This is a genomic window from Micromonospora sp. NPDC023888, from assembly GCF_040639415.1.
In the GTDB taxonomy this organism is placed as follows: Bacteria; Actinomycetota; Actinomycetes; order Mycobacteriales; family Micromonosporaceae; genus Micromonospora.
The window spans coordinates 111,638-169,308 of sequence record NZ_JBEZZW010000008.1; the positions used below are offsets into that span (position 1 = coordinate 111,638).

Below are 57,671 nucleotides of genomic sequence, written 5' to 3' on the forward strand. Positions count from 1 at the left end.
CCGTCGCTCGGGCAGCTCCATCCGGCCGTCCGGGGGCAGGGCGTTCCCACGGCGGTCCACAGTGGCTAGCGTAGGCCCGTGCAGATCGGCGTGAACGTCCCGAACTTCGGCCCCGGCACCGACCCCGACGTCCTGCGGCGGTGGGCGCAGACGGTCGAGGGTCTCGGGTTCGACCTGCTGATGGTCTCCGACCACATCGCGGTGACCCCGGACGTGGCCCAGCAGTACCCGGCGCCGTTCTACGAGCCGTTCACCACGTTGTCCTGGCTGGCCGGGGTGACCCGTCGCGTCCGGCTGGGCACCACGGTGCTCATCGTCCCGTACCGGCACCCGCTGCTCACCGCCCGGATGGCGGCGAACCTCAACCGGCTCAGCGGCGGCCGGCTCGTCCTCGGCGTCGGCGTCGGCTGGGCCCGGCAGGAGTTCGAGGCCCTTGGCGTGCCGTTCCAGCGGCGCGGCGCGTTGACCGACGACCACCTGCGCGCGATGCGCGACGCCTGGCAGGCCGCCGACGACTACGACAGCCCGCCGATCCCGATCTGGGTCGGCGGCAACAGTGACGCCGGCATGCGTCGCGCCGTTCGACTCGGAGACGCATGGCATCCGCTGCGTCTCACGCCCGGGAAACTCACGGACGCGGCCGGGCGGCTCGGCACCATCGCCGACGAACTGGGCCTCCCCGCCCCGGCGCTGGTGCCACGCATCGCGCTCCAGGAAACCCGCGAACCGGTCGCCGGCCCGGACCGGCTCGCCGGTGTCGGCACCATCGACCAGATCATCGCCGACATCGAGCAGATCCGGCTGCTCGGCGCGGAGGCGGTGGTGCTCGACCCGCTCAACGGCGACCTCGCCGAGATCCGCCAACCCGAACGCGCCTGGCGGACCCTCGCGGCCGTGGCCGCGTACGCCAGCACCCAGGAGGTTCGATGACACCCGACGACGAGAGGTTTCTCCGCCGCGCCGTGGAGATCGCCAGCCAGGCAGGGGCTGCCGGCGAACGGCCGTTCGGCTCGTTGCTTGTCGGTGCGGACGGCACCGTCCTGATCGAGGACCACAACACGGTGGTCTCCGACTCGGACATCACCGCCCATCCGGAGCTCAAGCTGGCCCGCTGGGCCGCCCGGGAACTCGCCCCGGACGTGGCCGCCGGCACCACCATGTTCACCAGTTGCCAGCCCTGCCCGATGTGCGCGACAGCGATCGACCGGTCCGGGCTCGGGCGGGTGGTGTACGCCCTGTCCGGCGAGCAGTTCGAGGAGGTCAAGCCGGCCACCCCGCCGTTGCCTCCGGTCCGCTACGAGGGGCCGGCGCTGTTCGACGAGGCGCGTCAGCCGATCGACAGCTACTACTGACCGGGGCGGTAGGGGCGGCCCTCGGACCCGCTGTCGCGGCTCAGTCGGGCTTCGGCCGGGAGCGCAGATTTTCCATCTGGGCGTGGCTCAGGTCGTGTGCGCGCGCCAGGTGGCGGATGATCACCTCAAGCTCGTCGTCGGTGTGGTCGTCGAGGATCGCCTGCCAGGACGGGCCAAGGTCGTCCCAGACCGCCGTGACCCGGTCGACCCGATCCGGCACGGGGCTGACCAGCACCCGGCGCCGATCCTCCCGGTCGGGCGTGCGTTTCACGTAGCCACCACGTTCCAGTCGGTCGACCAGGCGGGTGGCCGAGCCCGTGGTCAGGCCGGTCATCTCGGCGATCTCACGCACCGTGCGCGGACCAGGTGCCGCGGTGAGCAGGCTCAGGAACTGCACGTCGGTCGGGTGGAGGCCGAGGTGGTCGGCGATGGCCTGGTTGAACAGCACGTACGAGGCCAGATAGCGACGGGACGCCATCGACAGCTCCTCGTACAGCCGGGCCCGACGCGGTGGGGTCATCCACATCACCTCCCAATTAGTTGCGCGGCGCAGCGATTCTTCCTAGTCTGCTGCGTGACGCAGTTAATGCGTCACGCAACTATCCTATCTCAGGAGGACCCGTGCTCACCGTCGCCGTCACTGGAGCCACCGGAGCGCAGGGCGGGGCCACGGCCCGCGCCCTGCTGAAGGCCGGCCACCGGGTACGCGCACTCACCCGCCAACCCACCTCCCCGGCCGCCGACACCCTGGGTGACCTCGGCGCCGAGGTGCGCCACGCCGACTTCGACGACCGCGCCTCCCTGGACGCCGCGCTCGCCGGAGCCGACTCGCTGTTCGCGGTCACCACCCCGTTCGGCACCGACCCGGGCACCGAGGTCCGGCACGGCAGGGCCCTCGTCGACGCCGGGGCGGCCGCCGGCCTCGACCACATCGTGCTGACCACCGTCGCACACGCCAACCGGGGCACGGGCGTCCCGCACTACGAGAGCAAGCGCCTGGTCGAACGGCACCTCCACGGCTGCGGTGTGCCCTGGACGATCATCGCGCCGGCGGCGTTCATGGACAACTACGCCAGCGGCTGGACCCTCGACGGCCTGCGCGAGGGCGTCTTCGCGTGGCCGATGCCCGGCGACCGACCGCTCGCCCTCATCCCGGCTGTCGACATCGGCGCGTTCGCCGCGCTCGTCCTACAGCGCTGCGCCGAATTCGCCGGCCGGCGCGTCGACATCGCCTCCGATCAGCGAACGCCCGCGGAGATGGCCGAGATCCTCGCCGGTGCCATCGGCCGCGCGATCGACCACCGGCGGGTGCCCCTGGCCCGCGTCCGCCAGTGGTCCACCGACCTGGCGGCCATGTTCGAGTACTTCACGAACGTCGGTCTGGATCTTGATGTCGCCGGGCTGCGCCGCGACTACCCGGAGATCGGCTGGCACAGCTTCGCCGACTGGGCCGCCGCCCAGGACTGGGTCACGCTGCTGTCCACCCCGACCGCCGACCACGTGTCGTCCGGGTCGCGAGGCGCGGTGTGACGCAAGCGGAATTGACAGTCGACCGCAGCCGGAGCAGGGTTGAGCAGTGACAACGATGTCAACGGACAAAAGGGAGGAATCGCACTCATGATCCTCCGTTGTGTATGCGGCGTCAGGCCGTACCGTTGACGGTTTTGCGGCGCGGACCCGGTCCGTCCGCCGATCCTGGCCGTATGTCCCTTTCCTACCCGACGGTGACCAACTGAGATGACCGACGTGCCCCAACCCGACGCCACCACGACTCCCGCTCCGGCCGGCTCACCCGACCTGCCCGACCTGGACGCCTTCCTCACCGACCAGACCCGCACCCTGCTCGACACGGCCCGCCGCGCGGTCCGGGCCGAGGGCGGCTTCTGGTGGCTCACCGACGACCGCACCCCGGACCGGGGCGAACCGGTGTACACCTGGATCACCTGCCGGATGACCCACGTGGCCGCCCTCGCCCACCTGGGCGGCGACCCGGACGCCGCCGCCCTGGTCGACCACGGAATCGCCGCGCTCAGCACCCTGCTGCGCGACGACCGGTACGGCGGCTGGTTCGGCGCGGTGGACCAGCAGGGAACGCCGGTCGACGACCGCAAGGCCGGCTACGACCACGCGTTCGTGCTGCTCGCCGCCTCCAGCGCCGCGCGCGCCGGCCGGCCCGGCGCGCAGGAGTTGCTCGCCGACGTGCTGACCGTGGTGCGGGACCGGTTCTGGGACGACGAGGCCGGCGCGGTCCGCGAATCGTGGAACCGCGACTGGACGGTCACCGAGGACTACCGCGGCGCGAACAGCAGCATGCACATGGTCGAGGCGTTCCTCGCCGCTGCCGCCGCCACCGGCGACGGGACCTGGGCCGACCGCGCCCTGCGGATCGCCGGTCACCTGGTGCACACCGAGGCCGCCCGGCACGACTGGCGGCTGCCCGAGCACTTCACCGCCGACTGGACGCCGCTGCTCGACTACAACCGGGACCAGCCCGCCGACCAGTTCCGGCCGTACGGCTCGACGATGGGCCACTGGCTGGAGTGGGCCCGCCTGCTCCTGGAGTTGGAGGCGGTCCTGCCGCAGCCACCACGCTGGCTGCTCACCGACGCCCGTCACCTGTTCGCCGCCGCCGTCCGTAGGGGCTGGGCGGTCGACGGCGCCGACGGCTTCGTCTACACGATCGACTGGGACGACCGGCCGGTGGTGCGCTCCCGGATGCACTGGGTGCTCGCCGAGGCCGTCGGAGCCGCGGTGACCCTGCACCGCCGCACCGGCGACGACGTCTACGCCGACTGGTACCGGGTCTTCTGGGCGTACGCACGCCGCTACCTCATCGACGGCACCGGATGGCGGCACGAGTTGGACGCGCAGAACCTGCCCGCCGACACGGTCTGGCACGGTCGACCGGACGTCTACCACGCGTACCAGGCGGTGCTGCTGTCCCGCTCGGCAAACGGGCTCGGTGGCCCCGGCCCGCTCGCGCCGGGCGAGGTGACCGCATGATCGTGGTCGCGGGTGAGGCGCTCATCGACCTGGTGGTCACCGCCGAGGGGGAGCGCGCCGTGCCGGGTGGCTCCCCGGCCAACGTGGCGGTCACCCTGGCCCGGCTCGACCAGCAGGTGCGGCTGCTGGCCCGCCTCGGCGCCGACGAGTACGGTCGGCAGCTCGCCGAGCACCTGAGCGCCAACCGGGTGGAGCTGGACTGGGCGGTCCGCGCCACGGAGCCCACCTCGGTGGCGGTGGCCACGTTGAACGACAGCGGGCAGGCCAGCTACGAGTTCCGGCTGGCCGGCACGGCCGACTGGCAGTGGACGCCGCAGGAGCTGCCCGAGCTGGCCGGGTCACCGGCGACCGCGCTGCACACCGGGTCCCTCGCGCTCGCGCTGGCACCCGGGGCGCGGGTGCTGGAGGACCTGCTCGCCCGCGAACGCCGCCGGGACGGGCTCACCGTCTCGATCGACCTCAACCTGCGGCCGAGCATCGTCACCGACCGCGCGGCCGAGCAGGCCAGGGTACGACGCCAGGTGCCCCTCGCGAACCTGGTGAAGGCCAGCGACGAGGACCTGGCGTGGCTCTACCCGGACCGGTCGGTGGGCGACGTGATGGCCGAGTGGCGCGACGCCGGGGTGTCCTGCGCGGTGGTGACCCGGGGCGGCGACGGCGTCTGGCTGCTCGCCCCGAACGGATCGCTGCACGAGCAACCGGCCGTACCCACCACTGTGGTCGACACCGTCGGGGCCGGTGACTCGTTCACCGGCGGTCTGCTGGCCGCGCTGGCCGACCTCGACGCGCTCGGCGACCGACCGGCCGACCGTCTCGCCGCGGTGACCGAGTCGCAGTGGGAAGCGGTGCTCCGGCAGGCCGCGACGGTGGCCGCAATTACCTGCGGCCGACGGGGCGCGGACCCGCCCCTCCGTGCCGAGGTCGACGCCATCCTGCACCCCGGGAGCTGACCCCCGCGGGGTCGTCAGCGATCGGCGTCAGCTCAGGCCACGCGGCAGCAGCGTGGTCGGGAGGACAGTGGTCGACGGTGGGGTGTCGTCGTCGCCGGCGATCCGCTGGAACAGCCGCTCGGTGGCGACCCGCGCCAGCTCCCGGGTGTCGTAGGCGACGACGGTCAACGGCCGGGGCATCAGGTGGGACAACTCGAAGTCGTCGAAGCCGACAAGCGCGGCGTCACTGCCCCGGCGGTGCAGCTCCTGAAGCGCGCCCACGGTGAGCCGGTTGTTGGCGCAGAAGAACGCCGTCGGCGGGTCCGCCTGGTCGAGCAACGCGGCGACCGCCCGCCCGGCCTCCTCGGGGGCGATGAGCCGCTCGCAGACAAGCGACTCGTCCGGTTCGACCCCCGCTGCGGCAAGCGCCGCCCGCGCCCCGGCCAGCCGCTCGCGCATCGTCGGCACGCTCGGCGCGCCCAGCAGGAGACCCACCCGTCGGTGCCCCTGGTCGAGCAACGCGCCCACACCGGCGCGACTGCCGCCCCGGTTGTCCAACAGCACCGCGTCGGCGTGCAGCCCCTGCGGCGGCCGGTCCAGGAACACCACGGGCATCCCCAGCTCGACCTCGCGCCGCAGGAACGAGTGGTCGAGGCCCGCCGGCACCACCAGCAGCCCGTCGACCCGGCGCTGCGTGAAATCCTGGAGCAGGGCGCGTTCCCGCTCCGGGTCCTCCTCCGACGAGGCGGTGATCAGCATCGTGCCGTGGGCGGCGGCGATCTCGGCGGCGACGCTGGCGATCGTCGCGTAGAACGGGTTGGCGATCTCCTCGATGAGCAGCCCGACAGTGGCGTTGAGCTGCCGGGAGCGCAGGTTGCGGGCGATGTCGTTGCGCCGGAAGCCCAGCTCGGCGATGGCGGCAAGCACCCGGTTGACCAGTTCCTGCCCCACCGGCTCGTCGTTGACCACCCGGGAGACCGTCTTCAGGCTGACCCCGGCGTGCCGGGCCACGTCGACCATCGTCGGGCGCCGACGCGTCGTCGGCCGGGTCGGAGTCTGGGTCACGGGGAGTCCTCCACGGCGGGCACCGATCAGCGGTCGAGGGCAGCGAGCGCGTCGACCGCTTTTCGGGCGGCGACGAGCACCGGATCCCACACCGGCGCGTACGGCGGAGCGTAGCCCAGGTCCAGCGACGTCATATCGTCCACCGTCATGCCGTTCCAGAGTGCCACGGCAAGCGTGTCGATCCGTTTGGCCGCCTCGGACCAACCGACGATCTGCGCGCCGAGCAACCGGCCGCTGGGCCGCTCCGCGATCAACTTGACGGTCATCGGCCGGGCACCGGGGTAGTAGCCGGCCCGGTTCGTCGACTCGGCGACCACCGAGACGAAGTCGAAGCCGGCCAGGGTGGCCTCCCGCTCCCGCAGGCCGGTGCGCCCCACCTCCAGGTCGCAGACCTTCGTCACGGCCGTGCCGATCACGCCGGCGAAGGTGGCGTACCCGCCGCCGATGTTGATCCCGGCCGCGCGGCCCTGCTTGTTGGCGTGCGTGCCCAGCGGCACGTGCACCGGCATCCCGCTGACCCGGTGCAACGTCTCCACGCAGTCGCCCGCCGCCCAGACGCCGGTCAGCCCGGCCACCCGCATCCGGCGGTCCACCCGGACTCCGCCGGTCGGCCCGATCGGGAACCCGGCAGCCTCGGCGAGCGCGGTGTTCGGGCGTACTCCCAGGCCCAGGACCACGACGTCGGTCGGGATCGGCCCCTCGGCCGTGACCACCGCGGACACCCGGCCGTCCCGCTGCTCCAGGCCGGTCACCCGCAGGTCGGTGCGGATCGTGACACCCAGGCCGCGCATCGCGTCGGCGACCAGCTCGGCCATGTCGCCGTCGACGGTCGCCATGGGCTGGGCGCCCGCCTCGACGAGCGTCACCGACAGGCCGCGCTGGATCAGCGCCTCGGCCATCTCCACGCCGATGTAGCCGCCACCGACCACCACGGCCCGACGCGGCCGTGTTTCACCTTCCAGCCAGTCGCGCAGCGCCGCCCCGTCGTCGAGGGTCTGCATGCCGAACACGCCGCCCGCGTCGGTGACCGCCCAGGGCGGCTGCACCGGCACCGCCCCGGTGGCGTACATCAGGTCGTCGAAGCGCTCGCGAACCTCGCCGCCGCCCTCCAGGTCCCGGGCGACCACCTCGCGGCGGTCCAGGTCGATGGCCGTGACCTCGTGGCGCAGCCGGACGTCCATCGCGTACGTCGTGCGGAACGTCTGCGGGCCCCGGGCGATCAACGCCTCCTGGTCGGGCACCAGACCACTGATCCAGTACGGGATGCCGCACGCCGAGTAGGAGGTGAAGTGGCCCCGCTCGAAGACCACGATCTCCAGGTCGTCGCGGTCGCGGCGGCGACGGGCCTGGGACGCCGCCGACATTCCGGCGGCGTCCCCGCCGATGACGATCAGCCGTTGCGCCACGGGCTCATCCTGTCACGTGGTGATCAGCCACGGGTCTGCCGTGCGACGTCCTGCACCACGTCGGTGAGTCGGCCGGTGCGCTCGTACACCGCTCGCTGCCGGGCCGCGCCGGTGCCGTGCCGGCGCAACCCGCCCAGCAGGTCGGTCACCTCGGCCCAGTCGCCGTGCTGCTCCAGCGCCGGCCGCAGCCGTTCGACGAACCGGTCCAGCAGCTCCCAGGCCGGGCGTATCTCGCCGGTGGTGACGTCGACGGCGTCGCCCTCCAGGCCGTCGTGCGCGGCCCGCCAGTGCGCGCCGACCAGCAGGTGGTGGTCGGTCTGCAACGCCGGCCGGCCGGCCTCGACATCCTCCCTCGCGGTGGCCACCAGGGCCCGGACCAGGGCGGCGACCAGCACCGCGTCGTCCACCGACGGGCAGACGTCGCCGATCCGCAGCTCCACCGTCGGGTACTTCGCCGACAGGCGGGCGTACCAGTAGAGCATCCCCTCGTCGAGCATCACCCCACTGGAGATCAACTGGCGGATCAGCCGCTGGTAGTGCTCGTGCGACTCCAGAAACGGCGTCGGCGCCACCGAGGGCCAGCGCTCCCACTCCACCGAGCGCCAACTCGCATAGCCGGTGTCCTCGCCCCGGGAGAACGGCGAGTTGGTGGTCATCGCGTGCAGCATCGGCAGCCAGGGACGTACGTGGTTGAGCACCTGCACACCGGTCTCCGGATCGGGGACACCGACGTGCACGTGCATGCCGTTGTTGCCGGGGCCGGGAACGAGCAGCCGGAACCGCTCGATCATCCGGTCGAAGCGGGGCTTGTCCACCACCGGCGGCACCGGACCGTCCACCGGACCCGTGCCGATGGCGAGCAGGCGTACGCCGGCCCGCTCGGCGGCGTCGGAGAGCGCCCGACGCAGCACCCCGAGGGAGTGCCGGATCGACGACAACTCCAGGCCGGGCGGGCTGCCGATCTCGATCTGACTGGTCTGGAACTCCCGCTCCACCTGCCCGCGAAGTTCGGCCGGCACCTGCTCCATCACCAGGTCGACGGCGGGGACCGCGGCCCCGGCGTGCGGGTCGACGAGCAGGAACTCCTCCTCGACACCCACGGTGAGCAAACCGGTCGCCGCAGCCATCTCGCTGGGCGCCTCGGCCACCTGACCGGTCATCGACACCACCGTCCGTTCCTACCGTTCGCGGTCCATCCGCAACGGTCCGCTTCTTGGTTACCCAACGTGGCGACACCGGGAAACGTGGCGTGGCTCGTCGTGCTCGGGCGCGCCGCCGGTTTCGGTCAGACGAGGTGACAACGGGTCCTATGCTGAGCCCGTGCCGGTGCCACTGGGGTTCGTCGGGGTCGCGTGGATGTTCGCGTTCGCCCAGCTCACCCTGCTCGCTGGCCGTCCGACCGACCTGCTCGCGGGTGCCGCGCTCACCGCCCTGGTGCTGCTCGCCGTGGTGCTCGCGGCGCGGGTGCTCGGCAGATCGGGTCCGCCCGGCGCCGGGCCACGGTGGGCCGGGCTGCGGGCCCGCTCCCGTGGTCGCCGCGTGCCTCGGCAGATCGACCCGGACGCCGCCGGTCGCCCTCGCCCCCGCGCACCGGGACACCCCTCGGCCGCGTAGCGCGCCACGCCGCCGCGCGGCCGATCCCGCCGTCACCGGTCCCCCTGTCGAGCGGACACCGCCGCGGGGAGGACCTCACCGGATTCGGACCGAGGGGTTGTCCATGCTTGCCTTCGCACCACTGCACGACGTTGTCGGCGCTGCCGGCACGGCACTGTCCTGGCTCACCGACCTGCTCACACCACTGGCCGGCGGGATGGCGACCGCCGCCGCCATCGTGCTGTTCACCATCGCCGTCCGGCTGCTGATCTCGCCGCTCACCGTCGCGCAGGTCCGCGGCGAGCGACGCCGCGCGGCGCTCGCCCCGCAGGTGCGTGACCTCCAGCGGCGGTACGCCGACGACCCGGCGAAACTCCAGCGCGAGGTGTTCGCGTTGTACTCCGAGGCCGGTGCGAACCCGGTCGCCGGCTGCCTGCCGTTGCTGCTCCAGGCGCCGTTCCTGCTGGTGCTCTACCGGCTCTTCACCACGAACGAGGGCGGCACCGGGCTGCTCGACGAGCGGCTCGCCGGGGTGCCACTGGGTCACCACCTCAGCGACGGTGTGGCCGGGGCGGCCGGCCCGCTCTTCGCCGTGCTGCTGGCCGTGCTGCTCGCGGTGGCCTGGTGGTCGTCGCGGCGGGCGCGGCGGGCGTCGGCCGCCGTCGGCACGGTGGCCGGTACGCCCACCGAGGGGCCGGGAGCGGCAGTGCTCGGGCGGCTGCTGCCCCTGCTGCCGTTCGCGACGGTGCTGGTGGCGCTGGTGCTGCCGCTCGCCGCGGTCATCTACCTGGTGACCACGAGCGTGTGGTCGGCGGTCGAGCAGGCGGTGCTGCGCCGACCGCAGGCGGTTCCGTCGCCGACCGACCGGTAGCGGATCAACGACCGGCGGTCACCGACCGCCGGTCGTCGCGCTCCCGGCGTCGACGGAGCTTACGAACCACCCACATGACGACCATGACGACGAAGACCGCGACGATCGCGTAGTTGAACCAGTCGCTGTAGCGCTCCACGTCCTGCCAGCGGCTTCCGAGCGCGTAACCGGCGCCGACGATGAGACCGTTCCAGAGGCCGCTGCCGATGGTGGTGAGCAGGATGAACTCGCCGAGCGGCATCCGGTTGGCCCCGGCCGGCACCGAGACCAGACTGCGGACCACCGGCACCACCCGGCCGATCAGCACCGCCCACCGGCCGTGCCGCTCGAACCACCTGTCGGCCCTCTCCAGGTCGTCGCTGTCGACGAGCGGGATGTGGTCCAGCCACCGCTTGAGCCGCTCCTCGCCGAGCGCCGCGCCGAGCCAGTAGAGCACCAACGCGCCGACCAGCGAGCCGACAGTCGCGGCCAGCACCACGAGGAAGACGTTGAACTGACCCTCGTGGGCCAGGAAGCCGGCGAGCGCCAACACGATCTCGCTGGGGATCGGCGGGACGATGCTCTCCAACGCCACGAGCAGCGCCACGCCCACCGGGCCCATCACCTCGATCACCGAGGCCACCCAACCGGTCAACCCGGTGAACTGGGCCGGGTCGCCACTCTGGGCGTACGCCATGGTCGTCCTTCCGGTCGGCTGTCGGGGATCGGAAGGTCTTACCCGGTAAGGCGATTGCTACACCTCGGGGTGCAGCGCGGTGTCCGCCGGCCCCTGCCGCCAGCCGGTGAACACCACGGTCAGGCCGGCGCGCGACGGCGCACAGCAGAACGGGCCGGCCACCGCCTCGGCCGCCGGGTCCAGCGGGGTGAGCCGAACCAGTCGCCACGGCTCGTCGTCGGCGCGGGCGCGGACGGTCAACGCGTCGCCGGCCCGGCTGACCCGCACGGTCACCTCCCGGCCCGCCCACTGCGGCACCGGCGCCACCGACCAGTCGGAGAACTCCCGGGTCACCACAGCGCCGAGCTGCGACTCACCGTCGCTCATCTCGACGCCGGCCTTGGTCCAGGTCCGTTCGTCGACCCGGACGAGCGCGCCGGCCTGGTCGAACTGCGCCGCGAAGTCGAGCCGGAAACTCACCTCCATGGCGGTGCCGACCGGCAGCGGTGCCAGCAGAGCGGGGCCGTTGTCGTGGACGAAGCCGTAACTGGTCCGTCGCCAGAAGTCGCTCTCCGCCGCGGGCTCGACGACGAGCTGACCGCCGGGGCCCTCCTCGACGCGTACCGGCGGGTGCAGCCACCTGCCCGCAGACCAGTCCAACGGTTCGCTCGGCGGTACGAGATCGGTCTCCATGACGGGCACGGTACCGGCCGCCGGAGACGGGTTTGCCGCGGTGATCGAACGGAGATGTTCCTCCGGCATGGGTGACCGTTGGTATTCCGAAGCCGTCGTCTACTGCCTCGACATCGACACGTACGCCGACTCCGACGGCGACGGGGTCGGTGACATCCGTGGGCTGATCGGGAGGCTTGACTACCTGGCCCGGCTCGGCGTGACCTGCCTGTGGCTACACCCGATCCACCCGTCGCCCAACCGTGACGACGGTTACGACGCCACCGACTTCTACAACGTCGACCCGCGCTTCGGCACGCTCGGCGACTTCGCCGAGCTGCTGCACCAGGCCCAGAACCGGGGCATCCGGGTGATCATCGACCTGGTGGTCAACCACACCTCGGACGAGCACCCGTGGTTCCAGTCCGCCCGCTCGTCGCCGGACTCGCCGTACCGGGACTGGTTCGTCTGGTCCGACACCGAGCCGGACGACCGGCACCAGGGCATGGTCTTCCCGGGCGAGCAGGACGAGACGTGGAGCTACGACCGGACCGCCAAAGCGTGGTTCTACCACCGGTTCTACAAGTTCCAGCCGGACCTCAACTTCGCCAACCCGCAGGTCCGCGACGAGATCAAGAAGATCATGTCGTTCTGGCTCCAGCTCGGCGTCTCCGGTTTCCGGATGGACGCGGTGCCGTTCATCATCGAGCTGACCGAACCGGGCAACCCGAACTCCCCGAAGGACTTCGAGTTCCTCACCGAGCTGCGCCAGCACGTGCAGTGGCGGCGCGGCGACGCCGTCCTGCTGGCCGAGGCGAACGTCGAGCCGGACCAGCTTCCGACGTTCTTCGGTGACACCAGCGGGTCCGGCAACCGGATCCACATGCTCTTCGACTTCATGCTCAACGGTCGACTCATGCTCGCCCTGGCCCGGCAGGACCCGGAGTCGCTGATCGAGGCGTTGCGGGACACCCCGAAGCTGCCCGTCGGTGGGCAGTGGGCCACCTTCCTGCGCAACCACGACGAGATCGACCTGTCCCGGCTGACCACCGAACAGCGCAACCAGGTGTACGCGCAGTTCGGCCCGGACGAGAACATGCGCATCTACGACCGGGGCATCCGTCGCCGGCTCGCCCCGATGCTCGGCAACGACAGGCGGCGCATCGAGCTGGCGTACGCGTTGCAGTTCTCCATGCGCGGCACGCCGGTGCTGCGCTACGGCGAGGAGATCGGGATGGGCGAGGACCTGTCGCTGCGCGGTCGGGACGCGATCCGTACCCCGATGCAGTGGTCGTTCAAGCCGAACGCCGGCTTCTCCACGGCGGACCCGGAGAAGCTGGTCCGCCCGGTGATCGACAAGGGTGACTTCGGGTACCCGACGGTGAACGTCACCGCCCAGCGCAGCGACCCCAAGTCGTTGCTCGCCTGGTTCGAGCGCATGATCCGCACGTTGCGGGAGGCTCCGGAGGTCGGCTCCGGCTCGACCACCCACATCGACGTGCCGGTGCCACCCGGCGTGCTGACGCACCGGGCGGACGGGCCCACCGGGACCATGGTCTTCGTGCACAACCTCGGCACCGACGACGTCGAGGTGGATCTGAGCAGTCTCGAACCGGAGGCCGACATGCCGATCGACGTGCTCACCGACCGTGGCTACGGCGAGCTGGGCAAGCTCGGCGCGGTGAAGGTCTCCGGGCACGGATACCGGTGGATTCGCCTCTGCCGGGGTCGCGGGTTCTGACGAAACGGGGGACCGCGCCGAGCTGCGCGGTCCCCCGTCACGCGATCACCGCAGCGCGTCGATCAGCGCACCCCGAAGGCGCGGAGCACCGTCTGCTGGACCGAGTTGCCGGCGCCGTCGGTGGCACCGGCCCGCACTGACACGTACGTCGCGCCCTTCGGCGCCCGCAACTTCGCCGTCCACGAGCCGTCCTTCGCACGGTCCAGCGCCTGCTTGTGCCAGTGCGCGCCATCGTCGTACGAGATCTCCAGGCTGACCGGCCGGATGCTGCCGCAACCGGCGGCGCCGGGCAGGTGCGCGGCGGCGACGGTCAGGTCGGTGCTGCCCTTCGCGGTGCCGGCGGCGTCGGTGTCGACGCCGTAGTCGAGCTGGAGCAGCGGTAGCACGCTCGACTCCACCCCGGCGGCCGGTGCCTTCGACCGGAACGTCCACTCGGTGGTGGTGCTGGTGGAGTACCGGCCGACGGTCGGGTCCTGGGTGGTCCCCACCACCAACCGGTACGGCAGGTCACCCGCGCCCGGCGCGGTGCCGCTGATCCACGTGCTGGTGCTCTCGCCCAGCAGCGTCCGGCCCTGGTAGAGCTTGTTGGTCTGCCCCGCGGCGCTCATCGCCATGCCGACGTGGTCGGCACCGCCCCAACCGGGCACGTCGAGGTTGAGAGCGTCGCCGGAGCGGGTCGGCAGCTTGAAGTTGTTGTTCAGGTGCGGTCGTTCGATCGGCTCGAAGAACTGCTCGGTGCTCCTGCTGCCAGCGCGGAAGCTGGCCCGGGGGTCGATCTGGTACGTCGCGGAGTCGAGGTACGCCTCCTGACCCCACGTGTACAGGTCGCCGGTGGACACCCAGTCGGTACGGACCGCGGCGAGCGGCCGGTTGCTGGTCTGGCCGATGCCCCAGTTGTTGTACGACGGCCAGTCGTACCGGAACTCGCCACCCCGGGTCTGCGGCGTCGGGACGTTGAAGCCCACGTCGATCCGGGCCAGCGTCTTCGGGGTCTCGGCCCGGCTCAGGTCGCGCGGAATCCGGTTGTGGTACGCCTGGACCAGGTCGTACACGTAGTCGGCGACCGGCTGCGAGACCACCTCGACCGTCGTGGACCCGCGCTGGATCTGCTGGATCAACGCCTCACCCTCGTCGGTGCTGAGCATCGCCACCTCGATCGGGGTGGGTGTGAAGAAGTCGACCGAGTAGTCGCGCACCTCGCGCCACGGGAAGTCGTTGACCACCAGCATCATCTTCGCCCCGGCGGCGGTCGCCGCGGCGGCCTGCTCGGAGTCGCTGACCTCCCAGTTGCGCCGGACCACGGCCACCGCGCCCCGGGCCTTCAGCCCGGCGTAGTCACTCGCCGCACCGTTGCCGGCGAAGACCGTCGGCAGCGCCCACCGGCCCTTCGGCAACTGGGTGGTGCCCTGTTGACGCACCACGTCGTCGAAGTCCACGGTCGCGGTGCCGACGGTCAGCACCGGCTGCTCCTTGCGCCAGCGGGCACCGACGTAGAAGTCGCCGTGTCGCACGTCCCTGCTGGTGGGCTGCGCCCAGAAACTGTCGAAGAACACGCCGCCGGCGATGAACGAGCGCCACCGGCCCTCGCCCTGGGACCGGTAGTAGTCCAACCGGGTGAAGGTGTCGGCGGTCTGCTGCGGCACCGACGACTCGACCCGGCGGGCCGACTTTCCGTCCAACCGGACGGTGGTGTCCGTGCGCAGGTCGATGTCGGGGTTGCCGAGCAGCGCCACGCCGAGCGAGTTCGGGCCGTGGCTGCCGGTGACGTTCAGGAAGCTCATCGCCGAGTAGACGCCCTCGGGCAGGTAGAGCTGCGCCGTGCCGTCCGCGTCGGTCTCGACGAAGCTGATGTCGTAGCTGCCCGGCTGGCCCAGCTCGATCACGCCGGCGGCGGGCTTGCCGGCCCGGTCGGTCATCTCCAGGCGCAGCTGGTGGTACGGGGTGAACGTGCCGACCGCGACGGCGGTGCGGGCCAGCACGGCCCGGTCCGGTCCGACGGCGACGACCTGACCGGTGTAGCGGCTGCCGGCGCTGGCCGGGGAGGTGTCAGTGGTCAGGGTGACAGTGGCGGTGCCGTTCGCCGGCACGGTGAGCTGCGTTGCGGACAGGCGGAACAGCCCGGCCGGCGCGCCCGGCGCGTCCACCGACAGGCCCAGCGTGATCGGCTGGCCGGTGGTGTTCGTGTACGCCACCGGGTGGGTGGCCTTCGTGGTGTCCCTGCCCACGCTTGTGGAGACGGTGCCGGTGGCGACGATCGGGGCGCGCACCGCGGCGGCGACGTCGACCCGGCCGGTACCGGCCTGGAAAGCGTCGTACTGCGGCGTGGCCTTGGTGGTGCTGACCAGGGCGTCCTTGAGCTGCTGACCCGTCCAGTCCGGGTGCTTCGCGGCGAGCAGGGCGGCGGCGCCGGCCACGTGTGGCGCGGCCATCGAGGTGCCGTCCATGGTCTGGTATGAGCCCTCGCCGGGCGCGTACTGGGAGCGGGCCGCGAGCACCCCGACGCCGGGCGCGGTCAGCTCGGGCTTGATGGCCTCGTCGCTGATCCGGGGGCCCTGGCTGGAGAACGAGGCGAGCTTGTCGCCGCCGTCGACCGCACCGACGGTCAACGCCGCGTCCGCCGCGCCCGGGGCACTCACGCTGCCCGGCAGGCCGGCGTTGCCGGCGGAGATGACGAACAGGGCGCCGGTCTCCGCACTGAGCGTGTTGACCGCCTGGCTCATTGGGTCGGTTCCGTCGCTGGGCTGGTTGGAGCCCAGGCTCATGTTGATGACGCTGGCGTCGGCCTCCCGGGCCGCCCATTCCATGCCGGCGAGGATCCAGGAGTCCATTCCGTGGCCGTCGTCGCTGAGCACCTTGCCGACGGCGAGTCGGGCGTCGGGGGCGACACCCTTCTCGCGGCCACCGGAGGCGGCGCCGGTGCCGGCGATGGTGGAGGCGACGTGGGTGCCGTGCCCGACCCGGTCGGTGATCTCCTCGCCCGGCACGAACACGGCGGACGCGCTGATCCGGTTGGTCAGGTCCGGGTGGGCCGCGTCGATGCCGGTATCCAGCACGGCAACCCGCACGCCCGTGCCGGTGTCGCCGCCGGCCCAGACCGCGGGAGCGCCGATCTGCGCGGTGGTGTCGGCCAGGTCGGCGTGTACCCGCCCGTCCAGCCAGATCTTGGCGATCCCGCCGGAGAAGCGTCCCTTGTCGCCGGTCGCCGCGGTCGCCTTCGCGGTGGAGGCGGCCGTGATCGCGGCCCAGAACTCGTCGGCCCGGTCGCGGTCCTCGCTCAGCGCGGCACCCGAGATGCTGCTCAACGTACGGGTGCGGGTCGCACCGGTGGGTGCGGTGCCAGCCCGCAGGCCGGCTGCCCCGGCGTCGTACGACACGATCAGCGGAAGGTGGTCCACCCGCTCGTCGTCATACCCGTCGGCGATCAACCGGGTGACGTTGAACAGCCGCTTGTCCAGGGTGTTCGCGGCCACGTAGGGCAGCACCGACTGCGGGTAGACGTACAGGTCGTCGCCGGCCTCGATCACCCGTACCGGTGTCGAGGCGCCGTCCGGACGCCGTACGTCGAGGGTGCCGCCGTTGGCGCTCTGGCGGGTGGTGACCCGGTCACCGGTGATCAGAGTGACCGAGTGGGTGCCGGGTGGGGTGGGCAGGCTGGTCGCGGGGGCGGGGGTGGCGCCGGGATCGGCCGGGGCTCCGGGGGCGGCGGCCAGGGCGGGTGATCCACCGGTCGCCGCGAGGGCCGCGGAGACAACGGCGGCGAGCCAGGCTCCACGGGTACGCGAGAATGTCACGTGATGTCGTTCCTTACCTCGTCGTCTGTTCGCTGGCGGGTGACAGCGATCGCGACGCTACGCGCGGAAGATCATCTCGTATAGATCTTGGATCAAACCATGGTCATCACCGTTAACTAGCAGTGGAAGGTTAAGCTCCTTCGATCGACCCCACGTTACTGGGAGGTAATCATGTCGGAGGAGCCCCGCGTCGCCATCGTCACCGGAGCCGCACGCGGCATCGGCGCGGCCACCGCCCGGCGGTTGGCCGCTGACGGAATGGCCGTCGCCGTGGTCGACATCGAGGAGGCGGCCACCAAGGAGACGGTGGATGCCATCGCCGGCGCGGGCGGTCGCGCGCTCGGGGTGGGCGCCGACGTGTCCGACCGGGATCAGGTCGAGGCGGCGGTGGCTCGGATCGCCGCCGAGCTGGGCGCACCCACAGTGCTCGTCAACAACGCAGGTGTGCTCCGCGACAACCTGCTGTTCAAGATGACGAACGCCGACTGGGACACCGTGATGGGGGTGCACCTGCGTGGCGCGTTCCTGTTCAGCCAGGCCGCCCAGAAACACATGGTGGACCGGAAGTGGGGGCGAATCGTCAACCTCTCCAGCACCTCCGCGCTGGGCAACCGGGGCCAGGCGAACTACGCCGCCGCCAAGGCCGGCCTCCAGGGCTTCACCAAGACGCTCGCCATCGAGTTGGGGCCGTTCGGGGTGACAGTCAACGCGGTCGCGCCCGGCTTCATCGTCACCGACATGACAGCGGCCACCGCCGCCCGGATGGATGTCGACTTCGAGGACTTCAAGAAGCACGCGGCGGCCCAGATCCCGGTGCGTCGCCCGGGGTTCCCGGAGGACGTCGCGCACACCATCTCGTTCCTGACGAGCGAGGGTGCCGGCTTCGTCTCCGGTCAGGTCATCTACGTCGCCGGCGGCCCACGGGACTGACAGGTGCTCCCGACGAGGGCGCTCCTTCGCGAAGGGGTGCCCTCGTCGCCGGGTCAGGCTGGTGCGCGACGGGTGCGCCACAGCCAGATCAGGCCGAGCACCGGCAGCACCAGCGGGATGTAGCCGTACCCGCTGCCGAACTGCGACCAGACCGTCTCGTCCGGGAAGAGTTCCTTGTCGACGAGGCTCAGGACGCCGACCGCGACCACCCCGACCAGCTCCACGGAGCAGCAGGCCAGCGCCACCCGTCGGCCGGTGTGCCCGGCCCGGGCCAGTCCCACCGCCGCCACGATGTAGATGAGCGCGGCCACCCCGGAGAGCAGGTACGCCACCGGCGCCTCGTCGAACTTGGTGGCGAGCTGCAGACCGGCCCGGCTGGTCGCCGCGATGGCGAAGAGCAGGTAGACCGCGATCAGCAGCCGACCGGGGCCGGCGTTCGTGGCGCGTCCGGCCGGTCGGGTGTCAACCACCGAGAACCTCCCAGGTCTGCTGCAACCGGACCACCACCACCGGGGTCACCAGGCAGACCGCGCAGACGATCGCCGAACCCCAGCGGGTCGGCTCCATCCGGGCCAGCACCCAGGCCAACGGCGGCAGGCACACGAGGGTGACCAGATAGCCGAAGAAGGCGCCGGGCTCGCCGGGCCGGTCCCCGCCGCCGACCGCGACCAGGGCCAGCACGCCCAACACGAGCAGTGCCACTTCGAGTACGGCCAGGCCGATGAACTGCACCCGGTCCGGTGGCCGTTGGCGCACCGCCGCCACCAGCGCCCACACCGCGACGAGCAGCGACAGCACGATCGACACCGTCGCGACGATCCCGTCCACCGGCGAGTCGGCGCTCACGCTGGTCACCGGACCTGCCCGTTCGTTGCCTCGGTCACCGGCACAGCCTACTAACCGTCGTAGTAAACAGATGAACCCGCCTCGCCGCCGCCGCCGTCGCCGACCGGCGGAGTTGTCCGCCGCTCGCTGTAGAGCTGCCCCGCGAGTGGGGCGCGGCGGGATCGGCTGTGGTGGTCGGGGGTCACCCCAAGCGTGGACGCGGCGGACACTCCATGATCGACTCGGTTCCCTGTGAAGCGGGGTGTCGCTGGCCTCTGGATGCCCCGGAATCGAGGAAACCGAGTCGATCAGGCGTCCGGCGGCCGCGCCGCCCCACGAATGGGGCAGCTCTACAGGCACCCGACCGGACCACGGCCACGGCAGGTGGCGCGGGACGTGAGCTGCTTCGATTGGTCGAACCCGCCGCCGTCGTGGCTGGTGGGGCGACTAGCGTGGATCAGGTCCGCGGCGCTGCCGCGGCGGGGGAAAGTGGAGGCACACGTGCTGCGGTTCGGCTTGTTCGGCACCGGTCACTGGGCTATCGAGACGCACGGGAAGGCGTTGCACGCCCATCCGGACGCGGAGTTGGTCGGGGTGTGGGGGCGCAACCCGGAGCGGGCCTCCGCGCTGGCCGAGCGGTACGGGGTGCCGGCCTACGCCGACGTCGACGCGCTGATCGAGCAGTGCGAAGCGGTCGCCGTCGCGCTGCCGCCGGACGTCCAGGCCGACATCGCGGTCCGGGCCGCCTCCGCCGGACGGCACCTGCTGCTGGACAAGCCGTTGGCGCTCAGCGTGGCCGACGCCGACCGGGTGGTGGCCGCCGCCGAGGAGTCCGGGGTCGCCTCGGTCGTCTTCTTCACCCAGCGGTTCCAGCCGAACGTGACAGCTTTCCTTGCCGCCACCTCCGCCGCCGGTGGTTGGCAGCACGGCCGGACCACCGCGTTCGCCTCGATCTTCCAGGACGGCAGCCCGTACGGCGGTTCGTTGTGGCGTCGCGAGCACGGTGCGCTCTGGGACATCGCCCCGCACGCGCTCTCCATCCTCCTGCCGGTGCTGGGCCGGGTGACCCAGGTGGCGGCGATGGACGGGCCGAGCGGGATGGTGCACCTGCTGCTCACCCACGAGGGCGGTGCCACGAGCAGCGCCTCGCTCTCCCTGGACGCCCCGGCCGAGTCGATGGCCCGGGAGTTCGTGTTCTACGGCGAGAACGGCATCGAGAACGTCCCGTTCGGTGAGAACGACGCCGCCACGGCGTTCGGTGTCGCGATCGACCAACTCGTCGAGCAGGTGCGGGCCGGCACCCGCGACCACCGCTGCGACGTGCGCTTCGGCCGCGAGGTCGTCAGCATCCTCGCCGCCGCCGAAACCGCCCGCGCCGAATCCCGCACCGTCGCCCTGGTCTGACCCCTTCCAGGGTCAGGAGAGGGTGGTCAGGGCGGCGGCCAGCTCGTCCGGTGAGTCGAACTGTTCGGGCGGCAACGCCTGCAACATCTGCAACATCGCCGTGCTGGCCCCGTTCTCCTGCCCCCAGCGGACCAGATCTTCCCGGGAGACCGGGTAGTCGAGCCCGGCCAGGTACTCCTGCAACTGAACGCCGGTGACGGTCATGCCGGCCGGCTACCCACTCGCGGGGGGCGTACACCGTGCCGGCCGGCACGCACGACGGCGTGTCGGCCCGCGACGCGCCCACGGTTTGTCCAAGCGGCGGTCGGGTAGCCGCTGGCATGCTGGTTCAGCGGCTCGGCGCGCCGAGCGACTTCGACCCGTTGCTGGAACGCGTCCGGGACGCCCGGGTGGTGATGATCGGCGAGTCCACCCACGGCAGCTACGACTACTACCGGTTGCGGGAGCAGCTCACCCGCCGGTTGATCGCGGAGTGCGGCTTCTCCTTCGTCGCCGTGGAGGGGGACTGGCCGGACTGCGATCGGGTGCACCGGTCGGTGACGGCCGCGCCCGGTGGCGCACTCCAGCCGCAGCTCGCCCTCGAACGGTTCGAGCGGTGGCCGACCTGGATGTGGGCCAACGCCGAGGTGGCCCGGTTCGCCAACTGGTTGCGGGCCTGGAACGTGGAACGGCCGGAGGACCAACGGGCCGGGTTCCACGGGCTCGACGTGTACAGCCTCTGGGAGTCGATGCAGGCGATCTTCGACTACCTGGGCGAGGAGGACCCGACGTCGCTGGAGGCGGCGCAGGACGCGTACCGCTGCTTCGAGCCGTACGGCAAGCGGGTCGAGGAGTACGGTGCGGCCAGCCGGTTCGTCTCCGCCCGTTGTGAGGAGGAGGTGGTCCGGCTGCTCGCCCGCACCCGCGAACACGCCCTCTCCGACGGGCCGGATCGCTTCTCGGCCTGGCAGAACGCGGAGGTGGTGGCCGGCGCGGAGCGGTACTACCGGGCGATGGTGGCCGGCGGGCCGGACTCGTGGAACATCCGCGACACCCACATGCAGGACACCCTGGACCGGCTGCTGGACCGGTACGGCCCGGACGCCCGGGGCATCGTCTGGGCGCACAACACGCACGTCGGGGATGCGCGGGCCACCGACATGGCCGCGGACGGGATGGTCAACATTGGTCAGTTGGCCCGGGAACGGCACGGCGACGACGCCGTGGCGCTCGTCGGCTTCGGCAGCTACCGGGGCACCACCATCGCCGCGCCCCGCTGGGGTTCGCCGCCGGAGGCGATGGTGGTGCCCCCGGCTCGCGAGGGGTCGGTCGAGCGGCGGCTGCACGAGCTGATGCCGGACCGGGCGGTGCTGATCTTCGGCGGTGACGACCAGCCGGGCTGGGTGACCGACACCACCGACCACCGGGCCATCGGGGTCGTCTACGACCCGTCCTTCGAGTCCTGGGGCAACTACGTGCCGACGCGGCTCGGCGACCGGTACGACGCCTTCATCTGGTGCGACGAGACCACCGCTCTGCACCCGCTGCCGATCCCGGCGGTCCCCGGTGAGATGGAGACGTACCCGGCGGGCGTCTGACGCGGTGGAGGTCTGGTGCCCGGCGGGCGCCACACCTCCACCGTCGGTCGGTCAGACGTGCGTCGGCGTGCGTTCCTCGAGGTGGGTGCGCAGGCCCTCGCCTTCGATGTCCACGTTCGGTAGGGCGCGGTCGAGCCAGCGCGGCAGCCACCAGGCGCGGTCACCGAGCAGCGACATCACCGCCGGGACGATTGTCATCCGGACCACGAACGCGTCGATGGCGACACCGACGGCGAGCGCGAAGCCCATCGACTTGATCACCGGGTCCTCCAGGAAGACGAAGCCCCCGAAGACCGACATCATGATCAGCGCGGCGGCGGTGACCACCCGCGCGCCGTGCCCCATGCCGCTGATCGTCGCCTGCCGGGCGGACTTGCCGTGCACGAAGTCCTCCCGCATCCGGGACACCAGGAACACCTCGTAGTCCATGGCGAGCCCGAACAGGATGCCGATGAGCAGGATCGGCAGGAAGCTGATCAGCGGGCCCGGCGTGTCCAGGCCGACCAGGTCGGCGAGGTGCCCCTGCTGGAAGACCGCAACAGTGATGCCGAACGTGGCCGCGACGGTGAGCAGGAAGCCCAACGCGGCCTTGACCGGCACCAGCAGCGAGCGGAACACCAGCATCAGCAGCAGCACCGAGAGCCCGACCACCAGCAGCAGATAGACCGGTAGCGCGTCGGAGAGCTTCTCGGAGACGTCGATGCCGATGGCTGTGACACCGGTGAGCAGTACGTCCGCGTCGCGGATCCCGCTCACCGAGCCGCGGATGTCGTGCACAAGGGTTTCGGTGGCCTCGTCGGTCGGGCCGGTCTTCGGCACCACGCCGAGCAGCGCGGTCCGGCCGTCCGGGCTGAGCTGGGGCGGCGCCACCGCGAGGACGTTCTCGGTGCGCTGGAGCAGCGCGGTCACCTGCGGCACGGCGGCCGAGGTGGCCTGCGGGGTGTCACCGGCGACCACCACCGCGAGCCGGCCGGTGAAGCCCGCCCCGAAACCCTCGACGGTCAGGTCGTTCGCCACCCGGGCAGGTGAACCGACGGCGGCCGTCGCGGCGCCCGGCAGGGCCAGCCGCATGTCCGGCGTGGGCAGCGCGAGCAGACCCAGGCCGAGCAGGCCGACCAGGATGACAGGTACGCGGAAGCGGGTGACCAGCCGCGCCCAGCGGAACCCGAACCGGGACTCGTCCTCGACGGCCGGCCGGTCGGTGCGGCCCGACTGATCGGGGTCGGCCGTCGTGCCGTCGGTGACTGTCGAACGCAGCCGGCGGGGGAGCACCCGGCGGCCGGCGAAGCCGAGCAGCGCCGGCTGGAGGGTGATCGCGACAAGCACCGCGACGGTGACCGTGCCGGCGGCGGCGAGACCCATCACGGTGAGGAAGGGGATGTTCACCACGGCCAGCCCGGCCAGCGCGATGACCACTGTCGCGCCCGCGAAGAGCACCGCGGAACCGGCGGTGCCGACCGCCCGGCCGACCGCCTCCTCCAGCGACAGTCCGTCGAGCAGGTTCTGCCGGTGCCGCGAGGTGATGAACAGCGAGTAGTCGATGCCGACCGCGAGGCCGAGCATCAGCGCCAGGACCGGGGCGGTGCTCGTGAGTTCGACGGTGCCGCTCAGCGCGAACAGCCCGGCCATCCCGACGCCCACGCCGATCAGCGCGTTGAGCATCGTCATCCCGGCGGCCACGAGCGAACCGAACGTGATGATCAGGACGATCGCGGCGACCAGGACGCCGAGCGCCTCGGTGGAGCCGATCTCCGGCTCGCTGCCGAGCACCTCGCCGCCCGGGGCGACCTGCCAACCCTGTGCCTTGGCCGCCGCGCCCACCTGCTCGTACGCGGTGCGCTGCGCGTCGGTCACGTCCTCCCCGAACTGGACCTGGATCAGCGCGTACCGGCCGTTGGGCGTGACCGCGCCGGCCTGGAACGGGCTGACCGCGCCGACCACGCCGGGCAGCGTCGAGGCCTGCTCGACGAGTTCCTGCACCACGGCCTTGCCCTGCGGGGTGGCGAGCTGACCGTCGGCGGGCGCCTTGAGGGTGATGGTGCCGGTCGCGCCACTGGCCGCGGGGAACTGCTCGGCGAGCAGGTCGAGCGCGCGCTGGCTCTCGGTGCCGGGCATGGTGAAGTTGCTCGCCGTCGGGCCGCGCAGGGTCGCCGCGGCCAGGCCGGCGACGACGAGTACGACGAGCCAGAGCGCGACGACGAGCCGTCGCCGGCGCAACGCGCCCCGGCCGAGCCGGTAGAGCAGGGTGGCCATCAGGAGTCCTTGTCCTCGGTCGTGGGTGGTTGGGGCAGGGGTGCGTCGACGGGTTCGACGGCCCGCCGGACGAGGGTGAGCAGGGCGGCGCGCAACTCGTCGTCGGGGATGTCGGTGAACTCGCCGCACGCCTCGGAGATCCCGGCGAGCAGCACCAGCGCGGCGATCCGGGCGCCCGGCCGGTCGGAGTGCCCGGCCAACGCGTCGCGCAGCCGGTCGGAGATCTGCTGGATGTGCGCGAAGGCCGGCTGGCACAGCAGTTCCGGGAACTCCCCGCGCAGCACGGCGATCTCCCGCCGGAACCGGACCGCGAGGTCGACGAACCCCTGCGCGGCGACCTCCTGGGCGGCCGAGCCGGTCAGGCCGGTGAGTCGGTCGTCGAGGTCGCGCAGTACGCCGATCGCCGGGGCCATCAGCTCGGCGAGCAGGGCTTCCTTGTTGGCGAAGTGGTAGAGCACCGTGGCCTTGGAGCAGCCGACCTCACGGGCGATGTCCTGCAGGGAGGTGCCCCGGTAGCCGCTGACCGTGAACTGACGCGCCGCCGCGGCGAGGATCTCGCCGTGCGTCTCGGACACCGCTCTGACCATTCCCGGTCCACCTCCGCAGACCAGCATGCCTGACCGATCGGTCAGAGCCTGACCGATCGGTCAGACTTCTGCGGTGGCGTTCCCCACACCCGGTGGGGGTTTATCCGGCGTGCTCGGCGTCGTACCTGGTCCGCGCCTCGGCGATGGCGCTGCGGTGCCGCTCGGCCCACTCGGTCAGTGCCACAAGCGACTCGTACAGCTCCAGTGCCATGGGGGTGGCGACGTACTCGACCTTGGGCGGGACGGTCGGATAGACAGTGCGGCGCAGCAGGCCGTCACGTTCCAGGTTGCGCAGCGTCAGGGTGAGCATCCGGCGGCTGATCCCCTCGATGTGCCGCTCCAACTCGGTGAAGCGCACCGGCCCGTTCGAGGCGGTCACCAGGATGCCGATGCTCCACTTGCCGCCGACCCGGTCGAGCACCTGCCGGACGGTGCACGCCCGAGCCTGCCCCGGTGCGAACGGCACGTTCTCCTCCGTGCAGGTCAGCTCGGCCTCGACCAGCGCGGACACATCGCTGTTCCTCTGGGACATCACAGTGCCTCCTTCCGCTCCGGTTCATGGTCACAGACGATGACCTCGGTAACAAAACATGCACCAAGGAGGGTTTCATGGACCGCGTCGTCCCGTCCCGCTGGCCCGCGCTGCTCGTGCTCTGCGCCGGCAGCCTGATGATCATCCTGGATGGCACAGTCGTGGCGGTGGCGCTGCCCGCCGTGCAACGCGATCTGGGCTTCACCGCCGCCGGCCTGGCGTGGGTGGTGAACGCGTACCTGGTCGCGTTCGGCGGGCTGCTGCTGCTCGCCGGCCGACTCGGCGACCTGCTCGGCCGGCGGGGGGTCTTCCTGGCCGGCGTCGCGCTGTTCACACTGGCCTCGCTTGCCTGCGCGGTCGCCACCGGCCCGACGCTGCTCGTCGCCGCGCGCTTCGCCCAGGGCGTCGGTGGGGCGCTGGCCATGGCGGTCAGCCTCGGCATGATCGTCCGGCTCTACCCCGAACCCGCCGAACGGGCCCGGGCGATCGCCGTCTTCAGCTTCACCGGGGCGGCCGGCGCGTCGGTCGGCACCGTCGCCGGTGGAGTGCTCACCGAGGTGGCCGGGTGGCGGGCGATCTTCCTGGTCAACCTGCCGATCGGGGCGGCCATCCTGCTCACGGCCGTCCGCCGGCTCCCGGCCGAACGGGGCATCGGCCTGCGGGCTGGCCTGGACCTGCCCGGCGCGCTGCTCGTCACCGCCGGTCTGATGGCCGCCGTGCTGGGCATCGTGGGGACCGGCGACCACGGCTGGACCAGTCCGCGGACCCTCGGCGCGGTAGCCCTCGCCGCGCTGCTGCTCGGCGCGTTCGTGCTCCGCCAACGGGCTGCGGCGACCCCGCTGGTGCCGGCCCGGGTGCTGCGCGTACCGGGGCTGGTGGCGGCGAACGCCGTGCAGTTCCTCATGGTCTGCGCCTACTTCGGCTTCCAGTTCCTGCTCGCCGTGGAGCTGCAACTGGTGCTCGGACTGGACGCCGCCGCCACCGGCTGGGCCTTCCTGCCCACCCCGGTGGTGATCGCTGTGGTGTCACTCGGCCTGGCCGGTCGGCTGATCGCCCGCTGGAGCGCCCGGACCGTGCTGCTGGCCGGGCTCGGCCTGGCCGCCGTCGGCTTCCTGCTGCTCGCCCGGCTGCCCGCCGACGGGGCCTACGTCACCGCCGTACTCCCGGCGATGTTGATCTTCGGAGTGGCCGGTGGTCTGACCCTGCCGGCCGTCACCACCCTGGCCATGGCCGGCGCGACCGACACGGACGCCGGGCTCGCCTCCGGCCTGGCCAACACCACCCAGCAGGTGGGTGGGGCGGTCGGCCTGGCCGCGCTCGCCACCCTGGCCGCCGCGCGCACCGACCGCCTCCGGGCCTCCGGTTGGGCCGAGACGGCCGCGTTGGCCGGCGGCTACCGGACCGCGTTCGCCGTGGCCGCCGCCCTGGTGGTCGCCGCGTCACTCGTCGCCGTGACGACACTGCCCCGACGCCCCGCCCACCCCGGGCCGGACGCCGATCCGTCGGGGCCGGCCACGGTGATCGCCGGAACCGATCCGTACCCGAGCGCCGCGTCCGGTTGACCGACGGCACGCCGGCCGCGAAGGTGGTCGGGTGAGCGAGGCTGACGAGACCCGGGACGACGTGGCCCTGACCAACCTGGACCAGCCGCTGTCCGACCGCGACGACGCGACCAAGCGGGACCTGGTCGACTACCTCGACGCCGTCAGCGGGCGGATCCTTCCCCAACTGCGGGACCGCCCGCTGTCGGTGATCCGGGTCCGCCCCGGCCAGCCGCCCTTCATGCAGAAGAACCTGCCCCGCTACACCCCGGCCTGGGTCCGCCGGGTGCCGGTCTGGGCGGAGGCGTCGCACCGGGAGATCTCGTACGCCCTCTGCGACGACCGGCGCACCCTGCTCTGGTTCGCCAACCAGCGGGCTGTGGAATACCACCCGACGCTTGCCACCACCGCGGATCCGCACCGCCCGACGCACCTGGTGCTCGACCTGGACCCACCGGAGGGTGACGGTTTCCGGGCGGCCGTCGCCGCGGCCCTGCTGGTCCGCCAGGCACTCGCCGACGCCGGCCTGACCGGTGCGGTCAAGACCAGCGGCGCCAAGGGCGTGCACGTCTTCGTCCCGGTGGCCGACGGACCCACGGCGGAGGAGCTGGCCGCCGCCACCCGGGCGCTCGCCGTCCGCGCCGAGCGGCTCGACCCGGCGCTGGCCACCACGGCGTACATCAAGGAGGACCGGGGTGGCCGGGTCTTCGTGGACGCCACCCGTGCCGGCGGCGCGACGGTGGTGGCGACGTACAGCCCCCGGCTGCGCCCCGGGATGCCGGTCTCCTTCCCGGTCGACTGGGCCGACCTGACCGAGGTGGCCCCGGCCGACTTCACCATCCGGACCGCGCCGTCGCTGCTCGGCGACGGTGATCCGTGGGCCGCGCTGATGCCGCCGCCGCAGCCGCTCCCGGCCGACCTGGTCGCCGAGGGCCGGACCATCCCGGTGGCCCGGGTGCAGGCCATGCACGAGGGGAAGCGCCGGGCCCGCGCCCGCCGCGAGGCCGGCTGACCGGGCTCGTCGGTCCCCGCCCGCGCCCGGCGAGCGGCCGGTTGTCGGTGGGTTGTGGCACGATTTCCCAGGTGAGCAGCAAACCCGACGCGACCCAGCGACTGGGCGACCTGGCGCGGCTGCGCCGGGTCCGCGACCGGATCGACAGGGAGTACGCGTCTCCGCTGGACGTCGAGGCGCTCGCCCGGGGGGCGCACATGTCGGCCGGGCACCTCAGCCGCGAGTTCCGGCTCGCCTACGGCGAATCTCCGTACAGCTATCTCATGACCCGGCGCATCGAGCGCGCGATGGCGTTGCTGCGTCGTGGCGACCTCAGCGTCACCGCTGTCTGTTTCGCGGTCGGCTGCTCGTCGTTGGGCACCTTCAGCACCCGCTTCACCGAGCTTGTCGGCGTGCCGCCGAGCGTCTACCGGCGGCAGGTGGGGCAGGCGACGGCGGGGCTGCCGTCGTGCGTGGCGAAACAGGTGACCAGACCGATCAGGAATCGAGAAGCGCAGGTCACCGAGCCGCAACTAGCGTGACGGCCATGGACATCACCATTCACTCCAGTTTCCTTCCGCACATCGACCCGGACGCCTCGCTGGCCTTCTACCGCGACGTCCTCGGCTTCGAGGTTCGCAACGACGTCGGCTTCGGCGGGATGCGCTGGATCACCGTCGGGCCCGCGGGCCAACCCGGGACGTCGATCGTCCTGCACCCGCCGGCCGCCACCCCCGGCATCACCGACGACGAGCGCCAGACCATCCTCGAACTGGTGGCGAAGGGCAGCTACTTCGGCGTCAACCTGGCCACCGCCGACCTCGACACCACCTTCGCCAAGCTGGAGGCCACCGACGCCGAGGTCGTCCAGGAGCCGACCGAGCAGCCGTACGGCGTACGGGACTGCGCCTTCCGTGATCCCGCCGGCAATCTGATCCGCATCCAGGAAGTGCACTGACCCGTCCGACCCCGGACAGATGGAGACCTGATGAGCACGGCCACCCCGCCGTCCACGCCGCACGTCGCGGACAGCCACGACCTGATCCGTGTGCAGGGCGCGCGCGTGAACAACCTCAGGGACGTCAGCGTCGAGATCCCGAAGCGCCGGCTGACGGTGTTCACCGGTGTCTCCGGTTCCGGCAAGAGCTCGTTGGTGTTCGGCACCATCGCCGCCGAGTCGCAGCGGATGATCAACGAGACGTACAGCGCGTTCGTGCAGGGCTTCATGCCGACGTTGGCGCGGCCCGAGGTCGACCTGCTGGACGGCCTGACCACGGCGATCATCGTGGACCAGGAGCGGATGGGGGCCAACGCCCGGTCCACCGTCGGCACCGCCACCGACGCCAACGCGATGCTGCGCATCCTGTTCAGCCGCCTCGGGCAGCCGCAGATCGGCTCGCCGAACGCGTACTCCTTCAACGTCCCCTCGGTGAAGGCCACCGGCGCGATCACCGTCGATCGTGGCGTCGGCAAGACGAAGACCGAGAGGGCGACCTTCACCCGGCTCGGCGGGATGTGCCCGCGCTGCGAGGGCATGGGTTCGGTCACCGACATCGACCTGTCGGCGCTGTACGACGACAGCCGCTCGCTCAACGAGGGCGCGATCACGATCCCGGGCTACAGCATGGAGGGCTGGTTCGGTCGGATCTTCCGCGGCTGCGGCTACTTCGACCCGGACAAGCCGATCGCCAAGTACACCAAGCGGGAGCAGCACGACCTGCTCCACCGGGAGCCCACCAAGATCAAGGTCGACGGGATCAACCTGACGTACACCGGGCTCATCCCGTCGATCCAGAAGTCCTTCCTCGCCAAGGACATCGACGCGTTGCAGCCGCACATCCGCGCCTTCGTGGAGCGGGCGGTGACCTTCACGACCTGCCCCGAGTGCGCCGGCACCCGGCTCAGCAAGGAGGCCCGGTCGTCGAAGATCAAGGGCAAGAACATCGCCGACGCCTGCGCGATGCAGATCAGTGACCTCGCCGCCTGGGTCCGTGAGATCGAGGAGCCGTCGGTGGCCCCGTTGCTGGCGGGGCTGCAACACCTCCTCGACTCGTTCGAGGAGATCGGCCTGGGTTACCTCTCGCTCGACCGGCCGTCGGGCACCCTCTCCGGCGGCGAGGCGCAGCGCACCAAGATGATCCGCCACCTCGGCTCGTCGCTCACCGACGTCACCTACGTCTTCGACGAGCCGACGATCGGGCTGCACCCGCACGACATCCAGCGGATGAACAAGCTGCTGCTCCAACTACGCGACAAGGGCAACACCGTGCTGGTCGTGGAGCACAAGCCGGAGGCCATCGCCATCGCCGACCACGTCGTCGACCTCGGTCCCGGCGCCGGTACGGACGGCGGCACCGTCTGCTACGAGGGCACCCTGGACGGCCTGCGGGCCAGCGGCACCAGCACCGGTCGGCACCTCGACGACCGGGCCGCCCTCAAGGAGACGGTACGCACGCCCACCGGCAAACTGGAGATCCGTGGCGCGACGGCCAACAACCTCCAGGACGTGAACGTCGACGTGCCGCTCGGGGTGCTCGTCGTCGTCACCGGTGTCGCCGGCTCCGGCAAGAGTTCGCTCGTGCGCGGGTCGATTCCCGCCGGTGCCGGTGTGGTGTCGATCGACCAGGGCGCGATCCGTGGCTCACGGCGGAGCAACCCGGCCACGTACACCGGGTTGCTGGACCCGATCCGCAAGGCGTTCGCGAAGGCCAACGGGGTGAAGCCGGCGCTGTTCAGCGCCAACTCCGAGGGCGCCTGCCCGAGTTGCAACGGCGCCGGTGTCATCTACACCGACCTGGGAATGATGGCCGGTGTCGCCGCGCCCTGCGAGGACTGCGAGGGCAAGCGGTTCCAGGCGTCGGTGCTGGAATACCGCTTCGGGGGTCGCGACATCAGCGAGGTGCTCGCGATGTCGGTGACCGAAGCCGAGAAGTTCTTCGGCACCGGCGAGGCACGCACGCCGGCCGCGCACGCCATCCTCGACCGGCTCGCCGACGTCGGGCTCGGCTACCTCAGCCTGGGCCAACCGCTCACCACCCTGTCCGGCGGCGAGCGGCAGCGCCTCAAGCTGGCTACCCACATGGCCGAGAAGGGTGGCGTCTACGTCCTCGACGAGCCGACCACCGGCCTGCACCTGGCCGACGTCGAGCAACTGCTCGGCCTGCTCGACCGCCTCGTCGACGCCGGCAAGTCGGTGATCGTCATCGAGCATCACCAGGCGGTCATGGCGCACGCCGACTGGATCATCGACCTCGGTCCCGGTGCCGGCCACGACGGTGGCCGGATCGTCTTCGAGGGCACCCCCGCCGACCTCGTCGCCCGTCGCTCCACCCTCACCGGCGAACACCTGGCGGCGTACGTCGGCGGCTGACCAGGGCCCCGCCGCCGGTCGATCGTCTACGCGACCGGCGGTCGGGCGCGCTGGGCCGTCGTGTTGACGAGGACTCCACAGGTGGCGGTGATCAGGCCGAGGACGGCCGTGGCCGGGTTGACGTACCCGGGCACGGTCGAGGCGACAAACGTGCCGCCGCCGCTGAGGTGGCACTCGAAGCGCAGCGGTAGGTAGCCGACGTCGTACCCGTCGACCTGGCTGGCCCGCTGCGGCCCGGCCTCGCGACAGGGTGCGATCGGGAACGAGCCGGCACCGCCGTCCTCGGCGCGCAGCACCGCGTAGCCGAGGTGCAGCAGGCCCCACGCGTACACGGCGACGGTGCCCGCGCCCGCGAGCAGCGCCGCCGCCCGCAGCCGTTCGTTCTCCCTGAAGGCCGTGCGGAGCCCCCGGACGGTGAGGACCGTCGCGGTGGCGGCCCCGATCAGCGCGGCGAGGAGCAGTACGAGAAACAGCACGACGACATTCTTGATCTTGTCGGGCCGCGGATGCAAAAAACCGGGCGCGGGGAGCAATGCTGCTCCTGCGCCCGGCAACGGTCCGGTTCTGCTTTCCTGGTGCCCCCGGCAGGATTCGAACCTGCGCCCCCGCCTCCGGAGGGCGGTGCTCTATCCCCTGAGCTACGGGGGCTCAGCGACTGGAGAAGACTAGCAAACCTCCTCCGCGAACGCCGAATCGGTATCGGGTGAGCTGATCGTGTCGGTAACCGGCCCACCCGGTGCTCAGGCGGCTGCGATCGCCCGCCCGCAACTGGGCAGCGGGTGCAGGACGATTCGCCGGGGGAGCCGGCGCGGCCACTCGTTGCGCGGCCAGGAGCCGTCCACGATCAGGTGGACGGTGCGCTGCTCCTCGCCGCTGAGCCGCAGCACGAAGTCGCGGGGGAGCGGCGGGTCCACCGTCGGGGTGGTGATCATGAAGCGCACCCGGCCGCGGGACGAGACCGCGGAGATCACGTCCGCGGCCGGCATGGTGCCCCGCAGCCGGATCCGGCCGATCCAGTAGACCTCCGCGAGGTGCTCCTGGGCGGCCCGGGTGATCGCCGGGTACTCGCTGCGCACCCAACGCTCGACCGCGCTGACGCAGAGCCCACAGGCCCGCTCGCGCGGCTCGCGCGGACCCAACCCCCAGGCCCGCAGGTACGCCCCGACCGCGCCAGCGTCCAACGGCAGGTCGAACCGGCGCTGGATGAGGGTGGTGAGGCTCTGCCTCGTCCACAGCTCCTCGTCCAGGCCGAACTCGTCGGGGTGGACGCCCCGCAGTGTGTCGATCAGTTCGAGTTCCTGTTCGCGGCTGAGCATTCCCGGCTCGCCCTGCCGCTGTCCGCGACGGACGGCTGCCACCGCCCCGTCACCGCCGATGGTGTGGCGTCGGCACCAACTGGTGACCGAACGCCGTGCGTCTCTGAGTGCAACCCCCACGTCTTGGGCAACGAGCACGAATCGCAACTGGTCACGATATGTGGGGAGAAAACTCTCTAAGCAACGTAATCGCCCGTGCCTCGCGATTCCCCCACACCGGACAAATCGTGCCGTTCAGGGCGTAAGCCGGCGGGTTGCCCGCGCTGATCGACTCGGTTTCCTGGAAGTCGGGGTGTCCCGGTCGTGTTGAAGGCCCGGTTTCCTAAAACCCGAGTCGATCATCCCGGTGGGTGGGGCTGAGGAGAGGTCAGGCGGTGGGCGGGCCGGGTGGCCGGGGATGAGACGCAAGCGGGGGTGCCCGCGCCTTGATCGACTCGGTCTCCTGCAAGTCGGGGTATCCGGGTCGTGTTGAAGGCCCGGTTTCCTTGAACCCGAGTCGATCATGGCCCGGCGGCCCGGCGGCCCGGCGGCCCGGCGGCCCGGCGGCCCGGCGGCCCGGCGCCCCCGGCGGCCCGGCGCCCCCGGCGGCCCGGCGGCCGGGGCGGCCGGGGTGGTATGGGGCGGGCCCGCGCTCCGCCATTGGCTGGCGGAGGCGCGGGCCCGGTGGTCCTGTGGGTCGGTCAGCCCTTGGCTGCCTGCGCCTGGAGCTGCCGGAGGTTGTTCAGTTCGGTCTGCTGGGTGTTCTTCATGGTCTGTGCCACCCGCACCACCTCGGCGTTGTCGGTCTCGTCGAGCGCCGCGTCGATCATGTGGATGCCGCCCAGGTGGTGGTCGTACATCAGCTTCAGGAACTGCCTGTCGACCTCGATGCCCGTGGCGTCGCGCAGGGCGGTCATCTGCTGCGGCGTGGCCATTCCGGGCATCAGGCCGTTCTTGACGCTGGCTCCGTCGGACATCCACGACATCGGCGGCTTCGACCCGGTCGGGCTGAGGCCCCATTCGCGCAGCCAGGTCTGCATGGCGCCGATCTCACCCTGCTGCCCGGTGGCGATGTCGACGGCGATCTGCCGCACCTCCGGCAGGGTCGCCGACCGGTACGCGATGAGGCTCATCTCCACCGCCTGCGCGTGGTGGGTCGTCATGTCCCGGGCGAAGCCCGCCTCGACGGACGCGTCGCCGGGCCGGGTGAGCCGCGGGGTGAGCAGACCGCCGGCGTACCCGAGGAGCAGCCCCACCACCACCATGACGGCGAGTGCCAGCACGCCGTAGCGCGACGCCGGGGCCCGGCCGTCCTCGTCCGGGGCGGCCGGGGTGTCGTCGTACTCGCTGTCGGTGGTGGTGGGGGCGGTCATCGGCGTCCTTACTGCTGGGCGGGCTGCTGCTGTTGCGGGAGCTCACGCGGCGTGGTGCCGGTGGCGGTGATGCCCGTGTTGCACAGCGCCGTGGGGCCCTCGACGGAGGCGTTCACCCGCAGGTCCTTGATGAACTCGTCGATCCGCGAGTCGTCGGCGTTGTCGACCTTGAGCTGGTAGCCCCACGCCTGGAGCGAGATCGGCTTGTCCAGGCCCTCGTACGGGCTCATCAGCATCTTCTCGACGCCGCGCACCTTGCCGGCGAGCTTCTCGACCTGGTCCTTGGGCAGGTCGGGGCGGTAGGTGACCCACACCGCGCCGTGCTCCAGGCTGTGCACCGCGTGCTCGTTGGCGATCGGGGCGTCGTACACGTCGCCCATGCAGTTCTGCCAGGCGGCGTTGTGCACGCCGCCCACGGGCGGCGAGTACTTGTAGGTCAGCGGGCCCGACTTGTGCGACTCGTACTCCAGGCTCGCCTTGTCGGTCTTGCGGATGTTGACGATGCCGTCGATGGCGTTGGCCCGCTTGTCCCACGGCTTGGAGCCCTGGAACGACGCCCAGGCCCCGTAGCCGATGATGCCGGCCGCGAGCACGCCCACCGCGACGAAGAGCGCGATCGGGCCCCAGGCGCGGCCCTGGCTCACCTTGACCGGGGTGACCGGCTTGCGCGGGCCCTTGCCACCGGCCCGGGGGGAGCTCGCCGGCTTGCCGGAACCGGCCTTCGCGCCGGACGCCGGCCGGCCTGCGGCCGGCTTCTTGCCGGTGCTGACCACGGTCGGGCGGCGCTCAGGGCCACCCGGGGTGCTGATGCTCATCGTGCCTCGTCAAGTCGGTCGGTCAGGGGAGTGGCGGGCCGGTAGACGCGCAGGGGAGCCGCCGAGTGCCCGAGTCTACCCCCGATAACATGGTTGGGTGACTCCTGCAGAACTAGCCTCGGTCGTCCTCGCCGCCGCCCACTCCGTCTTCGAGCAGCGTGGGCTCGACCGCGCCGCGTTGCCGGAGAGCACGGTGGTGGAGCGACCGCGCAACCCCGAGCACGGCGACTACGCGTCGACGCTCGCTCTGCAGTTGAGCAAGAAGGTGGGTGTCCCGCCCCGGGAGCTGGCGACGGCCCTGGCCGACGAACTGGGCCGGGCGTCCGGTGTCAAATCGGTGGAAATCGCCGGGCCGGGCTTCCTGAACATCCGGCTCGACGCGGCCGCCGCCGGTCAGCTCGCCCGGGTGATCGTCGAGGCCGGCGCGGAGTACGGCCGCAGCGACCGGCTCGCCGGCGAGCGGATCAACCTGGAGTTCGTCTCGGCCAACCCGACCGGGCCGGTGCACATCGGTGGGGTCCGCTGGGCGGCCGTCGGCGACGCGTTGAGCCGGCTGCTGCGGGCCACCGGCGCCGACGTCGGCACGGAGTACTACTTCAACGACGCGGGTTCCCAGATCGACAGGTTCGCCCGTTCGCTGCTGGCCGCCGCCAAGGGTGAGCCGGCCCCGGAGGACGGCTACGGCGGGGCGTACATCGCCGAGATCGCCACCGAGGTGCAGGCCCGCCGGCCGGAGGTGCGCTCGCTCGACGGCGACGCCGCCCAGGAGATCTTCCGGGTCGAGGGCGTCGCGCTGATGTTCGACGAGATCCGCTCCTCGCTGCGCGACTTCGGGGTGGAGTTCGACACCTACTTCAACGAGAAGGACCTGCACGACCGGGGTGAGTTGGACCTGGCGTTGAACCGGCTGCGCCAGCAGGGGCACCTCTACGAGTCCGAGGGCGCGACCTGGCTGCGCACCACCGACTTCGGTGACGACAAGGACCGGGTGCTGCGCAAGTCCAACGGCGAGTGGACGTACTTCGCCGCGGACTGCGCCTACTACCTGGACAAGCGGGAGCGCGGCTTCGACCGGGTCGTGATCATGCTGGGCGCCGACCACCACGGCTACATCGGCCGGATGAAGGCGATGGCGGCCTGCTTCGGCGACGACCCGGATCGCAACCTGGAGATCCTCATCGGGCAGTTGGTCAACCTGCTGCGCGACGGTGCCCCGATGCGGATGAGCAAGCGGGCCGGCACCGTGATCACCCTGGAGGACCTGGTCGACGCGATCGGCGTGGACGCCTCCCGGTACGCGTTGGCCCGCTACTCAAGTGACTCCCCGATCGACATCGACATCGAGTTGTGGACCCGGGCGACCCGCGACAACCCGGTCTACTACGTGCAGTACGTCGCCGCCCGGACGGCGGGCGTGGCCCGCAACGCCGCCGAGGTGGGGTTGGTGCAGGGCGACGCCGACGCGTTCCGCCCCGAGCTGCTGGCGCACGAGAAGGAGAACGAGCTGCTCAAGGCGCTCGCCGAGTTCCCGGCGGTGGTGGCCACGGCGGCCGAGCTGCGGGAGCCGCACCGGGTGGCCCGCTACCTGGAGGAGAGCGTCGCGGCCTCCTTCCACCGCTTCTACGACAACTGCCGGGTGCTGCCGCTGGGCGACGAGGAGATCACCGACCTGCACCGCGCCCGGCTCTGGCTCAACAACGCCACCCGCACGGTGATCGCCAACGGGTTGCACCTGCTCGGCGTCTCCGCACCCGAGAGGATGTGACATGAGGGCTCATGAGGCTGGTGCGCTGCACGCGGACATCAGTGACCGGGGGCCGGCCTGGCTGCGTACCCCGCAGGACGTCAACGCCCTCGTGCCGGCGCTGTGGCCGCGGTCGGTGACGCGCGGCGCGGACGGCGCGGTCACCGTCGCGGGCCTGAGCGTCCGCGACATCGCTGCCGAGTTCGGCACCCCGGTGTACGTCCTGGACGAGGCCGACCTGCGCTCGCGCTGCCGTGACTTCCGGGCGGCCTTCCCCACCGAGGACGTCTTCTACGCCGGCAAGGCGTTCCTCTGCCGGGCGGTGGTCCGGATGATCGCCGAGGAGGGCCTGCACCTGGACGTCTGCACAGGTGGCGAGCTGGCGACCGCGTTGTCGGCCGGGATGCCGCCGGAGCGGATCGGCTTCCACGGCAACAACAAGTCGGTCGCCGAGTTGTCCCGGGCGCTCGACGCCGGGGTGGGACGGATCATCGTCGACTCGTTCACCGAGATCGACCGGCTCACCGCGCTGGCCCGCGAGCGCGGGGTCCGGCCCCGGGTGCTGGTCCGGGTCACCGTCGGCGTGGAGGCGCACACCCACGAGTTCATCGCCACCGCCCACGAGGACCAGAAGTTCGGCTTCTCGCTGGCCGGCGGTGCCGCCGCGAACGCCGCCTTCAAGATCCTCGACGAGGGTGTGCTGGAGCTGCGTGGTCTGCACTCGCACATCGGCTCGCAGATCTTCGACGCCAGCGGTTTCGAGGTCTCGGCCCGCCGGGTGCTCGCCCTCCAAGCGCAGATCCGCGACGCGCGCGGGGTGGAGCTTCCCGAGCTGGACCTGGGCGGCGGCTTCGGCATCGCGTACACGACCCAGGACGACCCGGCCACTCCGCAGGACCTGGCCAAGCGCCTGCGCAAGATCGTCGACTCGGAGTGCGCGGCGGAGAACCTGGCCGTGCCGCACCTGTCGATCGAGCCGGGGCGGGCCATCGTCGGCCCGGCCGTGTTCACCCTCTACGAGGTCGGCACGGTCAAGGAGCTCGACGGCATCCGGACGTTCGTCAGCGTCGACGGCGGGATGAGCGACAACATCCGCACCGCCCTGTACGACGCGTCCTACTCGGCGACGCTCGCCTCCCGGGCGTCGGGCGCGCAGCCGTTGCTCGCCCGCGTGGTGGGAAAGCACTGTGAGTCCGGGGACATCGTGGTGAAGGATGAATTCCTGCCCGCCGACGTGCAGCCCGGAGATCTTGTCGCGGTGCCCGGCACCGGTGCGTACTGCCGGAGCATGGCCAGCAACTACAACCATGTGCCGCGGCCACCGGTGGTGGCGGTGCGCGACGGCCAGGCGCGCCTGATCGTCCGGCGGGAAACCGAAGAGGACCTGCTCGCTTTGGATGTGGGATGACGTCACCTGTGCGCTTGGCGCTGCTCGGCTGCGGCACGGTCGGCCAGGAGGTGGTCCGGCTGCTGCACGAGCAGTCGGCCGACCTGGCCGCGCGGATCGGCGCTCCGCTGGAGATCGCCGGCATCGCCGTCCGTCGGCTCGGCCGCGACCGCGGTGACCTGCCGGTCGACGAGGACCTGTTCACCACCGACGCGCTCGGCCTGATCAAGCGCGACGACGTGGACGTGGTGATCGAGGTGGTCGGCGGCATCGAACCGGCCCGGAGCTGGCTGGTCGAGGCGCTGCGCGCCGGCAAGAGCGTGGTCACCGCCAACAAGGCGCTGCTCGCCGAGGACGGGGTGGCCCTGCACGAGGCGGCGGCCGAGGGCGGTGGCGACCTCTACTACGAGGCGTCGGTGGCCGGTGCGATCCCGCTGCTGCGCCCGCTGCGCGAGTCGCTGCACGGTGACCGGATCAACCGGGTCACCGGCATCGTCAACGGCACCACCAACTTCATCCTCTCCGCGATGGACGCCACCGGCGCCGGCTTCGCCGAGGCCCTCGAAGAGGCCACCGCCCTGGGGTACGCGGAGGCCGACCCGACCGCCGACGTCGAGGGCTTCGACGCGGCGGCGAAGGCGGCGATCCTCGCCTCGCTGGCGTTCCACACCCGGGTCGGCGCGGCCGACGTGCACCGCGAGGGCATCACCGAGGTGACCGCCGCGGACATGGCCAGCGCACAGGCGATGGGCTGCACGATCAAGCTGCTCTGCATCGCGGCCCGGGGCGTCGACCCCACCGGCCGGGAGACCGTGAGCGTCCGGGTGCACCCGGCGATGATCCCGCGCAGCCACCCGCTGGCCAGCGTCGGCGACGCGTTCAACGCGGTCTTCGTGGAGGCGGACGCGGCTGGGCAGTTGATGTTCTACGGCCGGGGCGCCGGGGGTGCGCCGACCGCCAGCGCCGTGCTCGGTGACGTGGTCGCGGTCTCCCGCAACCGGCTCGCCGGTGTGCGCGCGGCCAGCGAGAGCGCGTACGCGGACCTGGCGGTCCGACCGATGGGCGAGGCGCTGACCCGCTACCACGTGAGCCTGGACGTGGCCGACCGCCCGGGTGTGCTGGCCGCCGTGGCGGGCGTCTTCGCCCGGCACGACGTGTCGATCGCGACGGTGCGGCAGGGCTCGGCGAGTGGGTCGCCCGGCCGCGACGGCGACGCCGAGCTGGTCATCGTCACCCATGTGGCACCGGACGCCGCGCTCGCCGCGACAGTCGGCGAGCTGCGCGGTCTGGACATTGTCCGGTCCGTGACGAGTGTGTTGCGGGTCGAGGGCGGCGCCTGATTCGTTGACACCATCGATGGGCGGGCTCGCCCGTCCCGCCAGGTGGGTAAGCCGGGGTGTGCCATCGACCACTCCGGGAGGCTGGTCCAAGGTGGCCCTGATGCTCGGGTCGGCGCGGCCGTAGAGGCGAGGAGAACGACATGTGGCGGGGTCTGATCGAGGCGTACCGGGATCGGCTGCCGGTCACCGCGGCCACGCCTGTCGTCACGCTGCACGAGGGGAACACCCCGCTGTTGCCGGCGCCGGTGCTGTCCGCCCGGCTCGGTTGCGACGTGCACCTCAAGGTGGAGGGCGCCAACCCGACCGGTTCGTTCAAGGACCGGGGGATGACCCTCGCGGTGTCCAAGGCGGTCGAGGCCGGCAACAAGGCCATCATCTGCGCCTCCACCGGCAACACCAGCGCCTCCGCGGCGGCGTACGCGGCCCGGGCCGGGCTGACCTGCGCGGTGCTGGTGCCGCAGGGCAAGATCGCGTTGGGCAAGCTGGCCCAGGCGCTTGTGCACGGCGCGAAGCTGCTCCAGGTCAGTGGCAACTTCGACGACTGCCTGGCGCTCGCCGCGAAGCTGGCCCAGGACCACCCGGTCGCGTTGGTCAACTCGGTGAACATCGACCGGTTGCACGGCCAGAAGACCGCCGCCTTCGAGATCGTCGAGGCGCTCGGTGACGCGCCCGACATCCACTGCCTGCCGGTCGGCAACGCCGGCAACATCTCCGCGTACTGGATGGGCTACGCCGAGGAGCGGGACGCCGGCACCACCACCCGCGCGCCAAAGATGTACGGCTTCCAGGCGTCCGGTGCGGCCCCGATCGTGACCGGCCAGGTGGTGCCCGAGCCGTCGACGATCGCCACGGCGATCCGGATCGGCAACCCGGCGAGCTGGACCAAGGCGTTGGACGCCCGGGACGCCTCGGGTGGCCTGATCGCCGCGGTGACCGACCGGGAGATCCTCTCCGCGTACCGGCTGCTCGCCCGCGAGGTGGGGGTCTTCGTGGAGTTGGGCAGCGCGGCAAGCGTGGCCGGCCTGCTCCAGCAGGCCGCGGCGGGCGCGGTGCCGCCCGGGTCGACGGTGGTCTGCACGGTGACCGGCCACGGCCTGAAGGACCCGGAGTGGGCGATCTCCACCGCGCCGGCGCCGCTGACCATCGCGAACGACCCGATGGCCGCGGCCCGCGCCCTCGACCTCGCCTGAACGCGCCACCGCCCGGTCGGTGACCGGCGGAGGCCGGCCGGCCTTCGGGACGGCGTGGGGGCGGCGGGGGTTCTGGTGATCGTGTCCGGCACACTTTCACGTATCCCCGCCCGCATTCTCGTTCAGGAGTGAACCAGGCCGATGTCGCTGCTCGCCAGATTCAGCCTCGCCAACCGAGGGCTGATTGCCCTCATCGCGGTGGTGACCACGGTGTTCGGAGCGTTCGCCGTGCCGTCGCTGAAGCAGCAACTGCTGCCGTCGCTCGAGTTCCCGGCCGCGTTCATCGTGGCCCCCTACCCCGGTGCCGGCCCCGAGATCGTCGAGTCGCAGGTCACCGAGCCGATCGAGAACGCCCTCCAGGGCATCCCGGGGCTGGACAAGATCACCTCCACGTCGCGTGAGGGCTCGGCCACCGTCCAGGTGACGTACGAGTTCGGCACCGACCTGGACGACGTGGTCAACAAGATGCAGACCGCGCTGAGCCGGATCGACGCCCAGTTGCCGGAGAACGTCGACCCCCAGGTCATCGCGGGTAGCACCGACGACCTGCCGGCGGTGGTCCTGGCCGCGGCCGGCGCGGCGGACGAGCGGGCGCTCGCCGAGAAGCTCAAGGCGACTGTGGTGCCGGAGCTGGAGGGCATCGAGGGCGTACGCACGGTCGAGGTGACCGGCACCCGCGACGACATCGTGGTGGTCACCCCGGACCCGGCGAAGCTGGCCGCGACGCGGGTGCAGCCGACGGCGATCGGCGCTGCGCTGAAGACGAACGGCGTGGCCGTTCCGGCCGGCGCGGTGACCGACGGCGGACTGGCCCTTCCGGTGCAGGTCGGCACGCCGATCGCCAGCCTGGAGGACCTTCGCGGCATCGTGGTCACCCCGGGCGCGACACCGGTCCGCCTCGGTGACGTGGCGACTGTCGAGCAGCAGCTCGCGCCGGCCACCGCGATCACCCGTACCAACGGCAAGGACAGCCTCGGCATCGCGGTCACCGCCGCGCCGGACGGCAACGCCGTGCAGATCTCGCACGAGATCCGCGACCGTCTCGCCGACCTGAAGGACGCCTCCGGTGCGGAGCTGACAGTCGTCTTCGACCAGGCGCCGTTCGTCGAGAAGTCGATCGAGTCGTTGACCACCGAAGGTCTGCTCGGCCTGGTGATGGCGGTCATCGTCATCCTGGTCTTCCTGCTGTCGGTGCGCTCGACGGTGGTCACCGCGGTCTCCATCCCGCTCTCCGTGCTCGTCGCGTTGATCGCCCTGTGGATCGGCGACTACTCGCTCAACCTGCTGACTCTCGGCGCGTTGACGATCGCGGTCGGCCGGGTGGTGGACGACTCGATCGTGGTATTGGAGAACATCAAACGACACCTGGAGTACGGCGAGGAGAAGCGGCACGCCATCGTCACCGGCGTCCGCGAGGTCGCCGGCGCGGTGACCGCGTCCACCCTCACCACGGTGGCGGTGTTCGCGCCGATCGCGTTGGTCGGCGGGTTCGTGGGCCAGCTCTTCGCACCGTTCGCGATCACCGTGACGGTGGCGCTGCTCGCCTCGCTGCTGGTGTCGCTGACCGTGATCCCGGTGCTCGCGTACTGGTTCCTGAAGCCGCGTGGCGGCACCGAGGACGACGAGGCGGTGCGGCGTGGCGCGGAGGAGAAGGAGCTGCGCAGCCCGTTGCAGCGGGCGTACCTGCCGGTGGTCGGGTTCGCCACCCGCAAGCGGTCGACCCGGTGGATCACCGTGGGGCTCGGCCTGCTGGTGCTTTTCGGCACCTTCGGTCTGGCCCAGAAGCTGGAGACCAACTTCCTGGACGACTCCGGCCAGGACACCCTCAACATCAGTCAGGAGCTGCCGGCCGGGAGTGGCCTGGCGGCCACCGACGCGGCGGCCAAGCAGGTCGAGTCGGTGCTGTCGGCCACCAAGGGCGTCGAGACGTACCAGGTGACCGCCGGCGGTGGGGACAACCCGTGGGCGGGCGGTGGCGGCAACAACGTCGCCAACTGGTCGTTGGCGCTCGACGGTGACACCGACGCGAAGCAGATGCGTGAGGTGTTGCGCAAGGAGTTCGACAAGCTCGGCGCCGGCGTGGGCGAGATCAGCTTCGGTGGCGGGCAGGAGGCGTCGACCAGCCAGCTGGAGGTGATCGTCCAGGCCAGCGACCCGGAGGTGCTGACCCGGGCGGCCGAGGAGGCCCGGACGGCGATGGCCGGTGTCCCGGACGTCGAGGACGTCTCCACCAGCCTGGCCGAGCGGGTGCCGCGGGTCGACGTGACCGTCGACCGGGTCGCGGCCGGCCGGGCCGGGCTCACCGAGGCCGCCGTGGGGCAGCTCGTGTCGCAGGCGTTCCGGGGTGCGCCGTTGGGTCAGGTCGCGCTCGACGGTCAGCAGCAGAACGTGGTGTTGCGGCTGGGCTCGCGGTCGCCGACGACTGTGGAGGAGCTGCGGGCGCTGCCGGTGGGTGCGGTCAAGCTTGACGACATCGCGGACGTCACCCAGAGCGAGGGGCCGCAGCAGGTCACCCGGATCGACGGTGAGCGCAGCGTGTCGGTGACCGGTACGGCGACCGGCTCGAACCTGGGCGCGACAAGCACGGAGCTGCAGAAGCGGCTGGACGGCATCGACGTGCCGGGTGCGAGCTTCACGATCGGTGGCGTCAGCGCGGATCAGGCGGATGCCTTCGGTGACCTGGGCCTGGCGGTGCTGGTGGCGATCGCGATCGTCTTCCTGATCATGGTGGCCACGTTCCGCAGCCTCACCCAGGCGCTGATCCTGCTGATCTCCATCCCGTTCGCGTCGACCGGCGCGATCGCCCTGCTGCTGATCACCGGGACGCCGCTCGGCGTGCCGGCGTTGATCGGTGTGCTGATGCTCGTCGGCATCGTGGTGACGAACGCGATCGTGCTGCTCGACCTGATCAACCAGTACCGGGCACGGGGCATGGGGGTTCAGGAGGCGGTGGTCGAGGGTGGCCGACGCCGGCTGCGTCCCATCCTGATGACCGCTGTGGCGACCATCTTCGCGCTGCTGCCGATGGCGTTCGGGCTGACCGGTGAGGGCGGCTTCATCTCGCAGCCGCTGGCGGTGGTGGTGATCGGCGGTCTGCTCAGCTCCACGCTGCTCACCCTGATCCTGGTGCCGACGCTCTACTCGATGGTGGAGCACACCAAGGAGTCGCTGCGGGGCCGACGCGACCGGCGGCGCTCCGGCAGGTCCGCGGTGACCGCGGCGGAGACCGATGAGGTGTCCGCCCCGAACCAGGTGGCGGTGCCGAGCGGGGCACCCTCGGCTACGGCCGAGGGTGCGCAGCCGGCCGGGCGATCCGCGCCGTCGGCCGCGCTGGTGGAGGGTACGGACCAGTTCGAGGTGCTGCGGCTGCCCCGTAGCCGTACCTCGCCGCTGCCCCCGTCGGAGCCGACCGAGTAGGTCGGACCGCGACTCGGAACGCCCCCGGCAGGGTTCTGCCGGGGGCGTTCCAGGTCTACCGGCCGAAACACTCCGATCCGACCGGACTCACACTTTGTGTAACTTCTTGCATACTCCTCGTAGAGGTGTGGGTGAGGCAAGGATGGGCGGATGGTCGAGGGCACGCGATGGTGGAGGCGACGCGACCTGTTGCGCCATGGCCTGCTGCTCGTCGGCGGGGTGGCCCTCGGCGCCGGGACGTCCGAGGCGTGGCGGAGCACCCACCGCCGGCTGCCGATCGCCGGCGGCTTCGCCAGCGCCACAGTCGGAAATGGCAAACAGGATGTCGGTGCCGGCGCGCTCGAGGTCGTCTGGTCGGGAAGAACCAACCAGCGTCTGGTGGCCCTCACCTTCGACGACGGCCCCGCACCACAGTGGACGCCGATGGTGCTCGACACCCTGGCCCGGCACCGGGTCCCGGCCACCTTCTTCATGGACGGAGCGCAGGTCCGCCGGCACGCCGACGTCGTCCGCGACCGGCTCACGGGGCACGAGGTGGGCAACCACGGCTGGGACCACCGGGACCTGGCCGAGTTGGACGCCGCCGAGGCGTACGACGACCTGCGCCGCAGCCACGACGCGATCGCCGACGTGACCGGGACGCGGCCCACGCTGCTTCGCCCGCCCTACGGTCACCTGGGTGGGGCGGTGCTGTACGCGGCGGCCCGGCTGGACTATCGGCTGGTGCTCTGGTCGCTGCAGATGGTGGAACGTGAGTTTCCCGACGATCCGGCCGGCCACGCCCGGCGAATCGTGACCGAGGTCCGACCGGGCACGATCGTGCTCGGCCACGATGTGGGGGCGCGTCGACGGCTGGTCGCGCTGCGCGGCCTGACCGACATGATCAACGGGCTACGGTCGCGGGGTTACACCTTCGTCACGGTTTCGGCGCTGCTGAGAGCGAGTGTGGCCTCAACCCCGACCAGGTAAGGTCCCGCTCCGTGGCGTCCACCCTCTCCGTCCTGACCGGCAATCGGAGCTTCCGCAATCTCTTCCTGGCCGAACTGGTGGTCTTCGGCGCCGACTGGTTCGTCATGGTGCCGCTGCTGGTGCTCCTGCCGCACCTGACCGGCAGCGGGGTGTGGGGCGCGCTGGTGCTGGCGGTGGACACCGGCATCGTGGCGCTGCTGCTGCCGTACACCGGCACGATCGCCGACCGCTTCGACCGCCGGAAGATCATGATTGCCGCCAACGTGGCCGCACTGGCAGGCGTGTTGCTGCTGCTCGGCGTACGGGGCGCCGGAACGGCGTGGCTGGCGCTTGTCGCGATCGGGGTGGTCGCGGTGGCCAAGGCGTTCTACTCGCCGGCCGCCCAGGCCGCGCTGCCGAACGTGCTGGAGCCGCACGAGTTGGCCGCCGGTAACGCGGTCGCCGGCTCGGCCTGGGGCACCATGACCGTGGTCGGTGCCTCGCTCGGTGGAGTACTGAGCACCGCTGCCGGCCCGTACGCCTGCTTCTGGGTGGCGGCGGTGGGCCTGGCGCTGGCCGCGGGCCTCGCCACCCGGATCCGCCGCCCGTTGCAGGCACCACGGGACACCGACGGGCCGGCCCAGCGGACCTGGGCCGCCGTCCGCGAGGCGCTCGGCTACATCGGTCACCGCCCCCGGGTGCTCGCGCTCGTCACGGTGAAGTCGGCGGTGGGCCTGGGCAACGGCGTCCTGACCGTGTTCCCGCTGCTGGCCGGCGTGTACGGCGTCGGTCCGCTCGGCGCCGGCCTGCTCTTCGCGGTACGCGGGGCCGGAGCGTTGGTGGGACCGATCCTGATGCGTCGGGTGCTCACCAACCGGGCGTGGCTGCTGCCCGGGCTCGCGCTGTCGATGTCGCTCTACGGGCTGTCCTATCTGGGCGCGTCGGTGGTGCGGTGGTTTCCGTTGGTGCTGCTGCTGGTCTTCGTGGCGCACTTCGCCGGCGGCAGCAACTGGGTGATGTCGAACTTCGCCCTGCAGGGCGAAGTTCCGGACCGGTTGCGTGGACGCGTCTTCGCCACCGACATGATGCTCGCGACGCTGGCGATCTCGGTGAGCCAACTGGCGGTGGCCCTGGTCGTGGACGTGGTCGACGAACGGGTGGTGCTCGCCGGCTGCGGGCTGGTCACCCTCGTGTACGCGGTCGGCTGGCGGATCGCCACCCGCCGGCTCACGCTCAGCGATCCGGTCCCGGAGCCGGTCCCGGACCCGGCGGGCTGAGTCTGCCGATCCCAGGCTGCGGGCAGCGGACCGGATCGTCGGTGTCGAGCCCTAGCATGAGCGCGTGCCGACGAACTTCACCGCCGGGCCGGCCCGCGTCCGGGTCCCCGCGACCAGCGCCAACCTGGGCCCGGGCTTCGACGCGTTGGGTCTCGCTCTCGGGCTCTACGACGACGTGTCCGCCGAGGTCGCGCCGGGCGGGGTCCGGGTGACGGTGACCGGGCAGGGGGCCGGTGAGCTGCCGGACGACGACCGGCACCTGGTGGTGCGGGCCATGCGGGCCGCGTTCGACGTGCTCGGCGCGCACCCCGACGGCCTGAGCGTGGAGTGCGTCAACCGGATCCCGCAGGCGCGCGGGCTGGGCTCCTCGTCCGCCGCGATCGTCGCCGGGGTGCTGCTGGCCCGCGCCCTGGTCACCGATGGGGAGCACCGGCTCGACGACTCGGCCACGCTCCGGCTGGCCGCCGAGATCGAGGGCCATCCCGACAACGTGGCGCCGTGTCTGCTCGGCGGCTTCACGGTGGCCTGGTCCGAGTCGACAGGTGCGCGGGCGGTGTCCCTGCCGGTCGCGGACGGGGTGCGGCCCACCGTTTTCGTCCCGGCGGAGCGCGGGTTGACCGCTGCCGCACGGGCCGCGCTGCCGGCCACCGTGCCGCACGGCGACGCCGCGTTGACCGCGGGGCGGGCGGCCCTGCTGGTGCACGCGCTCACCGCCGACCCGGGGCTGCTGCTGCCGGCGACCGTCGACCGACTCCACCAGGACTACCGCGCACCCGGGATGCCAGGCACATATTCCCTGGTCAGAGCGTTGCGAGCGGCTGGTGTGGCAGCCGTGGTCAGTGGGGCCGGCCCCACCGTGCTGGCGTTCGGCGAGCCTCCGGAGCGCTTCCCGGTGGGAACAGACTGGGAGATCTGGCAGTTACCGATAGACGTCAGCGGCGCGCGGGTTGCTCGGGGTAGACTTGGACACGCCGAGCGGGACCCTGTTGCCGCAGGTCGGAAGAGTTGATTACGCTCTAGACCTAGCACAGCCGCGAAGCACGCGATCTCCTGCGAGGCGGCGCACCCCCGAAGCTCGGCGGTCAGCCCGTCACACCCCTGCCAAAGGCCCACGCCGCACCGCAGATTCCACAGGTCGCCGCAGACGGCGAGACCTGCTCACCGACGTTGGTGAGTCGGGATACCGACCGGCTGCTGTGTCACAGACTCCCGCGACGCGTCCTTGCGAGGCGGGTGCACCGAGGCCGCCCGGCCACCTGAGTTCCGACTCCGGGCAGTCCCGGCCTTTATCGAGGGAAGGAATCCATTGAGCGACACCACCGACGTGACGTCGGATGTTTCCAACGTCGCTGGCGATGCCACCGCCGCCGCTCCCGCCCGTCGTCGGCGTAGCGGCACCGGTCTGTCGGCGATGCTGCTGCCAGAGCTGCAGAGCCTGGCTGCGTCGCTCGGCATCTCCGGCACGGCTCGCATGCGCAAGGGCGAGCTGATCGCCGCGATCTCCGAGCGGCAGGGCGGCAACGCCGCCGGGACCCCTCGACCGCGGGCCGAGGTCGCGGCCGCGGCCGCCCCGACCCGTGAGGGGGTGCGCGCCGAGGTGCGGGAGACCGCTGACCGGCCGGCCGCCGAAGGGCGTAGCGCCGAGCCGGCATCGGCCGAGCCGGCCACCGAGACCGAGGGCCGTGGTCGCACCCGGCGGAGCCGGGCCGCAGCGGCGGAGACGCGTCCGGCTGAGGCGCGTTCGACCGAGACGGCACGTCCGACCGAGACGCGTACCGACGAGGCGGAAGCCGGCGAGCGGGCCGACCGTGGCGAGAATCGCCGTGAGCGGGCCGAGCGTCCGGAACGTGCCGAGCGGGCCGAGCGTCCCGAGCGGGCCGAGCGCACCGAACGGGCCGAGCGTCCGGAACGTGCCGAGCGGGCCGAGCGCACCGAACGGGCCGAGCGCACCGAGCGTCCCGAACGTGCCGAGCGGGCGGAGCGCACCGAGCGTGCTGACCGGGGCGAGCGTGCCGAGCGCACGGAGCGCCCCGACCGGGGCGAGCGTGCCGAACGGGCGGACCGTGCGGAGCGCAACGACCGGGGCGAGCGTGCCGAGCGCGGCGAGCGGAACGAGCGCACGGAGCGCACCGACCGGGGCGATCGCAATGATCGCAACGACCGGGGCGACCGGGGCGACCGCAACGATCGTGGTCAGCGTGCCGAGCGGGACACCGACGACGATGACGGCGAGGGCGGCGGCCGGCGTGGCCGGCGCAGCCGCTTCCGGGACCGTCGCCGCGGGCGCGGCGAGCGCACCGAGACCGGCACCGACACCGGCGGGCGTGAGCCGCAGGTCAGCGAGGACGACGTGCTCGTCCCGGTGGCCGGCATCATCGACGTGCTCGACAACTACGCCTTCGTGCGGACCACCGGTTACCTGGCCGGCCCGAACGACGTTTACGTCTCGATGTCCCAGATCAAGAAGTACGGCCTGCGCCGCGGTGACGCGATCACCGGTGCGGTGCGGGCGGCCCGCGAGGGCGGCAACAGCGGCGACCAGCGGCGGGACAAGTACAACCCGCTGATGCGGCTGGACACGATCAACGGGATGGAGCCCGAGGAGGCCCGGCGTCGTCCGGAGTTCTACAAGCTCACCCCGCTCTACCCGCAGGAGCGCCTGCGCCTGGAGACCGAGCCGCACATCCTGACCACCCGGGTCATCGACCTGGTCATGCCGATCGGCAAGGGCCAGCGGGCACTCATCCAGTCGCCGCCGAAGGCGGGTAAGACGATGGTGCTGCAGGCGATCGCGAACGCGATCACCCGCAACAACCCGGAGTGCCACCTCATGGTGGTGCTTGTGGACGAGCGGCCCGAAGAGGTCACCGACATGCAGCGGTCGATCAAGGGCGAGGTCATCGCGGCCACGTTCGACCGTCCGCCGCAGGACCACACCACGGTGGCCGAGCTGGCCATCGAGCGGGCCAAGCGCCTGGTCGAGCTTGGGCACGACGTGGTCGTGCTGCTCGACTCGGTGACCCGGCTCGGTCGGTCGTACAACCTGGCCGCTCCGGCCAGCGGCCGGATCATGTCGGGTGGTATCGACTCCACGGCGCTCTACCCGCCGAAGCGCTTCCTCGGCGCGGCCCGCAACATCGAGAACGGCGGGTCGTTGACCATCATCGCCACGGCGCTGGTGGAGACCGGGTCCATGGCGGACACGGTCATCTTCGAGGAGTTCAAGGGCACCGGCAACGCGGAGCTGAAGCTGGACCGGAAGATCGCCGACAAGCGGACCTTCCCGGCCATCGACATCAACCCGTCCGGCACCCGGAAGGAAGAGGTCCTGCTCGCACCCGAAGAGCTGGCCATCATCCACAAGCTCCGGAAGGTGCTGCACTCGCTGGACTCGCAGGCGGCGATGGATCTCCTGCTGGACCGGCTCAAGCAGTCCCGCACCAACATCGAGTTCCTGATGCAGATCGCGAAGTCGACGCCGGGGGAGTAACAGGTCCCGGTTGACCGACGACGAAGGGGCACGGCCATCGCGGCCGTGCCCCTTCGTCCTGTGACTCCTCGCGTTGATCGGACCCCGGGGCCTGACCCACCATGCCTCCCTCGCCCCCTTTGCTGTGCTTACCTGGATGCACCGGTGGGGACCGCACGGTGGTGCATCCGCATAAGCAGAGCAAAGGAGGGTGGGAGAGTGGTCTGGTCTGGGTCTGGGTCTGGTTGGGGCCGGCGAGGCGACGGCAGGCAGGAGTGGCGGGTGCGAGGGGGTCAGGTCGTCAGGGGCGAGCCCACGCTGAGGCCCCGCCGGCTCAGAAGTCGCCGTCGGCCACCTGGAAGACGGTGAGGCCGAGGGCCCGCCACATCTGGACCACCTGGACGCGGTCGTCGAAGACGCCTGCCACCCGGTAACGGTCCCGGATCTCCCGGTCGTAGATCTCCCGCTTCACGATCGAGTCCTTCCGGGAGTCGCCCACGGCACGCAGGTGCAGGCCGAGGTACGGAACCCGGACGTGCCGGGCCAACCACGCCTCGGTGGCCGCGCGGGCGGAGGCGTCCCGCCCGGAGCAGAAGACCACCCCGTAACCGGCGGCGTGCATCGCCCGGACCGCCGCGATCACCGCCGTGTTCGGCTGGTCCTCGCCCACCCGGGTCATGTCGTACGGGCTGCGGGACACGGCCAACGCGACGGTGCCGTCGATGTCCACCAGGACGATCTCGGGTGGCTCGGTCGACGGCGGGTGCACGGCGGCGGGGCGTCCGGTGCGAGCCTGCGGCACCGGCAACGGCAGCGTCCGCCCCTCGAGGTACCGCTCGTGCAGCCGGCGGATCGCCTCCGCGCCGACCTGGTCGGCGGGCGGGCGCGCGGCGTCCCGGCGCAGGCACTCGTCCAACGGCACGTCGGTGAAGTCGTGCACCTCGAAATCCGCGCCGTGCCGGGCGGCCAGCTCGGCCCAGTCGCGCAGGGTCCGCGAGCGCAGGTTCGTGTCGTCCACGCAGACGTCCGCCCGGGCCCGCAGCAACGCCTCGACCTGCGCCCGCTGGACGACTGTGACCTGAGCCTCGGCCCACTGGGTGAAGAGCCGTTCGCCGTGCAGCATCCGGCGTAGGTCGTCCCGGTTGACGCGGACAACTGACGGCTGGAGCGTACGGGCGAACGTCGTCTTACCCGAGGCGGGCAGTCCCCGGGTGGCGATCAGGCGGGTCATCGGCACCCCTGCGGCTCGTTGGACGTACCCCCGGCGGGGTACGCGGCGGCGGCCCGCCGGGTGGGCGAATGCCCCGCCGGGCGGCGGGAATGCGGACGGGGGAGCACGTGTTGACGATGCCGGACGAGGTGTGCGGCCCGATTACCGGGTCGGCTCAGGCCCATGGCACACTGGTCAATCGGCCACCGGTTCCGGTTCACGCCCGAGCCCGTCGTGTACGGCGCGACGAGTGATGACGGCGACCCGGCGACCACCAACGAGAGGACCGAGGCGAGATGAAGGCAAACATCCACCCGGAGTACGTGACCACCGAGGTCAGCTGCTCCTGTGGCAACACGTTCACGACCCGCAGCACCGCCAAGGGCGGCACGATCCACGCCGAGACCTGCAGCGCCTGCCACCCGTTCTACACCGGTAAGCAGCGCGTTCTCGACACCGCGGGCCGGGTCGCGAAGTTCCAGCAGAAGTACGCCAAGGTTCAGGCCAAGAAGGCCAAGTAACTCCTCGTTCGGCGCCCGCGTCCGGTTCTTCACCGGGCGCGGGCGCCGTCCGCGTTGTGCCCTGTTTCCACCCGGCGGTCGGCCTTCGGCCACACCAGTCCGGCGCCGCACCGTCGAAGGAGCATCCGCAGCATGAGCAGCGAGCGTCTGGCCGCCCTCCTCGACGAGTACGCGGAGCTGGAGAAGCGGTTGGCCGACCCGGCCATCCACGCCGACCAGACGACCGCACGCAGGGTGGGTCGCCGCTACGCGGAACTGGTGCCGCTGCACAAGGCCGCCGCTGAGCTGGAGCAGGCCCGCGCCGACCTGGCCGCGGCTCGCGAGTTGGCTGCCGAGGACCCGTCCTTCGCGGGTGAGGCGGAGGCCATCGCCGGGTCGGTGCCGGTGCTTGAGGAGCGCCTCGCCGAGCTGCTCATCCCGCGCGACCCGCACGACGCCAAGGACGTGATCGTCGAGATCAAGGCCGGTGAGGGTGGCGAGGAGTCGGCGCTCTTCGCCGGTGACCTGCTGCGGATGTACACCCGCTACGCCGAGCGGCACGGCTGGATCACCGAGGTGATCGACGCACAGGATTCCGACCTGGGCGGGGTCAAGGACGTCTCACTGGCGATCAAGACCAAGGGTGTGCCGGAGGGCGGCAACGGCGTCTGGTCACGACTCAAGTGGGAGGGCGGCGTGCACCGGGTGCAGCGGGTCCCGGTCACCGAGTCGCAGGGCCGCATCCACACGAGCGCCGCCGGGGTGCTGGTGCTGCCCGAGGCCGAGGACGTCGACGTCACGATCGACCAGAACGATCTGCGCATCGACGTGTTCCGTTCGTCCGGCCCGGGTGGTCAGTCGGTGAACACCACCGACTCGGCGGTGCGGATCACCCACCTGCCGACCGGCATCGTCGTCTCCTGCCAAAACGAGAAGTCCCAGTTGCAGAACCGGGAGCAGGCCATGCGGATCCTGCGGGCCCGGCTGCTCGCCGCCGCGCAGGAGCAGGCCGACGCCGCCGCCTCGGACGCCCGCAAGGCGCAGGTGCGCACGGTGGACCGCTCGGAGCGGATCCGCACCTACAACTTCCCGCAGAACCGGATCAGCGACCACCGGATCGGCTACACGGCGTACAACCTGGACCTGGCGCTCGCGGGCGAGCTGGACGGGGTGCTGGACGCGCTCGCCGAGGCCGACCGCGCCGCCCGGCTCGCCGGCGACACCGAACTCACCCGCCGCTGACGGCGTCGGGCACCCGTCCGGCTGGACGGGACGCCACCGGCGCCCGGACGATCAGCTCGCGCGGGGACGGGTCTTGGCGCGGAGCATCTCCCGGTCGGCCTGCTCGAAGGCGACGCTGAGCGCGTCCCGCAGCCCACCGCCACCGGAGACCTCCGCGAAGCCGATGCTCACCCCGACCGGGGTCCCGGGCACCAGCGACTCCCAGTCTTCGAGTCGGACGGCGGCCTCGATCCGGCGGGCCACCTCGGTGGCTTCGGACATGCCGGTGTCCGGCAGCACCACCACGAACTCGTCGCCGCCGTAGCGGGCCACGAAGTCGCCCCGGCGCATCACCCGGTTGATCACCCCGGCGATGCGTTGGAGCACCAGGTCACCGGAGTGGTGCCCGTGGCGGGTGTTCACCGCCTTGAAGCCGTCCAGGTCGCAGACACCGATCACCACCCGGTCGCCTCGGGTGACCACGGCGGTGATGTAGCGCTCCAGCCGGCGCCGGTTGGGCAGCCCGGTGAGCGGGTCGGTCAACGCCTCGCCCTCGAACCGTGCCGCTTCGCGGCGCATCTCCTCGTGGTCGATCCGGGCGGCGATGCCGTCGATGTAGACGTCGCGCAGTCGATCGTTGCGCTGGGCGGCGAGCCGGAACGCCAGTCGGTCGGCCCGGTGCGCCGCCGGGTGGTCGCCGGCACGGGCCAGGGCGATGCTGCGCAGCCGGGCCGGCTCGGCCGCCCCGAGTGTCTCGTTCGACACGTGGATGGTGTCCAGCCGGGTGACCGCCTCGATCGGCCGCCCGTCGGCGACGGCGAGACACACCTGCCCGAGCTGACGCATGTCGCGGGCGCGGGAGCTGTCCCCTCCGTGGCTGATCAGGCGGGCCGGCGCGGGTTTCCCGTCGGTCTGCACCTGGTCGCCGAGCGCGGCCTGGCGGGCCGCCGCGTAGCCGTACGCGGCGAGGCTGCTCGGGCGCAGCCGGCCGGCCCGCCCGGAGCGTACGAAACGGTCCAGGTCGGAGGCCACGTCCCGGAGCACCCGCAGGCAGCCGTCGCTGTCGCCGTTGTGGTCGAGTGCCACGGCGTTGCGCAGCCGGATGCCCGGCGCGGCGAACGTCTCCTCGGGGATCCCGGCGGTGAGCCCGAGTTGCCGGGCCCGTTCGATGGCTCCCAGGGCGTACCCGTGGAAGCTGAGGTAGCTGTACGCCATGGCCAGGTCGTGCCAGCCCCAGGCGGTGTCCCGGTCCGGGTCCTCGACGGCGCCCAGCGCCCGGGCGGCTCGGACGAGGTGGGTGACGCAGCGGTCAAGCGCGCCCTGGTGGTGTGCGGCGAGGGCGGCCAGCGCGTTGAGGTGCCCGTGCAGGTACGGCTCGGCGAGATCGCGGACGGCCGCCGACGCCTCCTCGATGGCCCGGGTGAACTCCGCCGTCCGACCGAGATTGATCAGTGCGGAGAGGCGTTGCACCATCGCGTCCGCCCGTGCCGCCGGGTCGGTGGTGGTGCGGATCACACGTTCCAGCAGGACGTACGACTCCGCGGAGCGACTGGCCTCCTGCAGTGCGCGGGCGCGCGTGAGGGCATCAACCTGGTCGTCGACCCGGTCGAGCCAGCCCACCCGCCAACCTCCTGTCGTGTGCGCCGTCCGCGCACCCGTTGGTCGCGCCGCCCGCGACGCATCATGATTATCGCGTGACCACTCTGCCGCAACACCCCCCCGAAGGGACAGGCCCCATCCGCCCGTCCGCCGCGGTGGCTCGGGCGACCCGCGCGCTCACCGCCGCCGGGGTCGGCCCGGCCCGGGTGGAGGCCGAGTTGCTTGTGGCGTACGTGCTGGGGGTGCCCCGCGGTCGGCTGGCGCTCGCCGACGACCTCGACGACGAGCAGGTGGCGCGGCTCGACGCTCTGACGCGTCGGCGGGCCGCGCGGGAGCCGTTGCAGCACCTGACCGGCCGGGCTGGGTTCCGGCACCTCGAACTGTCGGTGGGCCCGGGGGTCTTCGTGCCCCGGCCGGAGACCGAACTGCTGGCCGGCTGGGGTGTCGAGCAGGCCCGGGGCCGGAGGGCGCCGGTGGTGGTCGACCTGTGCAGCGGCTCGGGCGCGATCGCCCTCGCGGTGGCCCAGGAGCTGCCCGGGGCGCGGGTGATCGCGGTGGAGCGGTCCCCGGAGGCGCTTGTCTGGTTGCGGCGCAACGCGGCGGAGCGGGCCGGGGCGGGGGACCGGCCGATCGAGGTGGTCGAGGCCGACGTGACCGCACCGGACCTGCTGGCGGCCCTGGTGGGCTCGGTGGACGTGCTGCTCTGCAACCCGCCGTACGTGCCGGACGACGTGGTGGTCCCGCCGGAGGTGGCCGGGCACGATCCCGCGGAGGCGGTCTTCGGCGGCGCGGACGGTCTGGCGGTGATCCGTCCCGTCGTCAGCCGGGCGGCGGCGCTGCTGCGCCCGGGTGGCGTTCTCGGCGTCGAGCACGACGACACCCACGGCGCGGCGGTGCCCGGGTTGCTGGCCGAGGCCGGCGGGTTCACCGCTGTCACGGCGCATCTGGACCTCACCGGACGGCCCCGTTACGCCACCGCGTCCCGACGGGCGGACGGCCAGCACGCCCCGATCGGGGTGGCGTGGCAGACTGACTCCTCGTGATGCTCTACGACTGCCGGTCGCCCGCCGACCGGGACCGCGGCATCGCTGCGGCGATCGAGGCGGTCAAGAACGGCGAGCTTGTCGTCCTTCCCACAGATACCGTCTACGGGATCGGCGCGGACGCGTTCACCCCGTACGCGGTCAAGGCACTGCTGGATGCCAAGGGCCGGGGTCGGCAGATGCCGCCGCCGGTGCTGATCGGCTCGCGGCACACCCTGGACGGGTTGGTCTTCTCGCTGCCCACGGCCGCCCGGGACCTGGTGGAGGCGTTCTGGCCGGGTGCGCTGACGATCGTGGTCGAGCACTCGCCGAGCCTCCAGTGGGACCTGGGCGACAAGACGGGCACGGTGGCGGTGCGAATGCCGCTGCACCCGGTGGCGCTCGAGGTGCTGCGGGAGACCGGCCCGATGGCGGTCTCGTCGGCCAACAAGACCGGCCAGCCCGCCGCGGTGACCGCCGAGGAGGCACGGGACCAGCTCAGCTACTCGGTGCGGGCCTACCTGGAGGCCGGGCCCTGTCCGGATCCGGTGCCCAGCACGATCGTGGATCTGACCGGTGAGGTGCCGCAGTTGCTGCGGGCCGGGGCGATCCCGTTGGAGAAGCTGCGCGACGTCGTGCCGGACCTCATCGACGGCCGGGGGGTCTGAGTGCCCCCGTTCACGGTCCTGCACGTCTGCATGGGCAACATCTGCCGCTCACCGATGGCGGAGCGGCTGCTCGCTCTCGCCGTGCGGGAGCGGTTGACGCGGCGCGAGCAGGACCCGGCCCAGGCCGACGGGTTGGTGCACAGCCACAGCGCCGGCACGGGTGGTTGGCACGCGGGCGAGGAGATGAATCCGCCGGCGGCCCGGCAGGTCACCGGCCGTGGTGGCGACGTGGAGGGGTTCGCCGCGCGCAAGCTGCGTTCGGACCACATCGACGCCGCCGACCTGGTGCTGACCGCCACCGCCGACCAGCAGGAGTACGTGGTGGCGCTGCGCCCGGACGCGGCGGCCCGCACGTTCGTGCTCGGCGAGTTCGGTCGGCTGCTGGCCGCGGTGGACGACGCCGCGTTGCCGCCGGGTGACGCGACCCCGGAGGCCGTGTACGCCCGTGGGGTGGCCCTGGTGGCAGCGGCCCACGATGCCCGGTTGGGCGCCTCGGCGCTGGCCACCGATGATCTGGACGACCCGTGGGGTCGTGGTGACCAGTGCTTCAGCCGGGTCGCCGACGAGATCGAGGAGACGGTCCACCCGCTGGCCGGCGCGCTGCTGCCCTGAGCGCGGTGCGAGTTTCCTCCGGGTTTGGGGAAAACCCGGGGCGAAAGCGGCGTTCCGGGTCATTCTGAACGGGTCCTAGCGTGACCGGCTCCTGCGGGGAGAGCTGATGATCCGGGCCCATCTCGACAAACTGCTGACCGTGGTGATCGCCGGAGTGCTGGCCGGGTTGGTGCTGGCCGCAGCCGCCCTGCCGGTGGCCCTGGTGTTCGGGATCGGCTTCAGCGCCCTGTCCACGCCGTACTCGGAGCTGCCGAACACGCTCCGCACGCCGCCCACCGCGCAACGCTCCAACCTCTACGCCAACGACGGCACCACCCTGATCACCTCCTTCTACCAGGAGGACCGGGTGGACGTGCCGCTGCGCGAGGTGGCCCCGGTGATGCGCCAGGCGATCGTGGCCGCCGAGGACGTCCGGTTCTACCAGCACAGCGGGGTGGACCTGCGCGGTGTGGTGCGCGCGTTCACCGTCAACAAGCGCGACGGGCGGACCCGGCAGGGCGCCTCCACGCTGACCATGCAGTACGTCCGCAACGTGCTCAGCAGCGATCCCCGGCTGACCGAGGCGCAGCGGCTGGCCGCCACGGAGGTCACCACCGCCCGCAAGCTCCAGGAGATGCGGTACGCGCTCGCGCTGGAACGCGAACTCGACAAGGAGCAGATCCTCACCCGCTACCTCAACATCGCCTACTTCGGCGCCGGGGCGTACGGCATCGCGGCGGCCAGCAAGCGCTACTTCTCCCGGTCCCCGGCCGAGCTGACCCTGGCCCAGGCGGCACTGCTGGCCGGTCTGGTCCGGTCGCCGGACAGCGACGACCCGATCAACGGCGACGCCGACAGCGCGCTGGAACGTCGGTCGTACGTGTTGGAACGGCTCGTGGAGTCGGGGCAGGTGCCGGCGGACGCGGCGGCGGCGGCGCGGGCCGAGCCGTTGCAGCTACGGCCGAGCGAGACGCCGAACGACTGCACCGGGGTGCCCGAGGCGCACAACGACTGGGGTTTCTTCTGCGACTGGTTCACCCGTTGGTGGAGCAGCCAGTCCGCGTTCGGGGCGACCGCCGACGAGCGGCAGCGCGCGCTGCGCCGGGGTGGGTTCTCGATCGTGTCGTCGCTGGACCCGGGGGTGCAACGGGCCACCACCGAGCAGGTGCTGAAGATCTATCAGCCGTCGGCTGCCGAGGCGGTGCCGACCGCTGTGGTGCAACCGGGCACCGGGCGGGTGCTGGCGATGTCGGTGAACCGCGCCTACAGCGTGAAGGACAACCCGGTCGGGCAGAAGAACCGCCCGAACACCGTCAACCAGTTGATCGGCGGCGGCGGCGCGATCGAGGGGTACCAGGGCGGTTCGACGTTCAAGCTCTTCACGATGCTCGCCGCGTTGGAGGCGGGCCTGCCGCTGTCGACCGACTTCGTGGCACCCACCCAGTTGCTCACCCGCTTCCCGGTCACCGGGGAGGCGAGCTGCGACGGCCGCTGGTGCCCGTCGAACTCCAGCCCAT

General features: G+C 71.8%; 50 protein-coding genes and 1 tRNA gene (1 of these 51 cut by a window edge). 31 read left to right on the forward strand and 20 right to left on the reverse strand.

The window, feature by feature from the left end; genetic code table 11:
- The first annotated feature begins 78 nt into the window (after nt 1-78).
- Nucleotides 79-930, forward strand: coding sequence for an LLM class flavin-dependent oxidoreductase (locus tag AB0F61_RS09770; protein WP_357806285.1), 852 nt, complete (start codon nt 79-81; stop codon nt 928-930).
- Complete coding sequence (locus AB0F61_RS09775) at nt 927-1,352, forward strand: nucleoside deaminase (protein WP_357806288.1); 426 nt, start codon at nt 927-929, stop codon at nt 1,350-1,352. The genes AB0F61_RS09770 and AB0F61_RS09775 overlap by 4 nt, the downstream gene beginning before the upstream one ends.
- A 40-nt stretch (nt 1,353-1,392) precedes the next feature.
- On the opposite strand, the gene AB0F61_RS09780 is transcribed toward AB0F61_RS09775, so the two are convergent.
- The gene (locus AB0F61_RS09780; RefSeq protein WP_357806290.1) at nt 1,393-1,872 is read right to left on the reverse strand and encodes a MarR family transcriptional regulator; all 480 of its coding nucleotides are present in this window, start codon (nt 1,870-1,872) and stop codon (nt 1,393-1,395) included.
- A 101-nt stretch (nt 1,873-1,973) separates the two neighbouring features.
- Here AB0F61_RS09780 and AB0F61_RS09785 point away from each other — a divergent pair, with 101 nt between their 5' ends.
- From AB0F61_RS09785 to AB0F61_RS09795, 3 genes are all read left to right on the forward strand, one after another.
- Nucleotides 1,974-2,882 carry an NmrA/HSCARG family protein gene (locus AB0F61_RS09785; RefSeq protein ID WP_357806293.1) on the forward strand — a complete coding sequence of 303 codons (909 nt, stop codon included), beginning with the start codon at nt 1,974-1,976 and terminating at the stop codon, nt 2,880-2,882.
- Nucleotides 2,883-3,089: 207 nt separating this feature from the next.
- Nucleotides 3,090-4,355 carry an AGE family epimerase/isomerase gene (locus tag AB0F61_RS09790; protein ID WP_357806295.1) on the forward strand — a complete coding sequence of 422 codons (1,266 nt, stop codon included), beginning with the start codon at nt 3,090-3,092 and terminating at the stop codon, nt 4,353-4,355.
- Nucleotides 4,352-5,305: a carbohydrate kinase gene (locus AB0F61_RS09795; protein ID WP_357806298.1), complete on the forward strand. Its 954-nt coding sequence runs from the start codon at nt 4,352-4,354 to the stop codon at nt 5,303-5,305. The genes AB0F61_RS09790 and AB0F61_RS09795 overlap by 4 nt, the downstream gene beginning before the upstream one ends.
- A gap of 27 nt (nt 5,306-5,332) precedes the next feature.
- Here the strand turns inward: AB0F61_RS09795 and AB0F61_RS09800 are convergent, their stop codons facing one another.
- From AB0F61_RS09800 to AB0F61_RS09810, 3 genes are all read right to left on the reverse strand, one after another.
- On the reverse strand, nt 5,333-6,304 hold the full coding sequence (locus tag AB0F61_RS09800; protein WP_357806554.1) for a LacI family DNA-binding transcriptional regulator: 972 nt from the start codon (nt 6,302-6,304) through the stop codon (nt 5,333-5,335).
- Nucleotides 6,305-6,375: 71 nt separating this feature from the next.
- Entirely contained in the window at nt 6,376-7,755 is a 1,380-nt protein-coding gene (locus tag AB0F61_RS09805) for an FAD-dependent oxidoreductase (RefSeq protein ID WP_357806300.1), read from the reverse strand.
- Between the two features lie 23 nt (nt 7,756-7,778).
- The gene (locus AB0F61_RS09810; RefSeq protein ID WP_357806303.1) at nt 7,779-8,915 is read right to left on the reverse strand and encodes a glutamate--cysteine ligase; all 1,137 of its coding nucleotides are present in this window, start codon (nt 8,913-8,915) and stop codon (nt 7,779-7,781) included.
- A 160-nt stretch (nt 8,916-9,075) separates the two neighbouring features.
- Between AB0F61_RS09810 and AB0F61_RS09815 the strand changes: the two genes are divergently transcribed.
- Both AB0F61_RS09815 and yidC read left to right on the forward strand, forming a co-directional pair.
- Nucleotides 9,076-9,369, forward strand: coding sequence for a DUF6412 domain-containing protein (locus AB0F61_RS09815; protein WP_357806305.1), 294 nt, complete (start codon nt 9,076-9,078; stop codon nt 9,367-9,369).
- Nucleotides 9,370-9,472: 103 nt separating this feature from the next.
- Nucleotides 9,473-10,219 (forward strand): membrane protein insertase YidC, encoded by a 747-nt coding sequence (gene yidC / locus AB0F61_RS09820; protein ID WP_357806308.1) that lies wholly within the window; start codon nt 9,473-9,475, stop codon nt 10,217-10,219.
- A gap of 4 nt (nt 10,220-10,223) precedes the next feature.
- Here the strand turns inward: yidC and AB0F61_RS09825 are convergent, their stop codons facing one another.
- Together AB0F61_RS09825 and AB0F61_RS09830 are read right to left on the reverse strand one after the other, a co-directional pair.
- A complete protein-coding gene (locus AB0F61_RS09825; protein ID WP_357806310.1) occupies nt 10,224-10,895 on the reverse strand; it encodes a DedA family protein in 672 nt (223 codons plus the stop codon).
- A 57-nt stretch (nt 10,896-10,952) separates the two neighbouring features.
- Entirely contained in the window at nt 10,953-11,567 is a 615-nt protein-coding gene (locus AB0F61_RS09830; RefSeq protein WP_357806312.1) for a DUF1349 domain-containing protein, read from the reverse strand.
- 67 nt (nt 11,568-11,634) lie between these two features.
- Here AB0F61_RS09830 and AB0F61_RS09835 point away from each other — a divergent pair, with 67 nt between their 5' ends.
- A complete protein-coding gene (locus AB0F61_RS09835; RefSeq protein ID WP_357806315.1) occupies nt 11,635-13,287 on the forward strand; it encodes an alpha-amylase family protein in 1,653 nt (550 codons plus the stop codon).
- Nucleotides 13,288-13,349: 62 nt separating this feature from the next.
- Here AB0F61_RS09835 and AB0F61_RS09840 read toward each other — a convergent pair whose 3' ends face one another.
- Nucleotides 13,350-17,078 (reverse strand): S8 family serine peptidase, encoded by a 3,729-nt coding sequence (locus tag AB0F61_RS09840; RefSeq protein WP_357806317.1) that lies wholly within the window; start codon nt 17,076-17,078, stop codon nt 13,350-13,352.
- Between the two features lie 171 nt (nt 17,079-17,249).
- Here AB0F61_RS09840 and fabG point away from each other — a divergent pair, with 171 nt between their 5' ends.
- The gene (gene fabG, locus AB0F61_RS09845; RefSeq protein ID WP_357806321.1) at nt 17,250-18,008 is read left to right on the forward strand and encodes a 3-oxoacyl-ACP reductase FabG; all 759 of its coding nucleotides are present in this window, start codon (nt 17,250-17,252) and stop codon (nt 18,006-18,008) included.
- A 53-nt stretch (nt 18,009-18,061) separates the two neighbouring features.
- Here the strand turns inward: fabG and AB0F61_RS09850 are convergent, their stop codons facing one another.
- Nucleotides 18,062-18,478: a hypothetical protein gene (locus AB0F61_RS09850; protein WP_357806323.1), complete on the reverse strand. Its 417-nt coding sequence runs from the start codon at nt 18,476-18,478 to the stop codon at nt 18,062-18,064.
- Nucleotides 18,471-18,863 (reverse strand): hypothetical protein, encoded by a 393-nt coding sequence (locus AB0F61_RS09855; protein WP_357806326.1) that lies wholly within the window; start codon nt 18,861-18,863, stop codon nt 18,471-18,473. Before AB0F61_RS09855 ends, AB0F61_RS09850 begins: the two co-directional genes overlap by 8 nt.
- A 471-nt stretch (nt 18,864-19,334) precedes the next feature.
- Between AB0F61_RS09855 and AB0F61_RS09860 the strand changes: the two genes are divergently transcribed.
- The gene (locus tag AB0F61_RS09860; RefSeq protein ID WP_357806329.1) at nt 19,335-20,237 is read left to right on the forward strand and encodes a Gfo/Idh/MocA family oxidoreductase; all 903 of its coding nucleotides are present in this window, start codon (nt 19,335-19,337) and stop codon (nt 20,235-20,237) included.
- A gap of 12 nt (nt 20,238-20,249) precedes the next feature.
- Here AB0F61_RS09860 and AB0F61_RS09865 read toward each other — a convergent pair whose 3' ends face one another.
- Nucleotides 20,250-20,441: a DUF2795 domain-containing protein gene (locus AB0F61_RS09865; protein ID WP_357806333.1), complete on the reverse strand. Its 192-nt coding sequence runs from the start codon at nt 20,439-20,441 to the stop codon at nt 20,250-20,252.
- Between the two features lie 116 nt (nt 20,442-20,557).
- On the opposite strand from AB0F61_RS09865, the gene AB0F61_RS09870 reads away from it, so the two are divergent.
- A complete protein-coding gene (locus AB0F61_RS09870; RefSeq protein ID WP_357806336.1) occupies nt 20,558-21,814 on the forward strand; it encodes an erythromycin esterase family protein in 1,257 nt (418 codons plus the stop codon).
- Nucleotides 21,815-21,865: 51 nt separating this feature from the next.
- On the opposite strand, the gene AB0F61_RS09875 is transcribed toward AB0F61_RS09870, so the two are convergent.
- The 3 genes from AB0F61_RS09875 to AB0F61_RS09885 all read right to left on the reverse strand — a co-directional run bounded on the left by AB0F61_RS09875 (nt 21,866) and on the right by AB0F61_RS09885 (nt 25,189).
- Nucleotides 21,866-24,067: an MMPL family transporter gene (locus AB0F61_RS09875; RefSeq protein ID WP_357806339.1), complete on the reverse strand. Its 2,202-nt coding sequence runs from the start codon at nt 24,065-24,067 to the stop codon at nt 21,866-21,868.
- A complete protein-coding gene (locus tag AB0F61_RS09880; RefSeq protein WP_357806342.1) occupies nt 24,067-24,654 on the reverse strand; it encodes a TetR/AcrR family transcriptional regulator in 588 nt (195 codons plus the stop codon). Before AB0F61_RS09880 ends, AB0F61_RS09875 begins: the two co-directional genes overlap by 1 nt.
- 100 nt (nt 24,655-24,754) lie before the next feature.
- Nucleotides 24,755-25,189, reverse strand: coding sequence for a helix-turn-helix domain-containing protein (locus AB0F61_RS09885; protein ID WP_357806345.1), 435 nt, complete (start codon nt 25,187-25,189; stop codon nt 24,755-24,757).
- A 74-nt stretch (nt 25,190-25,263) separates the two neighbouring features.
- On the opposite strand from AB0F61_RS09885, the gene AB0F61_RS09890 reads away from it, so the two are divergent.
- The 5 genes from AB0F61_RS09890 (at nt 25,264) to AB0F61_RS09910 (ending at nt 31,088) form a co-directional block, all read left to right on the forward strand.
- Nucleotides 25,264-26,748: an MFS transporter gene (locus tag AB0F61_RS09890; RefSeq protein WP_357806347.1), complete on the forward strand. Its 1,485-nt coding sequence runs from the start codon at nt 25,264-25,266 to the stop codon at nt 26,746-26,748.
- A gap of 31 nt (nt 26,749-26,779) precedes the next feature.
- A complete protein-coding gene (locus tag AB0F61_RS09895) occupies nt 26,780-27,739 on the forward strand; it encodes an ATP-dependent DNA ligase (RefSeq protein ID WP_357806350.1) in 960 nt (319 codons plus the stop codon).
- Between the two features lie 71 nt (nt 27,740-27,810).
- Entirely contained in the window at nt 27,811-28,260 is a 450-nt protein-coding gene (locus tag AB0F61_RS09900) for a helix-turn-helix transcriptional regulator (protein WP_357806352.1), read from the forward strand.
- Between the two features lie 5 nt (nt 28,261-28,265).
- Entirely contained in the window at nt 28,266-28,676 is a 411-nt protein-coding gene (locus AB0F61_RS09905; protein ID WP_357806354.1) for a VOC family protein, read from the forward strand.
- A 30-nt stretch (nt 28,677-28,706) separates the two neighbouring features.
- The gene (locus AB0F61_RS09910) at nt 28,707-31,088 is read left to right on the forward strand and encodes an excinuclease ABC subunit UvrA (RefSeq protein ID WP_357806356.1); all 2,382 of its coding nucleotides are present in this window, start codon (nt 28,707-28,709) and stop codon (nt 31,086-31,088) included.
- 26 nt (nt 31,089-31,114) lie between these two features.
- Here the strand turns inward: AB0F61_RS09910 and AB0F61_RS09915 are convergent, their stop codons facing one another.
- The 5 genes from AB0F61_RS09915 to AB0F61_RS09935 form a co-directional block, all read right to left on the reverse strand.
- Nucleotides 31,115-31,564, reverse strand: coding sequence for a hypothetical protein (locus AB0F61_RS09915; protein ID WP_357806358.1), 450 nt, complete (start codon nt 31,562-31,564; stop codon nt 31,115-31,117).
- A gap of 97 nt (nt 31,565-31,661) precedes the next feature.
- Nucleotides 31,662-31,736: transfer RNA gene (locus tag AB0F61_RS09920), tRNA-Arg, on the reverse strand.
- A gap of 92 nt (nt 31,737-31,828) precedes the next feature.
- Nucleotides 31,829-32,524, reverse strand: coding sequence for a winged helix-turn-helix domain-containing protein (locus AB0F61_RS09925; RefSeq protein WP_357806557.1), 696 nt, complete (start codon nt 32,522-32,524; stop codon nt 31,829-31,831).
- A 560-nt stretch (nt 32,525-33,084) separates the two neighbouring features.
- On the reverse strand, nt 33,085-33,756 hold the full coding sequence (locus tag AB0F61_RS09930) for a DUF305 domain-containing protein (RefSeq protein ID WP_357806360.1): 672 nt from the start codon (nt 33,754-33,756) through the stop codon (nt 33,085-33,087).
- Between the two features lie 8 nt (nt 33,757-33,764).
- Nucleotides 33,765-34,571: a DUF3105 domain-containing protein gene (locus tag AB0F61_RS09935; RefSeq protein WP_357806363.1), complete on the reverse strand. Its 807-nt coding sequence runs from the start codon at nt 34,569-34,571 to the stop codon at nt 33,765-33,767.
- Nucleotides 34,572-34,668: 97 nt separating this feature from the next.
- Between AB0F61_RS09935 and argS the strand changes: the two genes are divergently transcribed.
- The 9 genes from argS to rho all read left to right on the forward strand — a co-directional run bounded on the left by argS (nt 34,669) and on the right by rho (nt 49,364).
- Entirely contained in the window at nt 34,669-36,336 is a 1,668-nt protein-coding gene (gene argS, locus AB0F61_RS09940) for an arginine--tRNA ligase (RefSeq protein WP_357806366.1), read from the forward strand.
- Between the two features lies 1 nt (nt 36,337).
- The gene (gene lysA / locus AB0F61_RS09945; protein WP_357806369.1) at nt 36,338-37,723 is read left to right on the forward strand and encodes a diaminopimelate decarboxylase; all 1,386 of its coding nucleotides are present in this window, start codon (nt 36,338-36,340) and stop codon (nt 37,721-37,723) included.
- 8 nt (nt 37,724-37,731) lie between these two features.
- A complete protein-coding gene (locus AB0F61_RS09950; RefSeq protein WP_357806560.1) occupies nt 37,732-39,042 on the forward strand; it encodes a homoserine dehydrogenase in 1,311 nt (436 codons plus the stop codon).
- Between the two features lie 140 nt (nt 39,043-39,182).
- Complete coding sequence (gene thrC / locus AB0F61_RS09955; protein ID WP_357806372.1) at nt 39,183-40,232, forward strand: threonine synthase; 1,050 nt, start codon at nt 39,183-39,185, stop codon at nt 40,230-40,232.
- Nucleotides 40,233-40,373: 141 nt separating this feature from the next.
- A complete protein-coding gene (locus AB0F61_RS09960; RefSeq protein ID WP_357806375.1) occupies nt 40,374-43,649 on the forward strand; it encodes an efflux RND transporter permease subunit in 3,276 nt (1,091 codons plus the stop codon).
- A gap of 150 nt (nt 43,650-43,799) precedes the next feature.
- Nucleotides 43,800-44,618: a polysaccharide deacetylase family protein gene (locus tag AB0F61_RS09965; protein ID WP_357806377.1), complete on the forward strand. Its 819-nt coding sequence runs from the start codon at nt 43,800-43,802 to the stop codon at nt 44,616-44,618.
- Between the two features lie 11 nt (nt 44,619-44,629).
- Nucleotides 44,630-45,874, forward strand: coding sequence for an MFS transporter (locus AB0F61_RS09970; RefSeq protein WP_357806380.1), 1,245 nt, complete (start codon nt 44,630-44,632; stop codon nt 45,872-45,874).
- A 64-nt stretch (nt 45,875-45,938) separates the two neighbouring features.
- Nucleotides 45,939-46,883, forward strand: coding sequence for a homoserine kinase (thrB, locus tag AB0F61_RS09975; protein WP_357806383.1), 945 nt, complete (start codon nt 45,939-45,941; stop codon nt 46,881-46,883).
- 297 nt (nt 46,884-47,180) lie between these two features.
- Nucleotides 47,181-49,364, forward strand: coding sequence for a transcription termination factor Rho (gene rho / locus AB0F61_RS09980; protein ID WP_357806385.1), 2,184 nt, complete (start codon nt 47,181-47,183; stop codon nt 49,362-49,364).
- Between the two features lie 313 nt (nt 49,365-49,677).
- Here rho and AB0F61_RS09985 read toward each other — a convergent pair whose 3' ends face one another.
- Nucleotides 49,678-50,574, reverse strand: a complete 897-nt coding sequence (locus AB0F61_RS09985; RefSeq protein WP_357806387.1) for an AAA family ATPase — start codon at nt 50,572-50,574, stop codon at nt 49,678-49,680.
- Between the two features lie 275 nt (nt 50,575-50,849).
- Between AB0F61_RS09985 and rpmE the strand changes: the two genes are divergently transcribed.
- Together rpmE and prfA are read left to right on the forward strand one after the other, a co-directional pair.
- A complete protein-coding gene (gene rpmE, locus AB0F61_RS09990) occupies nt 50,850-51,074 on the forward strand; it encodes a 50S ribosomal protein L31 (RefSeq protein WP_355008073.1) in 225 nt (74 codons plus the stop codon).
- Between the two features lie 132 nt (nt 51,075-51,206).
- Complete coding sequence (gene prfA, locus AB0F61_RS09995; RefSeq protein WP_357806391.1) at nt 51,207-52,295, forward strand: peptide chain release factor 1; 1,089 nt, start codon at nt 51,207-51,209, stop codon at nt 52,293-52,295.
- A gap of 51 nt (nt 52,296-52,346) precedes the next feature.
- Here prfA and AB0F61_RS10000 read toward each other — a convergent pair whose 3' ends face one another.
- On the reverse strand, nt 52,347-53,894 hold the full coding sequence (locus AB0F61_RS10000) for a GGDEF domain-containing protein (RefSeq protein ID WP_357806394.1): 1,548 nt from the start codon (nt 53,892-53,894) through the stop codon (nt 52,347-52,349).
- 74 nt (nt 53,895-53,968) lie between these two features.
- On the opposite strand from AB0F61_RS10000, the gene prmC reads away from it, so the two are divergent.
- The 4 genes from prmC to AB0F61_RS10020 all read left to right on the forward strand — a co-directional run.
- Nucleotides 53,969-54,916 (forward strand): peptide chain release factor N(5)-glutamine methyltransferase, encoded by a 948-nt coding sequence (gene prmC, locus AB0F61_RS10005; RefSeq protein WP_357806396.1) that lies wholly within the window; start codon nt 53,969-53,971, stop codon nt 54,914-54,916.
- On the forward strand, nt 54,916-55,563 hold the full coding sequence (locus AB0F61_RS10010) for an L-threonylcarbamoyladenylate synthase (protein ID WP_272619657.1): 648 nt from the start codon (nt 54,916-54,918) through the stop codon (nt 55,561-55,563). The genes prmC and AB0F61_RS10010 overlap by 1 nt, the downstream gene beginning before the upstream one ends.
- On the forward strand, nt 55,564-56,175 hold the full coding sequence (locus tag AB0F61_RS10015) for a phosphotyrosine protein phosphatase (RefSeq protein WP_357806398.1): 612 nt from the start codon (nt 55,564-55,566) through the stop codon (nt 56,173-56,175). It begins immediately after the preceding gene.
- A 106-nt stretch (nt 56,176-56,281) separates the two neighbouring features.
- Nucleotides 56,282-57,671, forward strand: partial view of a transglycosylase domain-containing protein gene (locus AB0F61_RS10020; RefSeq protein ID WP_357806401.1) — the 5' portion only. Its footprint extends 725 nt past the window's final position; only the first 1,390 of its 2,115 coding nucleotides appear in the window; its start codon is at nt 56,282-56,284; its stop codon lies beyond the right edge, outside the window.

Coding starts and splice junctions, on each gene's coding strand:
- AB0F61_RS09985 (WP_357806387.1), bottom strand. CDS start 50,574: ATGACCCGCCTGATCGCCACCCGGGGACTGCCCGCCTCGGGTAAGACG.
- AB0F61_RS09910 (WP_357806356.1), top strand. CDS start 28,707: ATGAGCACGGCCACCCCGCCGTCCACGCCGCACGTCGCGGACAGCCAC.
- AB0F61_RS09890 (WP_357806347.1), top strand. CDS start 25,264: ATGGACCGCGTCGTCCCGTCCCGCTGGCCCGCGCTGCTCGTGCTCTGC.
- AB0F61_RS09930 (WP_357806360.1), bottom strand. CDS start 33,756: ATGACCGCCCCCACCACCACCGACAGCGAGTACGACGACACCCCGGCC.
- AB0F61_RS09810 (WP_357806303.1), bottom strand. CDS start 8,915: ATGACCGGTCAGGTGGCCGAGGCGCCCAGCGAGATGGCTGCGGCGACC.
- AB0F61_RS09905 (WP_357806354.1), top strand. CDS start 28,266: ATGGACATCACCATTCACTCCAGTTTCCTTCCGCACATCGACCCGGAC.
- AB0F61_RS09790 (WP_357806295.1), top strand. CDS start 3,090: ATGACCGACGTGCCCCAACCCGACGCCACCACGACTCCCGCTCCGGCC.
- AB0F61_RS09775 (WP_357806288.1), top strand. CDS start 927: ATGACACCCGACGACGAGAGGTTTCTCCGCCGCGCCGTGGAGATCGCC.
- prfA (WP_357806391.1), top strand. CDS start 51,207: ATGAGCAGCGAGCGTCTGGCCGCCCTCCTCGACGAGTACGCGGAGCTG.
- AB0F61_RS09800 (WP_357806554.1), bottom strand. CDS start 6,304: ATGGTCGACGTGGCCCGGCACGCCGGGGTCAGCCTGAAGACGGTCTCC.
- lysA (WP_357806369.1), top strand. CDS start 36,338: ATGAGGGCTCATGAGGCTGGTGCGCTGCACGCGGACATCAGTGACCGG.
- AB0F61_RS09870 (WP_357806336.1), top strand. CDS start 20,558: ATGCTGGTTCAGCGGCTCGGCGCGCCGAGCGACTTCGACCCGTTGCTG.
- AB0F61_RS09780 (WP_357806290.1), bottom strand. CDS start 1,872: ATGACCCCACCGCGTCGGGCCCGGCTGTACGAGGAGCTGTCGATGGCG.
- yidC (WP_357806308.1), top strand. CDS start 9,473: ATGCTTGCCTTCGCACCACTGCACGACGTTGTCGGCGCTGCCGGCACG.
- rpmE (WP_355008073.1), top strand. CDS start 50,850: ATGAAGGCAAACATCCACCCGGAGTACGTGACCACCGAGGTCAGCTGC.
- AB0F61_RS09875 (WP_357806339.1), bottom strand. CDS start 24,067: ATGGCCACCCTGCTCTACCGGCTCGGCCGGGGCGCGTTGCGCCGGCGA.
- AB0F61_RS09865 (WP_357806333.1), bottom strand. CDS start 20,441: ATGACCGTCACCGGCGTTCAGTTGCAGGAGTACCTGGCCGGGCTCGAC.
- AB0F61_RS09935 (WP_357806363.1), bottom strand. CDS start 34,571: ATGAGCATCAGCACCCCGGGTGGCCCTGAGCGCCGCCCGACCGTGGTC.
- AB0F61_RS09795 (WP_357806298.1), top strand. CDS start 4,352: ATGATCGTGGTCGCGGGTGAGGCGCTCATCGACCTGGTGGTCACCGCC.
- thrC (WP_357806372.1), top strand. CDS start 39,183: ATGTGGCGGGGTCTGATCGAGGCGTACCGGGATCGGCTGCCGGTCACC.
- AB0F61_RS09880 (WP_357806342.1), bottom strand. CDS start 24,654: ATGGTCAGAGCGGTGTCCGAGACGCACGGCGAGATCCTCGCCGCGGCG.
- AB0F61_RS09965 (WP_357806377.1), top strand. CDS start 43,800: ATGGTCGAGGGCACGCGATGGTGGAGGCGACGCGACCTGTTGCGCCAT.
- AB0F61_RS10010 (WP_272619657.1), top strand. CDS start 54,916: ATGCTCTACGACTGCCGGTCGCCCGCCGACCGGGACCGCGGCATCGCT.
- AB0F61_RS09830 (WP_357806312.1), bottom strand. CDS start 11,567: ATGGAGACCGATCTCGTACCGCCGAGCGAACCGTTGGACTGGTCTGCG.
- AB0F61_RS09960 (WP_357806375.1), top strand. CDS start 40,374: ATGTCGCTGCTCGCCAGATTCAGCCTCGCCAACCGAGGGCTGATTGCC.
- fabG (WP_357806321.1), top strand. CDS start 17,250: ATGTCGGAGGAGCCCCGCGTCGCCATCGTCACCGGAGCCGCACGCGGC.
- AB0F61_RS09835 (WP_357806315.1), top strand. CDS start 11,635: ATGGGTGACCGTTGGTATTCCGAAGCCGTCGTCTACTGCCTCGACATC.
- AB0F61_RS09825 (WP_357806310.1), bottom strand. CDS start 10,895: ATGGCGTACGCCCAGAGTGGCGACCCGGCCCAGTTCACCGGGTTGACC.